The sequence below is a fragment of the Saccharothrix sp. NRRL B-16314 genome (genome assembly GCF_000716595.1).
Lineage (GTDB): Bacteria > Actinomycetota > Actinomycetes > Mycobacteriales > Pseudonocardiaceae > Actinosynnema.
Genome location: NZ_JNXC01000024.1, coordinates 1 through 57,671, shown reverse-complemented (window position 1 = coordinate 57,671; position 57,671 = coordinate 1). Strand labels below are relative to the sequence as shown.

47 protein-coding genes (1 of these 47 running past the window's edge) are annotated in these 57,671 nt (G+C 71.9%); 22 read left to right on the top strand and 25 right to left on the bottom strand.

The window, feature by feature from the left end:
• Window positions 1–868: the 3' portion of a LysR family transcriptional regulator gene (locus OQ02_RS28755; RefSeq protein ID WP_269321649.1), read on the top strand. 89 nt of this gene lie to the left of the window's left edge; only the last 868 of its 957 coding nucleotides appear in the window; its start codon lies off the left edge, out of view; its stop codon occupies window positions 866–868.
• Between the two features lie 57 nt (window positions 869–925).
• Here the strand turns inward: OQ02_RS28755 and OQ02_RS28750 are convergent, their stop codons facing one another.
• Window positions 926–1,402, bottom strand: coding sequence for a hypothetical protein (locus OQ02_RS28750; RefSeq protein WP_033441745.1), 477 nt, complete (start codon window positions 1,400–1,402; stop codon window positions 926–928).
• The gene (locus tag OQ02_RS28745; RefSeq protein WP_033441744.1) at window positions 1,399–2,628 is read right to left on the bottom strand and encodes a hypothetical protein; all 1,230 of its coding nucleotides are present in this window, start codon (window positions 2,626–2,628) and stop codon (window positions 1,399–1,401) included. Before OQ02_RS28745 ends, OQ02_RS28750 begins: the two co-directional genes overlap by 4 nt.
• Window positions 2,629–2,704: 76 nt before the next feature.
• On the opposite strand from OQ02_RS28745, the gene OQ02_RS28740 reads away from it, so the two are divergent.
• From OQ02_RS28740 to OQ02_RS28730, 3 genes are all read left to right on the top strand, one after another.
• A complete protein-coding gene (locus tag OQ02_RS28740) occupies window positions 2,705–4,105 on the top strand; it encodes an SDR family oxidoreductase (RefSeq protein ID WP_231500276.1) in 1,401 nt (466 codons plus the stop codon).
• 217 nt (window positions 4,106–4,322) lie between these two features.
• The gene (locus tag OQ02_RS28735) at window positions 4,323–5,276 is read left to right on the top strand and encodes an ATP-binding protein (protein ID WP_033441743.1); all 954 of its coding nucleotides are present in this window, start codon (window positions 4,323–4,325) and stop codon (window positions 5,274–5,276) included.
• On the top strand, window positions 5,273–7,549 hold the full coding sequence (locus OQ02_RS28730) for a hypothetical protein (RefSeq protein WP_033441742.1): 2,277 nt from the start codon (window positions 5,273–5,275) through the stop codon (window positions 7,547–7,549). The genes OQ02_RS28735 and OQ02_RS28730 overlap by 4 nt, the downstream gene beginning before the upstream one ends.
• Before the next feature lie 14 nt (window positions 7,550–7,563).
• On the opposite strand, the gene OQ02_RS28725 is transcribed toward OQ02_RS28730, so the two are convergent.
• The 4 genes from OQ02_RS28725 to fxsA all read right to left on the bottom strand — a co-directional run bounded on the left by OQ02_RS28725 (window position 7,564) and on the right by fxsA (window position 13,746).
• On the bottom strand, window positions 7,564–8,763 hold the full coding sequence (locus tag OQ02_RS28725; RefSeq protein WP_197043533.1) for a hypothetical protein: 1,200 nt from the start codon (window positions 8,761–8,763) through the stop codon (window positions 7,564–7,566).
• A 31-nt stretch (window positions 8,764–8,794) separates the two neighbouring features.
• Window positions 8,795–9,757 carry a hypothetical protein gene (locus OQ02_RS28720; protein ID WP_033441741.1) on the bottom strand — a complete coding sequence of 321 codons (963 nt, stop codon included), beginning with the start codon at window positions 9,755–9,757 and terminating at the stop codon, window positions 8,795–8,797.
• A 19-nt stretch (window positions 9,758–9,776) separates the two neighbouring features.
• Window positions 9,777–13,487, bottom strand: a complete 3,711-nt coding sequence (fxsT, locus tag OQ02_RS28715) for an FxSxx-COOH system tetratricopeptide repeat protein (protein ID WP_051772906.1) — start codon at window positions 13,485–13,487, stop codon at window positions 9,777–9,779.
• 94 nt (window positions 13,488–13,581) lie between these two features.
• Entirely contained in the window at window positions 13,582–13,746 is a 165-nt protein-coding gene (gene fxsA, locus OQ02_RS41985; protein WP_197043532.1) for an FxSxx-COOH cyclophane-containing RiPP peptide, read from the bottom strand.
• Between the two features lie 211 nt (window positions 13,747–13,957).
• Here fxsA and OQ02_RS28710 point away from each other — a divergent pair, with 211 nt between their 5' ends.
• The 3 genes from OQ02_RS28710 (at window position 13,958) to OQ02_RS28700 (ending at window position 19,729) form a co-directional block, all read left to right on the top strand.
• Complete coding sequence (locus OQ02_RS28710) at window positions 13,958–15,073, top strand: FxsB family cyclophane-forming radical SAM/SPASM peptide maturase (protein ID WP_033441740.1); 1,116 nt, start codon at window positions 13,958–13,960, stop codon at window positions 15,071–15,073.
• Between the two features lie 71 nt (window positions 15,074–15,144).
• The gene (locus OQ02_RS28705) at window positions 15,145–16,233 is read left to right on the top strand and encodes an aKG-HExxH-type peptide beta-hydroxylase (RefSeq protein ID WP_197043531.1); all 1,089 of its coding nucleotides are present in this window, start codon (window positions 15,145–15,147) and stop codon (window positions 16,231–16,233) included.
• Window positions 16,234–16,318: 85 nt separating this feature from the next.
• Complete coding sequence (locus OQ02_RS28700; protein ID WP_033441789.1) at window positions 16,319–19,729, top strand: TM0106 family RecB-like putative nuclease; 3,411 nt, start codon at window positions 16,319–16,321, stop codon at window positions 19,727–19,729.
• 9 nt (window positions 19,730–19,738) lie between these two features.
• On the opposite strand, the gene OQ02_RS28695 is transcribed toward OQ02_RS28700, so the two are convergent.
• Window positions 19,739–20,713, bottom strand: a complete 975-nt coding sequence (locus OQ02_RS28695; protein WP_033441788.1) for an RNA polymerase subunit sigma-70 — start codon at window positions 20,711–20,713, stop codon at window positions 19,739–19,741.
• 115 nt (window positions 20,714–20,828) lie between these two features.
• Here OQ02_RS28695 and OQ02_RS28690 point away from each other — a divergent pair, with 115 nt between their 5' ends.
• Together OQ02_RS28690 and OQ02_RS28685 are read left to right on the top strand one after the other, a co-directional pair.
• Window positions 20,829–21,221: a nuclear transport factor 2 family protein gene (locus tag OQ02_RS28690; RefSeq protein ID WP_033441739.1), complete on the top strand. Its 393-nt coding sequence runs from the start codon at window positions 20,829–20,831 to the stop codon at window positions 21,219–21,221.
• Window positions 21,222–21,305: 84 nt separating this feature from the next.
• A complete protein-coding gene (locus tag OQ02_RS28685) occupies window positions 21,306–21,959 on the top strand; it encodes an LPXTG cell wall anchor domain-containing protein (protein ID WP_033441738.1) in 654 nt (217 codons plus the stop codon).
• A 63-nt stretch (window positions 21,960–22,022) separates the two neighbouring features.
• Here OQ02_RS28685 and OQ02_RS28680 read toward each other — a convergent pair whose 3' ends face one another.
• The 6 genes from OQ02_RS28680 to OQ02_RS28655 form a co-directional block, all read right to left on the bottom strand.
• The gene (locus OQ02_RS28680) at window positions 22,023–23,012 is read right to left on the bottom strand and encodes a zinc-dependent alcohol dehydrogenase family protein (RefSeq protein WP_033441737.1); all 990 of its coding nucleotides are present in this window, start codon (window positions 23,010–23,012) and stop codon (window positions 22,023–22,025) included.
• Window positions 23,009–23,809 carry a carbohydrate ABC transporter permease gene (locus OQ02_RS28675; protein WP_033441736.1) on the bottom strand — a complete coding sequence of 267 codons (801 nt, stop codon included), beginning with the start codon at window positions 23,807–23,809 and terminating at the stop codon, window positions 23,009–23,011. The genes OQ02_RS28680 and OQ02_RS28675 overlap by 4 nt, the downstream gene beginning before the upstream one ends.
• Window positions 23,806–24,744, bottom strand: a complete 939-nt coding sequence (locus tag OQ02_RS28670) for a carbohydrate ABC transporter permease (protein ID WP_442973686.1) — start codon at window positions 24,742–24,744, stop codon at window positions 23,806–23,808. Before OQ02_RS28670 ends, OQ02_RS28675 begins: the two co-directional genes overlap by 4 nt.
• Before the next feature lie 40 nt (window positions 24,745–24,784).
• Window positions 24,785–26,125 (bottom strand): ABC transporter substrate-binding protein, encoded by a 1,341-nt coding sequence (locus OQ02_RS28665; RefSeq protein ID WP_033441734.1) that lies wholly within the window; start codon window positions 26,123–26,125, stop codon window positions 24,785–24,787.
• A gap of 67 nt (window positions 26,126–26,192) precedes the next feature.
• Complete coding sequence (locus OQ02_RS28660; RefSeq protein WP_033441733.1) at window positions 26,193–26,954, bottom strand: DeoR/GlpR family DNA-binding transcription regulator; 762 nt, start codon at window positions 26,952–26,954, stop codon at window positions 26,193–26,195.
• 334 nt (window positions 26,955–27,288) lie between these two features.
• The gene (locus OQ02_RS28655; protein WP_033441732.1) at window positions 27,289–28,350 is read right to left on the bottom strand and encodes an alkene reductase; all 1,062 of its coding nucleotides are present in this window, start codon (window positions 28,348–28,350) and stop codon (window positions 27,289–27,291) included.
• Window positions 28,351–28,457: 107 nt separating this feature from the next.
• On the opposite strand from OQ02_RS28655, the gene OQ02_RS28650 reads away from it, so the two are divergent.
• Complete coding sequence (locus tag OQ02_RS28650) at window positions 28,458–28,961, top strand: MarR family winged helix-turn-helix transcriptional regulator (protein ID WP_051772904.1); 504 nt, start codon at window positions 28,458–28,460, stop codon at window positions 28,959–28,961.
• Here OQ02_RS28650 and OQ02_RS28645 read toward each other — a convergent pair.
• The 6 genes from OQ02_RS28645 to OQ02_RS46785 form a co-directional block, all read right to left on the bottom strand.
• Window positions 28,951–30,465, bottom strand: a complete 1,515-nt coding sequence (locus tag OQ02_RS28645; RefSeq protein WP_033441731.1) for a glycoside hydrolase family 13 protein — start codon at window positions 30,463–30,465, stop codon at window positions 28,951–28,953. The genes OQ02_RS28650 and OQ02_RS28645 overlap by 11 nt on opposite strands.
• A gap of 25 nt (window positions 30,466–30,490) precedes the next feature.
• Window positions 30,491–31,330, bottom strand: a complete 840-nt coding sequence (locus OQ02_RS28640) for a carbohydrate ABC transporter permease (protein WP_033441730.1) — start codon at window positions 31,328–31,330, stop codon at window positions 30,491–30,493.
• On the bottom strand, window positions 31,327–32,196 hold the full coding sequence (locus tag OQ02_RS28635; RefSeq protein ID WP_033441729.1) for a carbohydrate ABC transporter permease: 870 nt from the start codon (window positions 32,194–32,196) through the stop codon (window positions 31,327–31,329). Before OQ02_RS28635 ends, OQ02_RS28640 begins: the two co-directional genes overlap by 4 nt.
• Entirely contained in the window at window positions 32,196–33,551 is a 1,356-nt protein-coding gene (locus OQ02_RS28630; RefSeq protein ID WP_033441728.1) for an ABC transporter substrate-binding protein, read from the bottom strand. Before OQ02_RS28630 ends, OQ02_RS28635 begins: the two co-directional genes overlap by 1 nt.
• Window positions 33,552–33,743: 192 nt before the next feature.
• A complete protein-coding gene (locus OQ02_RS28625; protein WP_033441727.1) occupies window positions 33,744–34,745 on the bottom strand; it encodes a LacI family DNA-binding transcriptional regulator in 1,002 nt (333 codons plus the stop codon).
• Window positions 34,742–35,269 carry an enoyl-CoA hydratase/isomerase family protein gene (locus OQ02_RS46785; protein ID WP_051772903.1) on the bottom strand — a complete coding sequence of 176 codons (528 nt, stop codon included), beginning with the start codon at window positions 35,267–35,269 and terminating at the stop codon, window positions 34,742–34,744. The genes OQ02_RS28625 and OQ02_RS46785 overlap by 4 nt, the downstream gene beginning before the upstream one ends.
• Window positions 35,270–35,351: 82 nt before the next feature.
• Between OQ02_RS46785 and OQ02_RS41385 the strand changes: the two genes are divergently transcribed.
• From OQ02_RS41385 to OQ02_RS28595, 5 genes are all read left to right on the top strand, one after another.
• Entirely contained in the window at window positions 35,352–35,903 is a 552-nt protein-coding gene (locus OQ02_RS41385) for a hypothetical protein (RefSeq protein ID WP_156077362.1), read from the top strand.
• Window positions 35,904–35,999: 96 nt separating this feature from the next.
• Window positions 36,000–38,894, top strand: coding sequence for a type 2 lanthipeptide synthetase LanM family protein (locus OQ02_RS28610; protein WP_033441726.1), 2,895 nt, complete (start codon window positions 36,000–36,002; stop codon window positions 38,892–38,894).
• On the top strand, window positions 38,891–39,100 hold the full coding sequence (locus tag OQ02_RS28605; protein WP_033441725.1) for a hypothetical protein: 210 nt from the start codon (window positions 38,891–38,893) through the stop codon (window positions 39,098–39,100). The genes OQ02_RS28610 and OQ02_RS28605 overlap by 4 nt, the downstream gene beginning before the upstream one ends.
• Before the next feature lie 98 nt (window positions 39,101–39,198).
• Window positions 39,199–42,123, top strand: a complete 2,925-nt coding sequence (locus tag OQ02_RS28600; protein WP_033441724.1) for a helix-turn-helix transcriptional regulator — start codon at window positions 39,199–39,201, stop codon at window positions 42,121–42,123.
• Between the two features lie 33 nt (window positions 42,124–42,156).
• Complete coding sequence (locus OQ02_RS28595) at window positions 42,157–42,870, top strand: peptidylprolyl isomerase (protein ID WP_033441723.1); 714 nt, start codon at window positions 42,157–42,159, stop codon at window positions 42,868–42,870.
• Between the two features lie 22 nt (window positions 42,871–42,892).
• On the opposite strand, the gene OQ02_RS28590 is transcribed toward OQ02_RS28595, so the two are convergent.
• Window positions 42,893–43,618, bottom strand: coding sequence for a hypothetical protein (locus OQ02_RS28590; RefSeq protein ID WP_033441722.1), 726 nt, complete (start codon window positions 43,616–43,618; stop codon window positions 42,893–42,895).
• A gap of 94 nt (window positions 43,619–43,712) precedes the next feature.
• Here OQ02_RS28590 and OQ02_RS28585 point away from each other — a divergent pair, with 94 nt between their 5' ends.
• Entirely contained in the window at window positions 43,713–44,372 is a 660-nt protein-coding gene (locus tag OQ02_RS28585) for an MOSC domain-containing protein (protein WP_033441721.1), read from the top strand.
• A gap of 117 nt (window positions 44,373–44,489) precedes the next feature.
• Window positions 44,490–45,482: a Ca2+-dependent phosphoinositide-specific phospholipase C gene (locus OQ02_RS28580; RefSeq protein WP_033441720.1), complete on the top strand. Its 993-nt coding sequence runs from the start codon at window positions 44,490–44,492 to the stop codon at window positions 45,480–45,482.
• 89 nt (window positions 45,483–45,571) lie between these two features.
• On the opposite strand, the gene paaZ is transcribed toward OQ02_RS28580, so the two are convergent.
• Window positions 45,572–47,596, bottom strand: a complete 2,025-nt coding sequence (paaZ, locus tag OQ02_RS28575) for a phenylacetic acid degradation bifunctional protein PaaZ (protein ID WP_033441719.1) — start codon at window positions 47,594–47,596, stop codon at window positions 45,572–45,574.
• A gap of 136 nt (window positions 47,597–47,732) precedes the next feature.
• On the opposite strand from paaZ, the gene OQ02_RS28570 reads away from it, so the two are divergent.
• The 3 genes from OQ02_RS28570 (at window position 47,733) to OQ02_RS28560 (ending at window position 51,132) form a co-directional block, all read left to right on the top strand.
• Window positions 47,733–48,974 (top strand): glycoside hydrolase family 16 protein, encoded by a 1,242-nt coding sequence (locus tag OQ02_RS28570; protein WP_033441784.1) that lies wholly within the window; start codon window positions 47,733–47,735, stop codon window positions 48,972–48,974.
• A 22-nt stretch (window positions 48,975–48,996) separates the two neighbouring features.
• Complete coding sequence (locus OQ02_RS28565) at window positions 48,997–50,076, top strand: acyl-CoA dehydrogenase family protein (protein WP_033441718.1); 1,080 nt, start codon at window positions 48,997–48,999, stop codon at window positions 50,074–50,076.
• Window positions 50,077–50,160: 84 nt separating this feature from the next.
• A complete protein-coding gene (locus OQ02_RS28560) occupies window positions 50,161–51,132 on the top strand; it encodes an MsnO8 family LLM class oxidoreductase (protein ID WP_197043530.1) in 972 nt (323 codons plus the stop codon).
• Between the two features lie 327 nt (window positions 51,133–51,459).
• Here OQ02_RS28560 and OQ02_RS28555 read toward each other — a convergent pair whose 3' ends face one another.
• The 3 genes from OQ02_RS28555 to OQ02_RS28545 all read right to left on the bottom strand — a co-directional run bounded on the left by OQ02_RS28555 (window position 51,460) and on the right by OQ02_RS28545 (window position 53,867).
• Window positions 51,460–51,900, bottom strand: a complete 441-nt coding sequence (locus tag OQ02_RS28555) for a chorismate mutase (protein ID WP_231500275.1) — start codon at window positions 51,898–51,900, stop codon at window positions 51,460–51,462.
• 115 nt (window positions 51,901–52,015) lie between these two features.
• On the bottom strand, window positions 52,016–52,915 hold the full coding sequence (locus OQ02_RS28550; protein WP_033441717.1) for a proteasome assembly chaperone family protein: 900 nt from the start codon (window positions 52,913–52,915) through the stop codon (window positions 52,016–52,018).
• A gap of 19 nt (window positions 52,916–52,934) precedes the next feature.
• On the bottom strand, window positions 52,935–53,867 hold the full coding sequence (locus OQ02_RS28545) for a TetR/AcrR family transcriptional regulator C-terminal domain-containing protein (RefSeq protein WP_051772901.1): 933 nt from the start codon (window positions 53,865–53,867) through the stop codon (window positions 52,935–52,937).
• Between the two features lie 92 nt (window positions 53,868–53,959).
• Here OQ02_RS28545 and OQ02_RS28540 point away from each other — a divergent pair, with 92 nt between their 5' ends.
• Together OQ02_RS28540 and OQ02_RS28535 are read left to right on the top strand one after the other, a co-directional pair.
• The gene (locus tag OQ02_RS28540; RefSeq protein WP_033441716.1) at window positions 53,960–55,165 is read left to right on the top strand and encodes an FAD-dependent monooxygenase; all 1,206 of its coding nucleotides are present in this window, start codon (window positions 53,960–53,962) and stop codon (window positions 55,163–55,165) included.
• 46 nt (window positions 55,166–55,211) lie between these two features.
• Window positions 55,212–57,062: an ABC transporter ATP-binding protein gene (locus OQ02_RS28535; protein ID WP_231500279.1), complete on the top strand. Its 1,851-nt coding sequence runs from the start codon at window positions 55,212–55,214 to the stop codon at window positions 57,060–57,062.
• Between the two features lie 90 nt (window positions 57,063–57,152).
• Here the strand turns inward: OQ02_RS28535 and OQ02_RS41380 are convergent.
• The coding region (locus OQ02_RS41380; RefSeq protein WP_051772900.1) for a hypothetical protein at window positions 57,153–57,671 on the bottom strand (519 nt) is incomplete at its 5' end.

Sequence of the window (57,671 nt, the reverse complement as noted above, 5' to 3'; positions counted from 1 at the left end):
CGGGTTGACCGCCCAGCTGCGCCGCATCGAACGCGGCTTCGGTGCTCCGTTGTTCCTGCGCCGCACGGACGGGGTGGAGCTGACCGAATTGGGCCGCCACGTCGTGCTGCGATCACGCGACCTGGTGGAACGCTTCGACGATCTGCTTGTCACCGCGCGCAAACTGGCCGCCGAGCACGACGCCGCGGGCATCCGGCTCGGCGGCGTGGCCGGTTCGCCGACCGCGTTGCTGGTGGGCGTGGTGCGCACTTTGTTGCCGACGCACCCGCAGACCACGCATATCGAACGCAACAGCGACGCGGTGCTGGAACTGGTGCGCACCGCGAAGTTGGACGTCGCATTGGCGACGGAGTTTCCCCAGAGTCCACTGCGGATACCCGAAGAAGTCGACTACCGGACCGTCGTCACGGAACCGATGTCGGTCGGAATCGCGGCCGGGCACCGGTTGTCGGGCCGCAGTGAGATTCGGCTGTCCGAACTGGCCGACGAGGAATGGGCGGTGCCGGAAGAGAGCTACGGGGGCGGGCGGCTGAACCTGCACCTGGCCTGCGAAGCCGCCGGATTCACGCCGCGCTGCACGCATTTCGGAGTCGATTCCGCGACGGCCGCGGAACTCGTGCGTTCCGCGCACACCGTCGCGTGTTTCTTCCCGACCGGGCAGGACTTCCCGGGCGTCCTGGTGAAACCGATCGTGGGCAATCCCGTTCACCGGCGCGTCACCCTGGTGTGGCACCGGGAGTGCGCGGCGGCCGAGTACGTGGACGACATCCACGCGGCCATGCTGGGCGCGTACCAGGAGCGGATCTGGGGTCACGCGCCGCGGGCCGCGAAGCTGGCCGCCACCGGTTTGGCCGTGGCAGCCAGCTGAAGCCGGTCGGCCCGCCGACGCTGGTCCACCCGGCCGCGGAACCGCTTCAGCGCCGGGTCACTGGTCCGAGTGGCGCAGCACGCTCTCCACCTCGGTGCGGAACGCGTTGACGCCGTCCTCGCCCTGCGGCGCGCCGTGCGCCTGGAGCAGGTGCAGCAGCGCCACCCCGTCCGCCGAACGACGGGACTGTGCGCGGAACGAGAACGCGGCCTCGTAGGTGGTGACCGCCGTCGCCAACGCCGCCGCCACCGTGGCCAGGAACGCCCACAGCGCGCGCCGCCCGTCGTCCGCCACGGCCACCGCGCCCAACGCCGCCGCGGCGGTGAACAGCAGCACGGTGACGGCGGTCGCCCAGCGCCGCGCCGACGTGTAGCGGGACTGCGCCTGCTCGAACCCGGCGAGGCGTTCGCCCACCCGGTGCCGGAGGTAGGCGCGGAGGAACTGCTCGCGGTGGTCGTCGACCGCCGCCGACGGTGCGGGTGCTGCGGTCGGTGCGGGTGCTGCGGGTGCTGCGGTCGATCCGGCGCTGGTCATGTGCGGCTCACCGATTCGTGGCGGAGCCGCGCCACTGCCGTCGCCAGGTCGCGGGCGCGGTCTTCGCGCTCGGCGTCGTCGGCGGCGGGTGGTGCGGCGAGGTGGTCGAAGTAGAGGGCGCGCAGCTGCTCGGCGCGGACGCGGGTATCGGGGTCGTCGCCACCGCGGGCCACGACCGCCAGCACCGCCGCCGCCGCGCCGGACACCGCGAGCAGCACACCGGGCCACGGCTCGTCCCGCAGCCAGACCTGCAGGGCGGCGGACAGCGTGGTGCCGAACCCGGCGGCGATGGCGAGCACCACGAGGAGCCGGGCGCGTTCCCTCGACCGGAGGGCGGCGACCTCGCACTCGTGCAGCGCGGGGGCGACCGCCTGGTTGGCCTCGTGGATCGCGTCGGCGAGCAGCGGGTAGTCCAGCACGTAGCCGGGGTCGATCACCGGGCGCGGATCGGGCGCCCGGAACCGCACGCGCGGCCACACGGCGGGCGGCGGCACGTCGGCGTGCAGCTTGGCGCCGGGCCGGTTGCCCAACACCCGCCGCAGCACCGCGACCACCTTGTCGGCGCCCTCGTCCAGGTGGACCACGGCCACCTGACCACTGCGCACCAGCACCGCGAGATCGTCGTCGCCGTCGAGGCCGCCGGCCGCGATCTCGTCGGCCAGCGCACCCGTGCCGGCGAGCACGAGCAGCGGCCGGTCCCGGCCGAGGTGGTCGACCAGCGCGGCGCGGGCCAGGTCGTCGCCACCGATCAGCAGCGCGAGCGCGGGGCGCTTCGACCCGGCGACGGCGTCCACCGTGCGGAACAGCGCGGGCGCCTCCTCGCCCCAGCGCGAGCCGGGCACGAGGACCGCGGTGTCGTGGTTCACGTTGAGCCGCACCTCACCCTCGGCGGGCTCGCCGTCCTCCGCCGCGACCCGGCCGGACGGCGCGACACCGACCAGCCTCGGCCACCTGCCGTCCAGCGATTCGGCGGCCAGGCCGACCAGGTGCGTGACGCCGACGTCGGCGCCCGCCGTGATCACGACGGCGTCCTCCCGCGCGGCGGCGGCGAGCACCGCACGCAGCACCGGGAGCACCGTGGCGGCCAGGTCGGTGTCCGGGGGATCAGCCGAGCCGAACACCGCGAGGGCCGGTCGACCGCGGGGCAGGCCGAGCGCACGTGCCTTGATGTCGGCGTCCGGATGGGCCAGTCGGCGCACCCTCGGGCCGGTACCCGCTGTAGGCATGCCGGGCACCCTAGCGGTGGCTCACGCGAATTTCACCCGTCCGAGTGCGAATTTCACCGCGGGTAGAGTGCTGGTCGTGTCGATTGACCCCGCCGAACTGGACATCGCCCTGAGGGTGCTCGCCCAAGTGGACGAACTGGACACCGAGCACCCCGACGCGGTAGCCGTCCGCCGGGCCACCGCCGGCATCTGGAAGAACCTCCGCAAGCGCCGCAAGGCCGACCGCCGAGCCACCATCTCGGCGAACGACCGCGCCGTCATCGAGGCGACCGCGACCGGCTCGCCGTCCCGCATCGACGACGAGACCCGCGGCGTGCTGCTGCGCGAGCCGGAGCCCGGCGCGAAGGCGGGCACGTTGCTGCGCGCCCGGTCCTGCTACACGTGCAAGCGCCGGTACACCGAGGTCGACGCGTTCTACCACCAGCTGTGCCCCGAGTGCGCCGCGCTGAACCGGGCCAAGCGCGACCAGGGCGCGGACCTGACCGGCAAGCGCGCCCTGCTCACCGGCGGCCGGGCCAAGATCGGCATGTACATCGCGCTGCGGCTGCTGCGTGACGGCGCGCACACCACGATCACGACCCGCTTCCCGCGTGACGCGGTGCGCCGGTTCGCGTCCATGCCCGACAGCGCCGACTGGCTGCACCGGCTCCGCGTGGTCGGCATCGACCTGCGCGACCCGGCCCAGGTCGTGCAGCTGGCGGACGAGGTGGCCGCCGCCGGCCCGCTGGACATCCTGATCAACAACGCCGCGCAGACCGTGCGCCGGTCGGCGAACTCCTACGCGCCGCTGGTCGAGGCCGAGTCCGAGCCCCTGAACCTGGGGCGCATCCCGTCCGGCACCCTGCCGGAACTCGTCACGTTCGGGCACACGATGTCCGAGCACCCGGTGGCTCTGGCGGGCACGCTGGCCGACGCGATCCCCGCCGTCACGGCCCTCGCGCTCACCGCCGGGTCCAAGGAGATCGACGCGGGCGGGCTGGTGCCGGACGAGGCCCCGGTCAACAGCTGGGTGCAGCGGGTCGACGAGGTGGACCCGGTGGAGCTGCTGGAGGTGCAGCTGTGCAACAGCACCGCGCCGTTCATCCTGATCTCCCGGCTGCGCCCGGCGATGGCCGCCTCGCCCGCGCGCCGCAAGTACGTGGTGAACGTGTCGGCGATGGAAGGCCAGTTCAGCCGCGCCTACAAGGGCCCCGGCCACCCGCACACGAACATGGCCAAGGCCGCGCTGAACATGCTGACCCGCACCAGCGCCGAGGAGATGCTGACCGACGGCATCCTGATGACCGCCGTCGACACCGGCTGGATCACCGACGAACGGCCGCACCCGACCAAGATGCGGCTGGCCGCCGAGGGTTTCCACGCCCCGCTGGACCTGGTCGACGGCGCGGCCCGGGTGTACGACCCGATCGTGCGCGGTGAACTCGGTGAAGACCTGTACGGCTGTTTCCTGAAGGACTACTCACCCGCTGCCTGGTGACACGTCCGTCGCCGGATTCCGCACAACGGTGACCCGACCGCATTAATACCGTTGAGCCGATCGGGTTGGCGCGCTCACGGTTTCGCGTCCGTGTGCGACTCTCCGTCGGTAGGCTGAAGCTTTCGCGATGCCGCCGCGAGGCGACGGGGGTGGGCATGGACCGCGGGCGGGCCGGTCGAGCCGCCGCGTTGCCGCGCGTGCGCACGGGAGCGGCGTCGTGAACGCGCCCCGCGAACCGGTCAACCCGTTCCCGCTCCCCGGCTGGGAGAGCACGCCGATGCGCCCGCTGCGGCCGTGGCACCGGCAGGAGCACCGCGCCTACTACGTGCCCGTCGACGGCACCGAGAGCGCGTTCCAGCAGTTCCAGCTGGAGATCGGCGACCTGACCGGGCTGCTGGAGCACGGCCGGCTCGTGCTCGTCACCGGCGAGTCGGGCTGCGGCAAGACCGCGCTGGTCAACCGGTGCGCGGACTGGGTGGCCCGCCGGTTGGCCGGGCTCGGGATGCGCGGCGTCGTGCTGGACCTGACCGGGTGCCTGCCCGCCGACCACGAGCTGTCCATCGACCAGCGCGCCGTCGAGGTGTGCGACCGGATGTTCGACCTGCTGGTGGACCACGACGCGCTGCGGGTCGAGGCCGCGGACCGGCTGACGGGCGACCGGGACGTGCCGCGCCGCGTCTTCCCGCGCCTGGGCCGGGCGCTGCGCGACGAGGTCGCCCTCGTCGTGCTGTTACCGAGCCCGAACGAGCTGGTGGACGAGGTCATCCGGTACGCGCGGGTGTTCAGCAGCGCGAAGGTGCTGTTCCTGACCGAGTCCGCGTACTTCGGCCCGGACGAGGTCGCCGACGTCGTGCGGCAGCTGGAGACGTGGGTCCCGCCGATCACGCTGTACGTCGGCCCGCTCGACCCGGGCGACGCGCAGCGGTTCGCCGAAGACCGGCTGTCCCGGCACGCGGCGGCCGGGCGCTATCCCCGGCTGAGCGAAGGCGCGATCGAGCTGGTGGCGAAGCACTGCCAGTCGATCGCCATGCTGCAGCGCTTCCTGCACGGCACGTACCAGCACAAGCTCGGCACGGGGCTGGGCTACTCCGAAACCGACCAGGTGTCCGTCGAGGACATCAGGGCGTTCTTGAACACGAAGTCCCGGAACGGACTGGGGAATGGGCCATGAGCGGTAGCAGCGACCTCCCGCCCACGCGGAAGAACCCCTTCTCGCCGATGGCGGTCGCCCGGATCACGGACTTCGACGCCGATCCCGACGCGGTGGACGTGGCGATCACCACCGACGCGACCAGGCAGGCCCTCGCGCACCTCACCGCCTACCTCGACGCGCCGCCCGCGCGCGCCGGACGTGATCGCACCGGCACGGTCGTGGCCGTGCTGGGCGACTACGGCACCGGCAAGACGCACCTCGCGGTGCGGCTGGTCCGGCACGCGCGGGAGGCGCTGGCCGACCCGACCCACGCGCTGTACCTCGACGCGACGGCGGAGAGCTTCATCGAGCTGTACCGGCGGTTCATGCAGAAGCTGGGCCGCGAGGGCGTGCGTGCGCAGGTCAGCGAGTACTACGCGGACATCGTCGCCGACTCGCTCCAGAGCAGCGGCCTGACCAGCGACATGCTGGAGTGGCTCGGCAGCAGGCAGCTGGAACCGCAGGAGGTCGTGGAACGGCTGGGCCTGATGGAGAGCGCGTTGCTGCGCAAGGTCCAGGACACGCTGCGCGAGGTCACCAACAACAAGGCGTTCGGCACCGCGCTCACCCTGTTGCTGCGGCCGGGGTTCGAGCACGCGGTGTGGTCGTGGCTGCTCGGCGGAACGCCGGACCAGGTGCTGGTGGAGCGGGGCATCGCGGCGCCGATCGACACCGAGGTGGCCGCGCTGGAGGCGATGGGCGTGTTCGCCCTGCTGTTCGGCGGCCGGCAGCGGCGGTTCGTGCTGGCGGTCGACGAGCTGGACAAGATCTTCTCCGCGGACAGCAGGCCGCACGCACGGACCATGGCCGCGTTCCAGACGTTGTTGCAGGTGTTCGCGAAGGCCGGGGCGTGCCTGGTGCTGTGCGGTCTGCCGGACTTCAAGTCCGTGCTGCCGCCCGCAGTCCGCCAGCGCATCCCTTACACGGTGGTGATGTCCGGGCTCAGCCAGGGCGAGGTGCGCGAGTTCATCACGTTGGCGCAGGACCAGGCGTTCGGGACGCCGCAGCTGGCGCCGTTCACCGTGGACACCACGCGGTACCTGCGTGACATCGCGCGCGGCAACGCGCGGAACGTGATCCGGTTGTGCCACCGGGTGTTCCGGATGGCGGACGACCTGCACCGGACGCCGGGCCACGAGTTCGTGGTCACGGAGGACATGGTGCGGCAGGCGGCGCGCGACCTGTTCGGGTCGCTCAGCTCGGACGACATCGACGGCGTGGTCCGCCGGCTGCTCGACGCCAACGGCCTGGACTACCTGCACCGGCACCTGCTCGGCGCGGCCGAGGACTCGTTGGCGGACTTCTGGGTCACGTTCCCGGACCGCGAGGGCGGGTGCGCCGTGCTGCTCACCCGGTCGTTGCTGGACAACGCGGACGTGACCGCGGTGATGCGGCGGATCTCGGCGGTGGGCGAGGCCGATCCGGACGCGGAGATCATCCTGCTGGTGAACGGCGTGGTGGCGGACGGCGTGGCGATCCAGCTGCGCGAGCTGCTGGGCCGGGAGCCGCTGGTGTACGTCGAGCGGACGTTCGCGGACGACTTCAAGGCGCTGGTCGGTGCGATGAGCGCGCGCTTGGACGGCGACTCGGACCCGTTGTCCGGGCTGCGGCTGGGGATGGACCGGCTGTCCCGGCAGCAGTCGAGCATCTACGGGTTCATCGAGCAGCTGGCCGAGCACATGGACGGCGTGCGGGCTTCGTCGGACCGGCAGCTCGGTGCGATCCAGCGGCAGCTCGGGTCTTTGGCCGGCGGCACGCCGACCCCTGCGGAGTCGACCAGGCTGCCCGGTGAGGTGGAGCGGCTGTTCCGGGACGCGGTGGACGCGCTGGAGGACCTGACCCAGGTCGACGTGATGTTCCAGGAGGCGTTCGACCACGCGCCGACCGCCACCCAGGAGGCGGTGCACCGCAGGCTGCGGACGCCGGAGTTCACCCAGGCCGCGGCGCAGGCGGTGTTCATGCGGCAGGCCGTGCAGGCGTTCCGGGGCGCGGTGTCGCAGTGGTACCGGTCGTCGTCCGACTCCGACGCCGAGGACCGGTTGGACGAGCTGTGCGGCATCTACGACGGGATCGTCGAGTTCCTGCCGCTGTTCCTGCTCGACCCGCTGTTCAAGCTGCCGCCGTGGTCCGCGCGCGCGGGCACGTTCGTCGCCGAGGTCAACCAGAGCTCGCGCCGGGCCCGCGTCCACGAGGCGCTGGGCAACCTCAGCCCTCGCGTCCGCCGCGCCGTCTTCCGCTCCTCCCCCGCCTGACCCGGGTTCACCGCTCAGGGCGTGGGGTTGGTGCGGGGGAAGGCAGGCCGAGGGGTGGCCGCCGGGGTGGGGCGAGGTCGGTGCTGCGCAGGGGCGTGGTTTGGGCGGGGTGTGCGTTCGAGCGCTGCGCCGGACGGGTTCCCGAGCGCGGGGCGGGGTGGGCGCAGGCGGTCGTAGGCGCCGTTGGTGACGGCGTTGAGGAGGTTCACCGCGACCACGGCGGGCGCGACCACGGCGATGGCGCCGGGGAACGTCGGTTCCAGCAGCAGCGCCAGGATGATCGCGGTCAGGCCGTTCTGCTGGCCCAGCGCGAGGCGCACCCGGTCGCCGCGCCACTGTCGAGGCGCGGTCAACGCGAAGGCGACCACGGACTGCGCGGCGAATGCGGCGACACCGAGGACCACGCCGACGAGGGCCGACGTCCAGCTGAACTCGGCGGCCAGCACCAGGCCGACGGCGGCGATCGCCAGGAACATGCCCGCCTCCGCCAGCCCGTCCACCCACCGCCCCAGGTTCGGCCGGAAGAACAGGCCCAGCAAGGCCAACGCCAGCAGCAACGAGTACTGCACCGCCACGAACCCGAGTGCCAGGACGGCCACCACCATCACCGCGCGCACCGCGTACCGGACCCGCCGCCCGCTCTCTTCCGCCCGGCGCACCCGCCCACGCACCAACGTCCACAGCATGAACGCCACCCCGGCCAACGCGAGGTTCAGCACGAGGTTCACCGCGAACGACCCCACGCCGCCGACCGCGCCGCCACCTCGGAGCGCGTACGCCGTGATGTACACGGTGAGCAGCACGGTGATCGGGTCGTCGAACGACGCCCACGCGGACAGCAGCGCCTTCGCCGAGTCCGACATCTTCGACTTGACCCGCATCGCGGCGACCGACAGCGGGTCGATCTGCGCCACCGCCACCGCCAGGACCAGGTGCTGCGGATCGCGGAACACGAAGAACATCACGCCGAAGATCAACGCGACCTTCGCCAGCACGCCGAGCGTCACCGCGATCACGACGGTCCGCAACTGCCGGCGGAACTCCGCGATCACGATCCCGCTGGTGCTCGCGTACAGCCCGAAACCGAGCAGCGCGGTGATGAAGAACCCGTACGCGGGCGACTGGTCGACGTCGCTCAACCCGAGCTGCGACGCCGCGATCCAGCCCGCGCCGAGGGCCGACAGGAGCGCGGCCGAACGGGTCACGGGCGTCACCACTACACGGTAGGCAGGGTTGGATGAGCGTTCAAGGACCGGTTGGAGTGAGTTCCGCGGCCAGGGCGGACATCCGGTCGTCCGCCGCGCGCACCCGCGCCTGGTCGATCGTCACGCCGACGAGGTACTCCCCCGGCCGCAGCCGGTAGTAGTAGATCGCGCCCATCTCGACGTCCAGCACGAGCCGTTCCATCAACCCGCCGGCGACGGGGTTCACCGCCCGGTTCAGCTTGGTGGCCAACGCACCGAGCTCCTGCGCGAACCCGTGGTAGAACCGGCGCCGCGCGTCCACGGTGACCTGCTTGAAGAACGGCGCCAGCGACGGGTCGCCGAGGCAGTCGACCATCGCCCACACCTCGCCGTCCACCACGTGCGCCACCAGGTGCAGGTCGGTCGCCCGCACCGACTCCAGGCGCGACGCGAGCGGCCCGTCCCCCACCGTCACGTGCGGCTGCGCCTCGTCGTCCACCGGCAGCGCCACGACGTCCGCCGAGGTCTCCCACCCGCCGGGGTTGAGCGAGCCGAGGCTGAGCTGGCCGCGCAGCCGGGTGGCGAGCCCGGCCACCGCGCGGTCCGCCTCGTCCACCGCCGGGTGGCCGAACAGCGGACCGGCGCCCGCGTGGTCCAGCACCAGGCCGACGACGTGCTCGGTCGGCACGACGGAATCGCAGAACAACGCGCCTTCCCCGGTGTGCAGCACGGTCCGGATGAGCCGCCCGGTGCGCACTTCCTGCAAGGTCCGGTCGAGCGTGGCGACCTGGAACGTCAGGTGCCGGCCGAGCCGCTTCAGCTCCTCGCGCCGGGTGCCGCCGGGCAGCGCGTCGGGCGCGGGCCCCGGGTCGCCTAGGGCGTCGACGCCGAAGTCGAACACGCCGCTGCTGTAGTGCGCGAGGTAGTGCAGCGCCGGTGTCTCCCGGATCGCCGCGACGCACGCCTGCCTGGCCAGGTCGAACTCCGGGCCGACGTGCTCGGCCTGCTCCTCGTGCAGCTCCACGCCGGTCCCTCCTGCGCCCTCAGGTGTGCGGGATGTCGACATCGCACTCCCGCCAGTCCTGGTCGGTCGGGTGTGCCGCGAGCCGCAGGTTGTGCGCCGCCGCGGCGGTGTGCGGGTGATCGTGCCCCAGGAACTCCACGCAGTCGGTGTGCGTTTCCGAGATCAGTTCGGCGGCCCGGTCCGCGTCACCCGCCGCGGCGGCCACCCGCGCCTCGTCGACGGCCGCCGCCAGGGTCCACGGGTGCGTGTCGCCGAGCCGTGCGCGCAGGGTCCCGGTCGCCGCCGCGACGTGGTTCACCGCGCCGGTGAAGTCACCCGCGCCGCGCAGCGCCAGGCCGAGCCCGAGCTTGCACAGCGCGACGAACGGGTGGTCGTCGCGCAGGCCGACGTGCTGCTGGAACCCGGTCAACGCGATGCGCGCCAGCTCCACCGCCAGCTCCGGGTCGATGCCGATCCGGCGGTGGTCGGAGGCGAAGCTCAGCGCGCACCCCAGCGTGTACGGGTGGTGCGGACCGAGGAGTTCGCGGTAGTCGCGCAACGCCTTGCCGGTGCGCTCCTTGGCCGCCTTGGGCCTGCCCGCCAGCCGCAACGCGATCGCGTAGTTCCAGTGCACGCCGACCTGGGTCTGGTTCAGCTCCGGCCGCAGCGCCTGCAACTGCTGCGACGCGGTCATCAGCGATTCCAGGGCGTCCGGGTAGCGGCCCAGCTCGCGCTGGTACAGCCCGAGCTGGGCCAGCGTCGACCACGTGCGCACGTCGCCGGTGCCGAACAGGCGTCGGCGTCGGCGGAAGTTGTCCTCCTCCACGGCGAGCGCGCCCGCCGCGTCACCGGACAGGAACATCGACGCGGCCAGGTTGTTCGCGGCGCGGCGGGTGTCCGGGTGGTCGTCGCCGAGCACCGAGCGCAGGCCCTCCCAGGTCGCCTGGTCCTCGGCCAGCGCCTCCGCGAACAGGCCGAGCCCGCGCAGGTCGCCACCGCGACCGCGCGCGGTGATCAGCGGCCTCGGGTGGGTGAGGTCCAGGGCCCGCCGCTGCTGGGCCAGCGCCAGGTCGTCCAGCCTCAGCGCCTCCACCGGGTCACCCAGGATGCGGTGCACGTTGGCCAGTTCGGTGGCCAGCCGGTTGCGCAGCGGGTCGGCCGGGCCGAACCGCCGCGTCCACGCCTCCAGCAGCGCGCGACCCGGCCCCACCGCCGCCCGGCGCACACCCGCGCCGCCGTCCGTGAACAGGAACCGGACCTGGTTGACCAGCCAGCGCCGCACCTTCGGGTCGGCGCTGCCCATCGCACCGGACGGGATGACGTGCTTCTGCAGCTCGGCGAACCGGGCGCGCCTGGTCGGTGACTTGTCCTCCACCTCCGTCGGAGCCAGGGCGGCCAGCGCGCTCAGCACATCCGCCTGCCGCGCGTCCCGCTCCGCCAGGGTCATCCGGTCGCGCAGCGCCCGCTGCACGACGCGGTGCAGGCGCAGCGAGTACTGGTCGCCCCAGTCGACGCGGAACAGCCCGTACCGCGCGCCGTACCAGAGCACGCGGTCGATCTCGGCGGCGTCCAGCTCCAGCGGCACCGCGTCCACGCCGCCCGCGGTGATCACCCGGCCCAGGAACGCGGGCGAGCGCACCAGCCCCAGGTCCGCGCCCTCCGGCGACAGGAACGCGCACAGCTGCGCGACCAGCACGGCCAGCCGGCCGGTCGCGTTGGCCCGCAACGAGTCCACCGCGAGGTCGACGACCCGCGCCACACCGCCGGAGTCGGACCGGTCGAGGCGTTCGAACAGGGTGCGGGTGGCCCACGTCGCCGCGTCCGCGTTGCGCGACCCCGTGCCCACCTCGGCCCGTGCCGTCTCGTCCAGCCACGACGACGCCAGGTCCAGCGAGAGCGGCAGGTGGTCGACGGCGTCCGCGACCCGCCGCGCGTCGTCCGCGGTCAGCCCCGGCACGCGGTCGAGCAGCAGGCGCACGCTGTCGTCCGCGCGCAGCGGGACCAGCTCCACCGAACCGTCCACCGGGCCGGAGGTGATCAGCACGTGGCCGGTCCCGCCGGTCGGCAGCAGGTCCGCGATCAGGTCCGGGTCGTCGGCGTTGTCGTAGACGAGCAGGAACCGCGCGTACACCGGGTCGCTCGTCAGCCGTTCGAGCGCGGACAGCGTGCCGTAGTCGGTCGAGCCGGGGTGGCGCAGCCGGACGGCCAGGTCGGCGAGGCCGCTCAGCACCGACTGCCGGTCGTGCGCGGACAGCCACCACACCGCCGCGTAGTCCGACGAGAACCGGTAGGCGTACTCCAGCGCGAGTTCGCTCTTGCCGACGCCGGGCACGCCGTTGACCGTGATCACGGCCCGTTCGTCGCCGGCCTCGACGAACTGGTCGCGCAACGCCTCCAGGTCGTCGTCACGGCCCACGAACGCGGGGTGGCGCGGCGGTAGTTCGAACACCTGCGGGTGGCTGCCGGGCACCCGCATGCCGGGTTCGTGCACCGTGCCGGGCCGGTCGATCAGGCCGAAGTGGCCGACCAGCCGGGCGCTCAACGCCTCCGGGGTGTGCTCGTGCACGGACAGCGCGCCGTCCACCGGCTCGTCGTCGGACAAGGCGAGCCGGAGGATCGTCAGCGGGCGGTCGGGCAGCTCCACCGGGCCGAGGTGCGGCGACGACAGCACCACCACGCCCGGCGGCACGTCGGCCTCGAACCACTCCGCCGCACCGGCCGACCCGCGGACCTGCGCTCCCGCGCGGGCCAACTGGCCGCGCACCCAGTCCGCCCAGGCCCGGTCACGCGGTGCGTGCACGACGACCACGCGATCCGGTTCGTCCGTCGACGTCAGCCCGAACACCCGCCGGTAGCGGGAGCGCAGCACCGGCGACACCGGCGCGGGCTCGGTCACCGCGCCGCCCGTCACCGCCGCCGCGAGCCTGCCGTACTGGGCTTCCAGCGCGCCGCCGCTGCCCGGTTCCTCGACCAGGATCGCGAGCAGCGGGTCGAACGCGTCGAACGGGCGGTACGGGATCTCGATCGAACCGCCGTCCGGCACCCGCTTCGCCTGCCCCGCGAGCAGTTCGGCGAACGCGGAGTGGATCGCGGACCGGATGCGCCGGGCGCGGGACTGCTCGTCGGCGTCGTCGAACAGGGTCGCCACCGGCACCACGTCGATCCGGATCGGCGCCTTCTTGCGCAGCCGCGCGGCCAGGTCCGCCGCGTCGGCGATGGCCCTGGGACGCGGTCGGAAGCACACGACGGCGAGGTCGCACAGCGTCGCGATCAGGGTCAGCGACTCGTCACCGGCCCCGGTCGGCGCGTCGATCAGCACCTGGTCGTAGTCGGACTCCGCGAGCCGCGCGCGCAGGTCGGCGATCACGCCCGCGTCACCGGTGTCCGGCCGGGTCGCCGCGACCGGTGACACCACGTCGATGTGGCCCGCCCCCGCCACGTCGCCGGCGGGCGGCGCGAACCGCTCGACCGCGGGCGCCGGTTCCTCGTCGCGCGTCGGGTCCGACCGGTACGCGGCGAGCAGGCCGCGGCCCACCCCCTCCGGCAGGGCGAGGCGGTCGACCAGGAACGGCTCCAGGTACTCGCGGACCCGCGGCACCTCGGAACCCCAGTCCACCACCAGGACCCGCTGCCCGGCCGCGGCCAGCGTCCACGCCAGGTTCGCCACCGCGCTGGTGCGGCCGGTGCCGCCGGTCGCGGACAGGAAGGCGGCGACCCCGGTGTGGGCCGGGGTGGTGCGCGGGGTGCTCATCTGCTTGCTCCAGAGCGGCCGGGGGACTTGGGAATACCGGGATCACGGGCCTTCGCGCCCGTGACTCAGCCGCGTTTCACCCGAATGGCCCCGCTCACAGCGAACTCTCGAACGCGGCGAACCGGTTGGGCAGTTCGGCGTTCTCCACCAGGATCCGGTGCAGCGCGGCGCGCAGCGCGGTCTCCGGCAAGTCGGCCAGTCGGGCCAGGTCCACCCCTGTGACGTCCAGGAGTTCCGACTCCAGAACGGGTTCCTCCACCATGTCCGGTGTACCCCCTCACCGCAATGCTGCGGGTTTGTCGTCGGTCGCCGCATTGCCGGCCCCGCCGACGCCGTACTTCCATCGTAGTGAACGACAACGGTCAGCGTCCGGAATCCACCGATTGGCGGAGGCAGCGGCGCGGCGGGCTGTGTTTGGTTGCTTGTGGGGGTTCTGGTTTTGATTGCTCGTGGGGTGGGGTGAAAGGAAAATGGCGCCGTTCCGCCAGTTCGTGGTGAAGGTGCACGGCCGGTGCAACCTGGCGTGCGACTACTGCTACGTCTACGAACTGGCCGACCAGCGGTGGCGGTCCCGGCCGCGGGCGATGTCGCCGCTGATCGTCGCGCACACCGCCGAACGGGTGGCGGAACACGTGCGCGGGCACGGGTTGTCCGACGTGGAAGTGGTGCTGCACGGCGGGGAACCGCTGCTGGCCGGTCCTGCGGCGCTCGGCGCGCTGGTGGCGCGGTTCCGTTCGGTGGTGCCCGTTCCGGTCCGGTTCACGGTGCAGACGAACGCCACATTGCTCGACCGCGAATTCCTGGAGCTGTTCTCGGCGCTCGGTGTGCGGGTCGGGGTGAGCGTGGACGGCACACCGGAAGCGCACGACCGGCACCGCGTGCGGCCGGACGGCACGGGGAGTTGGGCGGCGGTGCGGGCGGCGTTGGAGTCGCTGCGGTCGTTCCCGGGGGTGTACGGCGGGCTGTTGTGCGTGGTGGATGTGGGGAACGACCCGGTGCGCACCTACGAGTCGTTGCTGGAATTCTCGCCGCCGGTGGTGGATTTCCTGCTGCCGCACGGCAACTGGTCGTCACCGCCGCCCGGTCGGGTCGCCGGGTCGTCCGCCACGCCGTACGCGGAGTGGCTGATCGCTGTGTTCGACGCGTGGTACCCGAGGCCGGTCACGCGGGTGCGGGTGTTCGAGGAGTTGTTGGCGGTGTTGCTGGGCGGTGATTCGGGGGTGGAGGGGATCGGCTTGAGCCCGTCCGGTCAGGTGGTGGTGGAGACCGACGGTTCGATCGAGGCGTCGGACATCCTGGCGTCCTCCTCCCCCGCGGCTTCCGCGACCGGGCTGCACGTGACGCGTGATCCGTTCGACGCGGCGCTGGACCTGCCCTCGGTGCTGGCCGCGCGTTCCGGGGCGGCGGGCTTGTCCGCGGAGTGCCGTCGGTGTCCGGTGGTGCGGGCCTGCGGCGGTGGGCTGCGGGCGCACCGGTTCCGGGAGGGTGCGGGGTTCGACCGGCCTTCGGTGTACTGCCCGGACCTGCTGCGGCTGATCGCGCACGTGCGGTCGCGCGTGGCGGCGGACCTGGCGGCGTTGGCGTGACCGTTGCGCCGTTCCGGGTTTCGGCAGCGGACTTCACGGCTCTCGCGCGGGGCGGGGGCGGGGTGTCGGCCGTGCGGACGCTGAGGTTGGCGCGGCGGAGCCGGACGTTGCTGATGATCCGGTCGATCGCCGCGGACCCGGCGGCGCGGCCCGCGTTCTCGCTGCTGTGCGAGGTGGCCCGGGTGGCGCCGGAGGCGGTGGACCGGGTGCTGGACCACCCGTCGGTCGGTGCTTGGGCCACCCGGACGGCGTTGGCGGTGCGGCGGGGTGCGGCTGCGCGGCCGGCCGAGTTGGCGTTCACCGCGGCTGCGGCGGCGGTGCGGGCGGGGATGGCGGTGGACCTGGAGTTCCCGCCGGTGTCGGTGTTCTCGTTGCCGTCGTTGGGTGTGGTGGTCGGGCCGGGGTTGGCCTACGAGCCGTTGCCGGAGATCGACCTCGGCGGGTTCGCGGTGCAGCTGGACCTGTGGGCGGGTGGCGGGGTGCCGCCCGAGCTCCCGGTCGCCCGTTCCGTCGACCCCGGGTGGTGGCGTGACGCCGTCCAGGCGGCTTGGGCCCTGCTGACCCGTGACCACCCGGCGTCGGCCCTGGAGTTCGCGGAGGTCGTCTCGGTCCTGACGCCGATGCCGTCGTCGCCCGCCGGAACGAGCAGCGCGACGTTGGCCGACGCGTTCGGCTGCGTGTTCCTGTCACCCATGCCGGACCCGGAGACCCTGGCCGTGACGCTCGTGCACGAGGCGCAGCACAGCAAGCTGGTGGCGTTGACGGACCTGTTCGCGCTGGTCGAACCGACGCCCGACGCCGTGTTCTACGCGCCTTGGCGTGAGGACCCACGTCCGGCGGCGGGCCTCCTGCACGGCACGTACGCGCACCTGGGCGTGGCGGGTTTCTGGCGTTCGCGCACCGGCCCGGCCGCGCAAGCCGAGTACGCGCGGTGGCGTTCAGCCGCCCTGGCCACCGCCGACACCCTCCTGACCAGCGGCGCCCTGACCCCGACCGGCACCCGCTTCGTCACCGAGATGGCCACCGTCCTCCGCGCGTGGTGCGCCGAACCCCTGCCCGCGCCCGTCCTCGCCGCAGCCGCCGCCGAATCCGCCGCCCACCACTCCCGCTGGCGAGCCACCCACCACCGGACCCGGAACTCGCGGGGCCGGGCGAGGTAGTCGGGCGACTCGCCGGGGGTGGTCCGCGTGGTTGGCGGGTCGGGCCGCGATACTGCCCGCCATGCTCACCGCCGACGGCCATCTGGTGCACTCCCCGGCGGACCTGGTCGACCTGCTGGAGTGCGAGCACCGCAGCAGGCTCGCGCTGGCCCTGGCCGTGGGGCTGCCCGGCGCGCCCACACCGGACGACCGGACGAACCACATGGCCACCCGGCACGGGATGGCGCACGAGCAGGCGGTCCTGGCCCGGTTCCGCGCCGAGCACGACGTGGTCGAGATCCCGCAGCCCGCGCCGACGCACGAAGCCCTCACCGCCGCCGCCGAGCAGACCGCGCACGCCATCGCCGCCGGGGCGCCGGTGATCTACCAGGCCGTCTTCTACGCCGACGGCTTCCAGGGCCGCGCCGACTTCCTGGTCGCCACCGACCGGGGCTACGAGCCGCACGACGCCAAGCTCGCCCGGCACGCCACCCCCGCCGCCGTCGTCCAGCTCACCGCCTACGCCAACGCGCTCGGGCGCCACGCCGGCCCCGCCATGCACCTCCTGCTCGGCGACGGCACCACCAAGACGTTCCAGGTCGCCGACTTCCTCCCGCTGGTCCGCGACCTCCAGACCCGCGTCAAAGTTCGCCTCGCCGCACCCGCCTCCCTCCCCGATCGGCTCTGGGACGACGAACGCCCCGCCTGCGCGACCTGCCGCTTCGGCCGCCACTGCGCCACCGGCCGGGAACAGGACCGCGACCTCTCCCTGGTCGCGGGCATCCGCACCGACCAGCGGCGCAAGCTCGCCGCCGCCGGCCTCGGCACGATCGACGCCCTGGCCAACGCCACCCGCGCCGACCGTCCCGCGACGATGTCCGCCACCACGTTCACCGGCCTGCGCGCCCAGGCCGCGCTCCAGGTCATCCAGGACGACTCGCGCACCGAGGACGACCCGATCGGCAAGGTCGCTTACGAGGTGGTCGGGCCGGAAGCGCTGGCCACGCTGCCGGTGCCCAGCACCGGTGACCTGTTCTTCGACATGGAGGGCGACCCGTTCGCCCTCAACGGCGAGGGCCTGGAGTACCTGTTCGGCGTGGTCGACGGCGACGAGCGGTTCACGCCGTTCTGGGCGCACACCCGTCCCCAGGAGAAGGCCGCGTTCGAGCGGTTCGTCGACTTCGCCACGCAGAACCTGGACGCCCACCCGGAAGCGCACATCTACCACTACGCGCCGTACGAGGTGAACGCGCTCAAGAAGCTGGCCGCGCTGCACGGCACCCGCGAGGACGCCGTCGACCACCTGCTGCGCTCGAACGCGCTGGTGGACCTCTACGCCGTGGTGCGCAAGGCGTTGCGGGTGTCCCAGCGGTCGTACTCGATCAAGTACCTGGAACCGCTCTACATGCCCGACGCCCGCGCGGGCGAGGTGACCAACGCCGTCTCCAGCATCGAGGCCTACGAGCAGTTCCTGGCCCTGCGCGACGTCGACCCGGCCCGCGCCGAGGACGTGCTGACCGGCATCGCCGACTACAACACCTACGACTGCGTCTCCACGCTGCGGCTGTACCGGTTCCTGCTGGAAGTGCGGGAGGAGGCGGGCATCGAGCCGCACGTGGCCGAGCCGTCGTTCACCGAGGAGATCGAGGACGAGATCGCCGCCCAGCGCCGCGCCGAACGGGCCGAACGCCTGGCCGCCGTGGTCGACCCGCTGCTCGAAGGTCTGCCGGACAACCCGGCCGAGGCGACCGACGACGAACGGGCGCGGGCGTTGCTGGCCGCCGCCGTCGGCTACCACCGGCGGGAGACGAACCCCGCGTGGTGGGACTTCTTCCGGCAGGTGGCGGCGCCGTTGTCGGAGTTGGAGTCGGACAGCGCGTGCGCGGTGCCGGTGTCCGTGCGGGCCGAGGACTGGGCGATGCCGTCCGGGCGGGTCCGCAAGGCGAAGCGGGAGGTGCGGGTGTGGTGCGACCCGGACCGGCCGCACCCGTTCGCCGCCAACGACCAGGTGCGGCTGCTCTACCCCGGCACGCCGAACGTCACCCGCGACGCGGTGGTGCTCGCCGAGTCGGCCGAGGACATGGTGGTGCTGGAGAGCGTCGCGCCGGACGACGTCCACCGCGAGCAGCCGATCGCCGTGCTGCCCGGCAGCCCGGTCCGGCCGACGCCGAAGGACGAGGCGGTCTACGACCTGGCCCGGTCCGTCGTGGACGAGCTGCCGTCGCTGCCCCCGCATCCCGGCATCGACCTGATCCGGCGCACGCCGCCGCGGCTGAAGACCGGTGCGCTGCCGCGCGGTGCGGACCTGATCTCGGACGTGATCGCGGCGGTGGACGCGCTGGACGGCTCCGCGCTGGCCGTGCAGGGCCCGCCGGGCGCGGGCAAGACGTACCTGGCGGGACGGCTGATCGCGCACCTGATCCGGGGCGGGCGGAGCGTCGGCGTGACGTCCAACAGCCACAAGGCGGTGGAGAACGTGCTCAGCGCGGCGTTGGCGGCCGGGCGCGAGCTGGGCGTGCCGATCCCGACGGCGAAGCGCGCGAAGGGCGCGCCCGCGAAGGACTGCCGGTGGGAGCAGCCGCGGGACAACCCGGCGTTGGTGCGGTGGCGCAACGACCAGGGCGGCGGGCACCTGGTGGGCGGCACGGCGTGGACGTTCGCCAACACGGCGCTGCGCGAGCAGCCGTTCGACGTGCTGATCGTGGACGAGGCCGGGCAGTTCGCGCTGGCCGACGCGCTGGCCGTGTCGACGTGCGCGCGGAACCTGGTGCTGCTGGGCGACCCGCAGCAGTTGCCGCAGGTCGTGCAGGGCACGCACCCGGCCGGTGCCGAGGCGTCGGCGTTGGGGCACCTGATCGGCGACGCCGACGTGATCCCGCCCGAGCTCGGCTACTTCCTCGACCAGACGCGGCGGCTGCACCCGGCGGTGTGCACGCCGGTGTCGAACCTGTCGTACGCGGGATTGCTGCACGCGCACCCCAGTGCCGCCGCACGCGGGATCGCCGGGGTCCCGTCGGGGCTGTACGTCCACTCGGTGTCCCATTCGCACAACACCACGTCGTCGGTCGAGGAGGCCGCGGCGGTGGTGGACGTGGTGCGGTCGCTGATGGGTCGCATGTGGACGGACGGGCCGGACGCGCGGGCGTTGGACGACTCGGACGTCCTGGTGGTGGCGCCGTACAACCTCCAGGTGCGGTTGGTGCGACGTGAGCTGGAGAAGCACGGTTACGAGCACGTGCGGGTGGGCACCGTGGACCGGTTCCAGGGCCAGGAAGCGCCCGTGGTGATCACCACCATGACGTCGTCGGCGGCCGTCGACCTGCCCCGTGGGCTCGACTTCCTGTTGTCCCGCAACAGGTTGAACGTGGCGTTGTCCCGCGCCCAGGCCGTGGCGGTCGTGGTGTGCTCGCCGAGGCTGGTCGAGGCCGACATCCGTGACGTGGACCAGTTGCGGCTGGTCTCGGGCATGATCGGTCTGATGGCCGAGGCCGGGCGGTGGGACTCCGCGAACGGCTGACCCCGGTGGTCAGGGGTCGAAGCGGCGCGGCAGGTCGCCGTCGAGGAAGCGCGTGACGGCCCCGATGCGGTCGTCGGCGAGGGTGAGCACGACCAGCTCCACCGGGCGGTCGGTCGGCTCACCCGGTTCGGCCAGGTAGGACGCGAACGCGGGCTGGGTGTTGGCCCTGGTGGCGACCAGCCGGAACCGGCGTGGACGGCTCCAGCCGAAACTGGCGCGGAAGAACGCGGCGACAGCGGCGGTGCCGTGGTACTCGTGCGGCGCGGGCGGCATGGCCAGCCACGCGTCGTCGGTGAGCAGCGCGACCACGCCGTCCACGTCGCCCGAGGTGAACGCGTCGGCGAAGCGCCTGCTCAGCTCCTGCTCCTCCGGTGAGCCGGGCGCGGGGGCGCGGCGGCTGCCACGGTGCCGTTCGATCGCGGCACGGGCGCGCTGGAGGGCGCCCTTGATCGCGACCTCGGTCGTGCCGAGCATGGCCGCGACCTCCGCGGCCGGGTAGCCGAGCACGTCGCGCAGCACGAGGGTCGCGGCCTGCCGCGGCGGCATCAGCTGCAACCCCGTGATGAACGCCAGCTCCACCGCCTCCCTGGTGCGGTAGCGGGCTTCCGGTCCCGGCGCGTCGTCCGCGACCTGCTCCAGCAGCGCGTCCGGGTACGGCTGCAACCACGTGGCCTCGGCGCGGCGGGTGGGCTCCGGCGGGGTGAACGGCGGCACCGGCTCGGGCGGGCGGCGTCGCCCGGCGTCGCGCAGCGCGTTCAGGCAGCGGTTGGTGGCGATGCGGTACAGCCACGTCCGCACCGACGACCGGCCCTCGAAGCGGTCCAGCCCGCGCCAGGCGGCGATCAGGGTCTCCTGCACCACGTCCTCGGCGTCGACCAGCGAGCCGAGGATGCGGTAGCAGTGCAGCCGCAACTCGCCCCGGTACCGCTCGGCGAGGTCGCGGAACGCCTGCTCCTGCCCGTGGTCGGGTCCGGTCCGGCTCACGAACCGCATCCTCGCACGGCGGCACGACAGCCACGATCGGTCGGATCCGGCCCGGACCGTTCCGTTCGACGCGCCGGCGGTGTCCAACCAACGAACCGTCACGAGAGGAACCACCATGACCGGCACCGCCCTCGACACCGCGCTCGCCTACCACCGCGCGTGGACCGGCCACGACTTCGACCGCGCCATGACCTACGTCGCCGAGGACGTCGTGTGCGACGCGCCGGCCGGGCGCATCGAGGGCGCCGCCGCCTTCCGGGACTTCATGGGCCCGTTCACCCGGATCGTCGTCGGCACGACCCTCATCGCCGCGTTCGGCGACGACGAGACCGCGCTGTTGATGTACGACACCCGGACCGCGCCGGTGGCCAGTGCCCCCGGCGCCGAGCACCTGACCGTCCGGGACGGACGGATCACCCGCGTCCGGATCGTCTTCGACCGGTTGCCGTTCGACGCGGCGCGCAAGGCGTCCGGGGTGGACCCAGCAGTGAAGATCAACGGAAAGTAATCACGCAACCCCGGATCGGGTTGTTATCTGTCCACCGATAGTGTGGCGCAGTTCTCCTCAGCCCTTCCCTCAGGAGCCCTTCCCATGCAGATCGCCAGAGTCGGCGCCTTCCTCGGCGCCCTCACCGCTGCCATCGCCGCGTCCGTGTTCGCCGCCGCGCCCGCGCAAGCGCACACCCCGGTCTTCACGCCGGGTTGCGAGGGCGAGAAGAGCACGCTGACCGTCAGCTTGAAGGCCTACCAGGTCAACGGCGACAAGACGAACACGGTCAAGGTGACCGTGGACGGCGAGGAGGTCGAGAACAGGACCTTCGGCCACGAGTTCGAGGCCGTCTACACCCGACCCGGCGACGTCGCCCACAAGTTCACCGTCGAGGTCAAGGCGTGGGACGACCCGAACGGCGACCGCGGCTGGACGAAGAAGTTCACGCCCGAGGTCCCGGCGTGCGTGAAGGTCGTCCCGCCGACCACCACCACGACGACCACCACGACCACCACTGAGGTCACGACCACCGCGCCGACCACCACCACGGTCGAGACGACGGTGGAGACCACGCCGGAGTCCACGACGCCGGTCACCACGACCACGACCGCAGAGGTCGTGCCGGTCGCCGACACGGGTGACGACCTCGCCGACACGGGCGCGAGCATCGCGATCCCGCTGGTGATCGGCCTCGTCCTGCTCGGCGGTGGCGCGGCCCTGCTGATCGTGCTGCGCCGGCGCGCGGCGAACAGCTAGCACCGACGCGAATCGGCCCCGGTCACGTGCGCGTGACCGGGGCCGAGTGCTGTGCGAGCCCGGCTACGGCAGCACCTGGATCTTGCGCCCCTGACCCGCCTGGAACCGCGACAGCGCCGAGCCGTAGTCCGCCAGCGGCAACCGGTCGCTGATGAACACCTCCGGGTCGAGCACACCGGTGGCGAACAGGTCGGCCGCGCGTTCGAACGAGTGCAGCACGGCCATCGACCCGGTGATGGTGATCTCCTGGTTGTAGATGCGGTACGGGTCGATGGTCACCCGCGCCGCGTAGTCGGAGACGCCGAACTGGAGGAACGTGCCGCCCTTCGCGACCCGCCCCAGCCCGTCCTGGATGGCCTTCTCGTTGCCGGTCGCGTCGATGACGACATCCCACCCCTGCGGCCGGTCCAGCTCGTCGGCGGAGGTCGCGGTGGCGCTGACGCCCAGCATTTCGGCCGTGGCCAGCCGGTCCGGGTTGAGGTCGACCACCTCGATGGACGACGCGCCGGTGAGCTTGCCGAGCTGGAGCATCATCAGGCCCATCGTGCCGGAGCCGTAGATCAGCACCCGCTCGGCCAACCGCGAGCGCAGCACGTCGTAACCGCGCACCGCGCACGACAGCGGCTCGATCAGCGCGGCGTCCTCGGTGCGGACGTGGTCGGGCAGCTTCACGCAGTTCGCCACCGGCGCGAGCGCGTACTCGGCCGCGCCGCCACCGGTCGTGACGCCGATCGCGGCCCACCGCTCGCACAGGTTGTTGCGCCCCGACCGGCACATCCGGCACTCGTGGCAGTACAGCGAGGGGTCCACCGCGACCCGGTCGCCCACCACCAGCTCGGTGACGTCCGACCCGATCTCGGCGACCACGCCCGCGAACTCGTGCCCCGGCACGACCGGCAGCGTCGGCGCGAACTCCCCCTGCAGGATGTGCAGGTCGGTGCCGCACAGCCCGCACGCCGCGACGTCGACGACGACCTGGCGCGGGCCGGGCGCCGGGTCCGGCACCTCGGCGACCTCCACCGCGCCGACCCCGGTGATGACGGCTGCTCTCACTTCACGGCTCCCAGCGACAGGCCCTGGACCAGCTTGTCCTGGGCGGCGAACCCGGCGACGAGCACCGGCAGCGACACCACCACGGCGGCGGCGCACACCTTGGCCAGGAACAAGCCCTGGCTGGTGACGAACCCGGTGAGGTAGACCGGCGCGGTGCCCGCGACCACGCCGGTCAGCACGCGGGCGAACAGCAACTCGTTCCAGCTGAAGATGAAGCAGATCAACGAGGTCGCGGCGATGCCGGGCATGGCGACCGGCGCGACGACCCGGCGCAGCGTGGTGACCAGGCCCGCGCCGTCGAGCGCGGCGGCCTCCAGGATCTCGCCGGGCACCTCGGCCAGGAACGACCGCATCAGCCACACCGCGATCGGCAGGTTCATCGACGTGTAGAGCACGACCAGGAACGAGATGTTGTCCAGCATCCCGGTGTACTGCGCGACCAGGTAGATCGGCAGCAGACCGGCGACGACGGGCAGCATCTTGGTGGACAGGAAGAAGAACAGCACGTCCGACCACTTCTCGACCTTCTTGATCGAGAGCGCGTACGCCGCCGGGATCGCCAGCAGCAGCACCAGCACCGTCGAGCCGATGGACGCGCTCAACGAGTTGATCAGCGGCGGCCACGGTTCGGAGTCGAAGAACGCGGCGTAGCTGTCGAACGTGATGGGCGCGGCCAGGGACGGCGGGTTCGTCGCCGCGTCCGGCTCGCTGTGCAGGGACGTGAGCACCATCCACGCGACCGGCGCGAAGAACAGCAGTCCGGCGAACCAGGCGAAGACGCCCCAGATCCGGTTCATCCCCGCACCTCCTCACGGAGCAGCGACGACACCACGCGCAGCGCGAAGGTGGCGATGACGATCGACCCGACGACCACGACCACGCCCGCCGCGGACGCCTGGCCGTAGTCGTGCGCCTGGTAGAACGTCTGGTAGATCGTGTACGGCAGGTTCGCCGTGCCCAGACCGCCGGACGTGATGGTGAAGACGGCGTCGAAGTTCTGCACGACGTAGATCGACCCGAGCAGCGCGCCCAGCTCCAGGTACTGGCGCAGGTGCGGCAGCGTCAGGTAGCGGAACACCTGCCAGGCCGTGGCGCCGTCGATGCGCGCGGCCTCCACCGCGTCCTGCGGGCGGCTTTGCAGGCCCGCCAGCAGGATCAGCATCATGAACGGCGTCCACTGCCACACCAGCGACGCCTCGACGGCGATCAGCGGCATGCCGCTGATCCACTCCGGCTGCGCGGCGTCCGCGCCGAACAGCCACGTCAGCACGCCGTTGAACAGGCCGTACTCCGGGTTGTACAGCGCGTGCTTCCACAGCAGCGCGGCGGCGACCGGCACCACCAGGAACGGCGCGATGAGCATCGTCCGCACCAGTCCGCGGCCGGCGAACTTCCGGTCCAGCAGCAGGGCCAGCCCGAGCCCGAGGACGAGGCTGACCAGCACCACGGTCGCGGTCAGCACGACCGTGGTGCCGATGGCCGAGCGCAGGTCGGGGTCGGTGAACACGGCGGTGTAGTTGTCGACGCCCGCGAACCCGCGGTTGGCCGGGTCGAGCGAGTTCCACCGCATCAGCGAGATGATCAGCGTGGCCACGAACGGGAGCTGCGTGACCACGATCGTGAAGATCAGGGCGGGGAGGAGCGGGGCGCGCCGAGCCCAGCGCGCCGCCGCCGTCAACTGCCTGGTCCGCGCCGGGGGCGTCGGCTTGGCCGTCGCCCCCACCTCCCGCACGGCGGTCACCGGGGCCTCCCGATGGGGGTCGGGTTGCCCATCAGTTGCCCCGGTACTTCTTGGCGACGACCTCGGCCAGCGCCTGGCTCTCCGCCAACGCGGCGTCCACCGTGGACGACCCGGCGATGGCGGCGCTGATCTTCTGCGACACCTGCGTGCCGAGGTCGGTGAACTCGGGGATGCCGACGAACTGGATGCCGCTCGCGGGCCGTTCCTGCACGCCGGGGTCGGTCGGCTTGGCGCCCGCGATGGCCGCCTCCGCCTGCTTGGCGAACGACCCGCCCGCGGCGAGGTACTCGGGCCGCTGGTAGGTCGACGAGCGCTTGCCGTCCGGCAGCTTCGACCAGCCCAGCGTCTTGCCGACCAGCTCCTCGTACCCCTTGCCGGACGCCCAGGACACGAACTTCCACGCGTTGTCGGTCTTCTTGCTGGCCTTCTGGATGCCGAACGCCCACGTGTACAGCCACGCCGAGCTCTCCGTCTTCACGACCGGCGCCTGGGCGAAGCCGAGCTTGCCCTTGACCGGCGAGTCCTCGGCCTCCAGCAGACCGGCGGCGACCGTGGCGTCGTACCACATCGCGACCTTGCCCTGGGTCATGTTGTTCAGGCACTCGGCGAACCCGGCCTGCGGCGCGCCGGCCTCGCCGTGCGCGCGGACCAGGTCCACGTAGAACTTGGTGGCCTCCTTGAACTCCGGCGCGTCGAGCCGCGCCTGCCAGTCCTTGGTGAACCACGTGCCACCGAACGTGTTGACGACGGTCGTCAGCGGCGCCATCAGCTGGCCCCAGCCGGGCTGGCCGCGCAGGCAGATGCCCTTCATGCCGGGCTGCGCGCCGTCGACCTGGGCCGCGATGTCGGCGACCTGCTGCCACGTCGGCTTCTCGGGCATGGTGAGGCCCTTGGCGTCCAGCACGTCCTTGCGGTACATGAGGAACGACGACTCGCCGTAGAACGGCTGGGCGTACACCTTGCCGTCGGCGGCGGTCAGCGACTGGCGGATCGGTTCGAGGATGTCGTCCTGGTCGAAGCCCGTGTCCTTGGCGACGTGGTCGTCCAGCGGGGTGAGCCAGCCGTTCTTGGCGTAGATCGGCGTCTCGTAGTTGCTGATCGTGGCGACGTCGTACTGGCCGGCCTGGCTGGAGAAGTCCTGGCTGATCTTGTCGCGGACGTCGTTCTCGGGCAGCACGGTGAAGTTGACCGTGATGCCGGTGTCCTTGGTGAAGTTGTCCGCGGTGAGCTTCTGCAGGTCCTGCATCTGCGGGTTGTTCACCATGAGGACGTTGATCGAGTTGTCGGCGCCGCCCCCGCCGCCCGCTCCGGCGCACGCGGTCGTGGCCAGGAGCACCGCGGCCAACAGGCCGCCATACCGCAATGACTTCATCGTCTTGCCTTCCTTGGGCGAGCGGGAAGCAGACCCCTGGTACTCCGGGGCCTCTGCGTTGGTTGGATCAGGCCCGGACGACCTTCGGTCCGAGCAGGGCGTAGCGGTGCGCTTCGCCCGCGGGCAGCACGGAATCCGTGACGACCGCCTCCAGGTCGGAGACGCCACCGAACCGGTGGAAGCTCGCGACGCCGAACTTCGTGTGCACGCCGACGAAGATCCGCCTGCGGGACGACGTCATGGCCTGGGCCTTCACCGCGCCCACCGCCGGGTCCGGTGTGGTGAGGCCGTGCTCGCGGGAGATGCCGTTCGCCCCGATGTAGGCGAGGTCGATCACCATCTCCGACAGCATGCGGGTGGCCCAGTGGTCCACGGTCGCCAGCGTGTGACCGCGCACCCGTCCGCCGAGCAGCAGCACCGCCGTGGACGGGACCTCGGACAGCACGGCGGCGGTCGGCAGCGACGCGGTGATCACGGTCAGCGGCCGGCCGGTGGGCAGGGACTCCGCGACGAGCTGCGGCGTGTAGCCCTCGTCGATGAACACCGTCTCCGCGTCACCGAGCCGGTCGGCGGCGGCCCGGGCGATCCGCCGCTTCTCCGGCACCATCGACGCGGACCGGAACTTGAGGCCCGTTTCGTAGCCGGCGCTCTCCACCGGGAACGCGCCGCCGTGCGTGCGGCGGATCAGGCCGTGGTCGTCCAGCAGTCGCAGGTCGCGCCGCACGGTCTCCTGCGCGACCTCCAGTTCGGCCGCGATCTCGGCCACGTCGACCCGGCCGTCCGCCCGAGCCCGGGCGAGGATGCGGCGCTTGCGCTCGTCCGCTCGCACGTCGTCTCCCTGCCCACTCGGACCTTCACTGCCCGTTCGGGCCGCGCATAAGGTTTAACACCGCAGAAATAGTGTGGCCAGCGCCACAACAGGGTGAACGATGCCCGAGTTGCGCCCGTTTCGCCTGACCGAACACACACAATCGGGTGATTTTGTGCCCGAATCTGCCCGAATCCGTGCCCGTTCCCACCCCAACGCAACGCAAGCAGGCCCCCGGGTCCACGAACCCGGGGGCCTGCACACACACCCCGCGTGAGTCCTACGTTCGGAACACGCGTGTCCTACGTTCGGAACACCTGAGTTCAACGCTCAGGTCAGGTCAGGTCAGGTGACGTCACGCGAGGGCGGGGTAGTCGGTGTAGCCCTTCTCGGTGCCGCCGAAGAAGCTGGTCTGGTCCAGCTCGTTGAACGGGCCGCCCTTGGCCAGGCGGGCGGGCAGGTCCGGGTTGGCCAGGAACAGCACGCCGAAGGCGAGGGCGTCGGCGATGCCGTCGTCCAGCAGGCTCAGCTCTCCCGGGCCGGTGACGCCCTCGGGCGTGTACGGGTTGAGGATCAGGGTGCCGGAGAACCGCTTGCGCAGCTCCACCGTCAACGCGCGCTCGTCCTGCTCGGCGATGTGCAGGTAGGCGAGGCCGATCGGGTCGATGGCGTCGACCAGGGCCGGGTACAGCTCGCGGTGGGTCACCTCGGCGATGTCGTTGTACGGGTTCCCGGGCGAGATCCGGAGGCCGACGCGGCTCGCGCCGATCGCCTCGGCCACCGCGCGGACCACCTCGACCACGAACCGGATGCGGTTCTCGATCGAGCCGCCCCACTCGTCGTCACGCAGGTTCGTGTTGTCCGCGAGGAACTGGTGCAGCAGGTAGCCGTTGGCGCCGTGCAGCTCGACGCCGTCGAACCCGGCCTCGATCGCGTTGCGGGCGGCCGTGGCGAAGTCCGCGATGGTCGCCTCGATGTCCGCCGGGGACAGCTCCACCGGCGGCAGGTAGTCGAGCATCTCGGTGCCCGTGAACAGCTGTCCGTCCGCGCGCACCGTGGACGGGCTCACCGGGTGCAGGCCGTCGGGCAGCAGGCTCGGGTGGCCGATCCGGCCGGCGTGCATGATCTGCGCGAAGATCCGCCCGCCCGCCGCGTGCACCGCGTCCGTGACGCCGCGCCAGCCCTCGATCTGCTCCGCGCTGTGCAGCCCCGGCGTGTGCGTGTACCCCTGGCCGACGACGGACGGCTGGATGCCCTCGGTGATGATCAGCCCGGCGGTGGCGCGCTGGGCGTAGTACTCGGCCATGACGGGCGTCGGCACCGTGTCGTACGCACGGCTGCGGGTCATCGGCGCCATCACGATCCGGTTGGCCAACTTGGTGCCGGCCAGGTCGAACGGCTCGAACGCGGTGCTCACGGCTTCCTCCAGGGTGCTGTTTACCTGTCCGAACAGCGATCAACCCGAAATCCATTCCGACCAGCTCTGTGACGACGCTCACCATTGCGGACGGCTAGACTCGTGCCATGGCACCGAACGGACAAAACCCCACGTCAGAAGCCGCTCCTCAGGGCGCGGAGGACAGTCCGATCAGCCATGTCATCGTCCGCATCGCCCGTCTGCACCGCCTGCTCGCCGCTCAGCTGCTCAGGCAGGCAGGGCTGCACCCGGGCCAGGAACTCGTGATGATGCAGCTCTGGGAGAGCGGCCCGCGGCGGCAGTCCGACCTCTGCGGCGCGCTCGGCGCGGACTCCCCCACCATGACCCGCACGGTGCAGCGCCTGGAACGCGCGGGGTTCGTGCGCCGCACGCCCGACCCGACGGACGGGCGTGCCGCGCTCATCGAGCCGACCGCCGCCAGCCAGGCCCTGCGCCACCAGGTCGAACGCATGTGGCGCGAGCTGGAGGAGGCCACGGTCGGCGACCTGGACGACGACCAGCAGGCCGAGACCCTGAGGGTGCTCGGCCTGCTGGAGTCGAACCTGGCGAGCCGGGCGCACCGGGCGTGCCCGGACGGCCCTAGAGCCTGATCCAGGCGGCGGTGTCGGTCGGCACGGCCCCGTCCACGAGCGGGCCGCTGGTCAGCAGCACTTCGTCGTGCGCGGGCAGCGCGACGGGCGAGTCGGACAGGTTCAGCACGCACGCGAAGTCCGCGCCGCGGGTGAACGCGACCACGCCCGGCCCGAGGTCCAGCCACTCCATCGGCCCGTCACCCAGCGCCGCCTCAGAACGCCGGTGCGCGAGCACGGTCCGGTAGTGCGCCAGCATCGAGCCCGGGTCGCCGGTCTGCGCGGCCACCGACAGGGACTCCCAGTGCTCGGGCTGCGGCAGCCACGACGGCCCGCCCTCACCCCACGGGATCGGCACCCGGCACCCGTCACGCCCCCGGTCGGTGTGCCCGGACCGCACCCACACCGGGTCCTCCCGCAGCTCGTCGGGCAGGTCGTCCACCTCCTCCAGCCCCAGCTCCTCGCCCTGATAGACGTAGACGCAGCCGGGCAGCGCGGTGGTCAGCATGATCGCGGCACGCGCGCGTTTCGCGCCCAGCTCCAGGTCCGTCGGCGTCAGGTGCTGCCGCCGGCCGAAGTCGAACGACGTGTCCGCACGCCCCATCCGCGACACGTGCCGCGTCACGTCGTGGTTGGACAGCACCCACGTGGGCGGCGCGCCGACCGGCGCGTGCGCGGCCAACGTGCCGTCGATGACCCGCCGCAGCTCACCGGATTCCCAAGGGCAGCAGAGGAAGTCGAAGTTGAACGCCGAGTGCAGCTCGTCCGCGCGCAGGTAGCGGGCGAACCGCTCCGGGTCCGGCAGCCACATCTCGCCGACGAACACCCGCTCGTCCGCGTACTCGTCCAGCACCTCCCGCCACGACCGGTAGATGTCGTGCACGCCGTCCTGGTCGGAGTACGGCAGGTCGGCGTCCGGTTTGGTGAAGTCCTTGACCAGCCCGTCGGCCACGTCGATGCGGAACCCGTCCACGCCCCGGTCCAGCCAGAAGCGCAGGATCGACTCGAACTCGGCCCGCACCTCCGGGTTGGTCCAGTTCAGGTCGGGCTGCTCCGGGCTGTAGAGGTGCAGGTACCACGAGCCGTCCGGGGCCTGGCTCCACGCCGGGCCGCCGAACCGCGACTGCCAGTCGTTCGGCGGCGAGTCGCCCTCGTGGAACCAGAACCGGTCACGGCCCTCGCCCCGCAACGCCGCCTGGAACCACGGGTGCTGGTCCGAGCAGTGGTTGGGCACGATGTCGATGATCACCCGCAGGCCGACCGCGTGCGCCTCGCCGATCAGCTTCTCCGCCTCCACGAGCGTGCCGAACACCGGCTCGATGTCGCGGTAGTCGGCGACGTCGTAGCCGCCGTCCGCCAACGGCGACGGGTACCAGGGGCTGAGCCAGATCGCGTCCACACCCAACTCGGCGAGGTAGGGCAGCCTCCGCCGCAGTCCCGCCAGGTCACCGACACCGTCTCCGTTGCCGTCGGCGAAACTGCGCGGGTACACCTGGTAGATGGCCGCACCGCGCCACCAGTTCATGTGGAATCCTCCCTCGGTGAGGTGTTCAGCCCTTCACGCTGCCGGCGGTGAGACCCGCCAGCACGTGCCGCTGGAACACCAGGAACAGGCCGATCATGGGCACGCTGGACAGCACGAGGCCGGCCAGCAGCAGGTTGACCGGTGTGTCGGGGGCGAAGCGCTGCAACGCCACGCTGAGCGTCTGCCGCGCCGGGTCGGAGAACACGAGCAGCGGCCAGATGAAGTCCTTCCACGCGGCCACCACCGCGAAGATGGACACGACCGCCAGGATCGGTCTGGACAGCGGCAGCACGATCCGCCACAGCATGGTGAGCTGACCGGCGCCGTCGATCCGGGCCGCCTCCAGCACCTCCACCGGCAGCTGGTCGAAGAACCGCTTCAGCAGGAACACCGTGAACGCGTTCGCCGCGCCCAGCAGCCACAGCGCCACCGGGTTGTTGAGCAGCCCGAGGTCCGCGATGGTCAGGTAGGTGGGCACGAGCAGCACCGCGGCGGGCATCATCAGGGTCAGCAGCATCATGCCGAGGATCCCCTTGCCCAGCACGGGTTTGAGGCGCGACAGGGCGTACGCGGCGGGCACGTCCACGGCGAGCTGCACCGCCCACACGCCCACCGCGACGACGATCGTGTTGACGAAGTACCGGCCGAGGTCCATCAGGTCCCACGCCTCGGCGTACGTGCCCGGCGTCCACGTCTCCGGCACGATCGTCGGCGGCACGCGGGCCAGCTCCACGGCCGTCTTCATCGCCGAGACCACCACCCAGAGCAGCGGCACCACGAAGACCGCGGTGAGCACGATCGTGGTGACGACCAGGGTGGCGGTGTACCCGGCACGTCGACGCCCGGGTGCGATCAGCGTCCTCACGCGTCCGCCTTCCGCGTCACCCGCAGGTACAGCGCGGTGAACGCGCCGAGCACCAGCAGCAGCAACAGGCTCAGGGCACTGGCCGTGCCGAAGTCGTTGTAGTAGAAGGCGTACCGGTACAGCAGCAGGAGGACGGTGACGGTGGAGTCCTCCGGCCCGCCGCCTGTCATCACGTACGGCTCGGTGAACACCTGCATCGTGGCCACGATCTGCAACAGCAGCAGGACGAGCAGCACGAACCGGGTCTGCGGCACGGTGACGTGCCACAGCCGGCGCAGCACGCCCGCGCCGTCCAGCTCGGCCGCTTCGTACAGGTCACCGGGGATGCCCTGCAACGCGGCCAGGTAGATCAGCGTGGCCGTGCCGAGGTTCGCCCAGGTCGCCACGATCACCAGCGACAGCATCGACGTGTCGGCGCTGTCCAGCCACGCCGCCCCGTCCAGCCCGAGCCCGCGCAACGCGGAGTTGAGCAGGCCCGGACCGGGGTCGTACATCCACTTCCAGATCAGCGCGGCCACGACCGGCGGCAGCATCACCGGCAGGTACACGACCAGCCGGAAGTACGCCTTGAAGTGCTTGAGCTCGTTCAGCACGACCGCGAGCAGGAACGGCACCACGAAGCCGAAGACCAGCGCCAACGCGGTGAACAGGAGGGTGTTGCGCCACGCCGTGGCGAACAGGGGGTCGGCGAAGAGGCGTTCGAAGTTCTCCCAGCCGACCCACGCGGGGTCGGAGACGAAGTCGACCTGCTGGAACCCCAGCACGGCCCCGCGCGCGATGGGGTACCAGGAGAACACCGCGAAGCAGATCAGCGCGGCGGACAGGAACCCGTACGCGGCCAGGTTCTCCGCGACGCGGCGGCGCATCACTTGACCTGTGCCAGGACGGGGTTCACCTTGGCTTCGGCGTCCGCCAGCAGCTTGGCCACGTCGGCGTCGCGGTCGGTGAGCACGGCCTGCATGACGTTGTCCAGGATCGCGTACACCTGCTGGGCGTTCGGCGGCTCGATCCGGCCCTTCGGCGTGGCGTCCACGTAGGACTTGAAGTTCGCCACCGGCACGGTCGCCAGCTTCTCCTTCAGCTCCGCCTGCCTGGCCGCGATGTCACCGGTCCAGATGTCGGCGACCGGCGGCACCGGCAGGCCGATCGGCTGGCCCTCGTCCTTGTACCGCTGGAGGTTCTTCTCGAACCGGTCCGGGTTGAGGTACTTCCACTGGATCCACTTCAGCCCGGCCTTGATCTTCTCCGGCGTGGCCTTCGGGTTGAGCATGTAGCCCTCGCCGCCGATGAGCGTGCCCTCGCCGTCCGGGATGCCGGTCAGGCCGTAGTTCGCGTAGTCGCCCTTGAACTGGTTGACCAGGGTCGGCACGTTGTCCGGCGCGGCGAGGTACATGCCGAGCTGGCCCGCGCCCATCATCTGCTGGACGTCCTCGATGACGAGCAGCTGCTTCTCGCCCATCGTGTTGTCGGTCCAGCGCATGTCCTTGAGGTGCTGGAGGGCTGCACGGCCCTTGTCGTCGTTGAAGTCCGCGACCCACTTGTCGCCGTCCTGGCGGGCGATCTGCCCGCCGACGGAGTACATCCACGCGGTGAAGTGCCAGCCGCCCTGGTTGTTCTTGCTGTACTCGGCGAAGCCGACCTTGTTGCCGCCCAGCGCGGTGATCTTCTTGGCGGCCTCGCGGACCTCGTCCCACGTCTTCGGCGGCTGGTCGGGGTCCAGGCCCGCCTGGGTGAACAGCGCGCGGTTGTAGAGCAGGCCCATCGAGTAGTTGGCGGTGGGGACGCCGTAGACCTTGCCGTCCTTGCTGAAGACGTCGCGCAGCTCGGGCCGGATGGCGTCGTAGTGCGGCATGTCCTTGACGTGCTCGGTGATGTCGGCGGCCTGCTTGCGGGCGATGAGGTTCGCCGGGTCGGTGAAGTACGCGTAGAACACGTCTTCCAGCTGACCGCCGGCGAGCTTCGCCGAGAACGTCTTGGGGTCCATGAACCCCTCGTGCGGCTCGATGTCGATGTCCGGGTTCGCGGCCTCGAACTCCGCCACGTCCTGGTCGAACACCTTGCGGTCGAACGCCTGGGTCTGCGGCGGCTGGCCGTTGACGGAGATCGTGACCTTGCCGCCGGCGGCGCCGGTGTCGGCGGCTTGCGAACACGCGACGGCGGTCAGGCTCAGGCTGCCTACCAGCAGCAACCCCGCCGCTCTGCGGAGGCTGGATGCGTTCATGGGGGCGGACCCTCCTCGGGTGTGGTGTGGCGCACACGGTAAGTCGACCTAACACCGATCCGCAAGATGTGGACGGAATCTCGCAACTTATCTACATCAAGCCGTAAGCTGACCCGGCACGCCGCGTCCGAAAGTGCGCACGCAGAAGCTGCCGCCCACCCGGAGGGATGGACGGCAGCGGAGGGGGAAGGGCTAGCGCGGAGCGGGGGCGGTGGAGGACCGGACCACGAGTTCGGGTTCGAACAGCAGTTCCTCGTCGGGCACCGGGGTGCCCGCTATCTGGTTCGCGAGGAGTTCCACGGCGGCCCGGCCCATCGCCTCGATCGGCTGGCGGACCGTGGTCAGCGGCGGCTCGGTGCACGTCATGAGAGGCGAGTCGTCGTAGCCGACCACGGAGACGTCGTGCGGCACCTTGAGGCCGTGCCGGCGCACGGCGCGCACGGCGCCCAACGCCAACGGGTCGGAGGCGCAGACGATCGCGGTGACACCCCGGTGCAGCAGGCGGGTGGTGGCCGCCTGGCCGCCTTCCAGGGAGAACATCGCGTGCTCCTCGAACAGCTCGACGCCCGCCGCGGACGCGCACGAGGTCAGCGCGGTCAGCTTGCGCCGGGACGGCATGTGGTCGGACGGCCCCAGCACCGCGCCGATCCGCACGTGCCCCAGCGCCACGAGGTGCCCGAACGCCTGCTCGACCGCCACCGCGTCGTCGCACGACACCCGGGGGAACCCGAGGTCGTCGATGGCGGCGTTCACCAGCACCGCGGGCAGCTTGCGCCGCGTCATCTGCCGGTAGTGCTCGTGCGACGCGTCCGCCTGCGCGTACTGGCCGCCCGCGAACACGACGCCGGACACGTGCTGCTCGAACAGCAGCTCGAGGTAGTCCGCCTCGGTCACGCCGCCCGCCGTGCGGGTGCACAGCACCGGCGTGAAACCGCGCTGCGCGAGGGCGTTGCCGACCACGTCGGCGAACGCCGGGAAGATCGGGTTTTGCAACTCCGGCAGCACCAGCCCGACCAGGCGGGCGCGTTCGCCGCGCAGCTGGGTCGGCCGTTCGTACCCGAGCACGTCCAGGGCGGTGAGCACGGCCGACCGCGTCGCGTCGGACACCCCCGGCTTGCCGTTCAGCACCCGGCTGACCGTCGCCTCGCTCACGCCGACCTTCGCGGCCACTTCGGCCAACCGCCGTTGCGTCATGGAGAAACTATACGGCACGATTTACGCGCCGCTTGCGCGGACTTGCACTCGTTTGCGAGTTCGACCGCGGTGCCCAGCACCGCTCCCGGCGGCACGACCCGGTCCACCAGCCCCGTGCGCAACGCCTCGGCGGCCGTCACCCGGCGTGCCACCAGCACCCGGTCGCCGGTCATCCGGCCGAGACCGCCGTCCGACGCCAGCACCCGCAGGTCGCACGCCATCGCCAGCTCCGCCGCCTCACCGGACGCGCTGCCGCCGATCGCCGCGACCACCGGCACCGGCAGGTTCGCCACCTCGTCCCGCACACCGCGCAACGCCGCCGACACCACCTCGCGCTGCGCCGCCGAACTCCGGACCAGCCGTTTGATGTCGTCCCCGCACGCGCCGCCCTCCAGGACGAGCACGAGCGCGCGGGCGTGCACCGCCGCGGGCAGGAGCGCGCGCACGTCCGGCAGGAGGGAGTCCGACGACTCGTCGATCCGGATGACCGCGATCCCGCGCAGGAGTTCCAGTGAGACGGCCATGGGACGACCATCGTGGCGGATGGTTCCCCCGGTTGTCATGTTCCACCCGCCTGCCGGGTGACGGGCGGGTACAAATCCCCCTGTGAAGCGGTGGATGGTTGCGGCGGTGGCGTTGGCGGGGCTGACGGGGTGCGCGACGCCGGTCGCGGGCACGCCGACACCGGGGCCGACGTCGTCGGTGGCGGTGGCGAAGCCCGAGGTCGTGCGCTGGATGGACAACTTCTGCGGCGTGGCGCAGTACATGATCGCTTCGGGTGGGGTGCAGTTCGACCCGAACGAGCACGCCGACCCTGCGGCGCTGCGGAAGTCCCTCAGCGATTCGCTCGGCCGGGTGATCGACGTGCTCGACGTCGTCCTGCACGACCTCGACGAGCTGACGCCCGCGCCGACGCCCGCCGCGGACACCGCGGTCGAGGTCATCAACGAGCCGCTGACCAGGGCGCGGGACAAGTTCGTCTCGGCCAAGTCGAGCGTCGACGCCGCGCCGGAGATGACCACCGACGTGTTCGCCGCGGTCATCCAGGACATGACCGAGGCCGTCACGGTGATGAACGAGGCGGTCGAGAAGATCGACGTCGTCTCGCTGCCCGACGAGTACAAGGACGCCGCCGGCCAAGCCGAGAACTGCGGTTGATCACCGCACATGTGCGGTTCCCGGGCGTGGCGCTCCCGCAAATCTGGGGGCACGACCCCCATGTGCGCCACGGCGTGCCCGTGACACGTTGAAGACGTGTTCCCGTCCGCCGTAGACCTGCCACCCGCGTTGTGGTGGCTCAGCGGCGTGCGCGAGGACACCCCGAAGCCGGCCGTCCCTCGTGGACGGCCCTCATGGGCCGCGTTCGTGGAACGCGCCACCGCGACCGCGGCCCATGCAGACTTCACCGGCGGTGACCCGGACGGCGTGGACGGCGCGATGGCCGCGTTCGCGTCCGCGCTGCGGCCGTTGGTGTGCGCGGCGACGGCCCTGGACGCGCGGCTGGACGACGAGTTCGCCCGCGCGCTCGGCCACCGCCTGGCCCGGATCGCGGCCCGGACCCTCGTGCTGGAGCTGAACCTCGAGCGGATCGGCGAGCGGCTCACCGGCGACACGCCCCACGAGCGGTTCGCCGACTTCGTCCGGCACGTCGACCTGCCCGCGCTGTTCGCCCGGTACCCGGTGCTGGCCCGGCTGCTCGGCCAGGCCTGCCTGCACGCCGTCGAGGCGCACCGCGAACTCCTGGACCGGTTCGAGCGGGACCGCCCCGACATCGTGCGGACCCTGCTCGACGGCCGCGACCCCGGCCCGCTCGCCGGCGTGGAGACAGGGCGGGGCGACCGGCACGCGCGGGGCCGTTCGGTGGCCGTGCTGACGTTCGAGGACGGCCGCCGGGTCGTCTACAAGCCGCGGCCGGTGGCGTTGCACCAGGCGTTCGCGGACCTGATGACCTGGTACGACGGGCACACCCGCCTCGGTCTGCGGCTGCCGCGCGCGGTCGTCCGGCCCGGACACGGCTGGCTGGAGTTCATCGAGCACGCGCCGTGCGCGGACGTCACCGCGGTCGGCCGGTTCTACCACCGGCTGGGCGCGCTGATCGCGCTGCTGTACGCGGTGGACGGCGCCGACATGCACTACGAGAACCTGATCGCGGCGGGCGACGAGCCGGTGCTGGTGGACGTGGAGACGCTGTTCCACCCCGCGGTCGGCATCCCGGCGGACCCGGCGGTCCAGTCGCTCGCCCGGTCCGTGCACCGCACCGCCGTGCTGCCGCAGGTGCTGCTCGGGGCGCACGGCGCGCTCGACATCGGTGGCATGGGCGGCGACCACGGCGACCGGTCGGCGGCGGACGGCGTCGCGTGGCTGCACCCCGGCACGGACCGGATGCGGCTGGTGCGCAGGCCCGCGCCGCTGCCGCCCGCGCACAACCGCCCGGTCGTGGACGGCCGCGATACCGAGCCCGCCGACTACCAGGGCGCGCTGCTGGCCGGGTTCCGGGTCGGCTACGACGCGCTGTGCGACCACCGCGACGAGCTGCTCGGCCGGCTGACCGCGTTCGCCGACCTGCCGGTGCGGTTCGTGGCGCGGATGACCCAGCTGTACGCGACGTTGCTGGACGAGTCGACGCACCCGGACGCGTTGCGCGGTGCGGCGGCCCGCCAGGACGTGCTCGACCTGCTGTGGGACGACTCGGCGGACGAAGCCGTGCTGCACGCGCTCGTGCCGCACGAGATGGGCGACCTGTGGGCGGGCGACGTGCCGGTGTTCACCACCCGGCCCGGCAGCCGCGACGTGTGGACGTCCACCGGCGAGCGGCTGCCCGACCTGCTGCCGGTGTCCGGTCTGGACGCCGTCACCGCCAAGGTCGCCGCGCTGGGCGAGGTGGACAAGCACGAGCAGCAGTGGCTGATCAGCGCCGGGCTGGCGAGCCGGCCGCGTCCGGTGGACCACCGCACCGGCCTCGGCGTGGCCGCGCCGCTGGAAGCCGTCGTGCCGGACCCGCAACGGCTGCTGGCCGCCGCGTGCGGCGTCGCGGACGAGGTGCTGGCGCACGCCACCGCCGCCGACGGCCGGATCAACTGGGTCGGGCTCGAACTCGTGGACGACCGGCACTGGGCGGTGGCCGCGATGGGCGCGGGACTGTCCAACGGCTACACCGGCGTCGCGTTGTTCCTTGCCCAGCTGGGCAAGCTCACCGGCGCCGCGCGCTACACCGAGTACGCGCGGGACGCGCTTGCTCCGATACCCGGCCTGCTGGCGGCGTTCGCGGAGGACACCGAGCGGGCGGTCGCCGTGGGCAGCGGCGCGTTCCACGGCCTGGGCGGTATCTGCTACGCGTTGGCGCGGCTGGCGGACCTGCTGGACGACGCCGAGATCGGCGCCTGGCTGCGTGCCGCGGTGGACGTCGCCGCGGCCGTGGAGGCGACCGGCGAGGACCCGGCGAACCTGGTGGAGGGCTGGGCCGGCGGCCTGGCCGCGATGCTGGCCGTGCGGGCGGAAAGCGGCCTGCCCGCGGCCGGTGAGCTGGCCCGCGCCTACGCCGACCGACTGGTGGCGGCCAGTCCGGGCGGTGACGGTTTCGCGCGCGGCCGGGCGGGCGTCGGCTGGGCGTTGCTGCGCTACGCGGGCATCGGCGGCGACCGGTACGGAGTGGCCGGTCGGGCGAACCTGCGCGCCGACCACTCGCTGCGGCAACGGCTGCTGGACGTGGCGGAAGCGGACCACAGCTGGTGCTCCGGGCTGTCCGGTGCCGTGCTCGCGCACACCGCTCACCCCGATCAACCGGTCGACGCCTACACCCTGCACCTCGACCGGTGCCTGAACGCGTTGGCGGTGCACGAACCCCTGCGGGACCTCAGCCTGTGCCACGGCGAGCTGGGCGTGATCGAATCCCTGACCGTCCTCGCGGATCGCGGGCACGGCCTGGCGTCGGCCATGCAGAACCGGCGCGCCGGGCTCGTCCTCGGCGCGCTCGACCAGTACGGGGCGCGCTGCGGCACACCGGACGGCGTGCCGTCGGCCGGTCTGCTGACCGGGCTCTCCGGCATCGGCTACGGCCTGCTCCGCCTCGGATTCCCCGAGCACGTCCCTTCTGTGCTACTGCTCGGGTCCAAGCACGACACCTACCTTCGCGAGGAGAACGCCCGATGAGCAACGCCAACCACGACGCGGTCACCACCTGGCACGAAGACCAGGACGGCGACCACCCCGCCGGGGAGATGGCGCTGAACCGCAAGACGAAGACCGGCGCCCGCGCCCGCGCGCTGGCCGGTCTGACGCTGGCCGTCGGCGCGTACGTGGTGGTGGCCGCGGGCGCGAACAGTGGCATCACGGTGAGCGCGCCCGGCATCGGCTAGCCGGCAGGCGCGACGCCGTCACACCGCCGGACTGCCCGCCCACACTGGGGGTGCGGGCAGTTTGGCGTGCCGCCGTTCGGCTTGACTAAGGTCGGCCCATGCACACCCGCGCGCCGGTCGTGGTCGGCCGCGACGAAGAACTCCGAGTGCTGGAGCGGGCACTGGCCGACGCCGCCGTCCGTCGTGGACGCGCCGTGTTCCTCGTCGGGGAACCGGGCATCGGCAAGACCCGGTTGGCGCGCTTCGCCGCCGGCGCCGCCTTCGAGCGCGGCATGCGGGTGCTGCGCGGGCGTGGCAGCACCATCGGGCCGATCGTCCCGTTCCGACCCCTGACCGAGGCGCTGATGTCCCTGCTGCGCGCGAGGGACAGTCCTGATCTGCGCGAACTCGGCCCGTACCAGCCCGCGCTCGGCCGGCTGGTGCCCGAGTGGGGCACCGACGACCAGCGGCAGCCGCACTCCGTGGTGGTGCTCGCCGAGGCGGTGCTGCGGCTGCTGGCCGTGGTCGGCCGGGAACAACCGTGCCTGGTGGTGCTGGAGGACCTGCACGACGCGGACGCCGAGACGCTGGCCGTCGTCGACTACCTGGTGGACAACCTCGACGACGTGCCCGCCGTGCTGCTGGTGACGACGCGCGCCGACCCCGGTCCGACGCTGGACGTGGTCCGCCTTGCCGCGCAACGGGAAGCGGGCGCGCTGCTGGAGTTGCGCCGACTGGACGAGGAGCAGGTGCGCCGAATGGTCGGCACCTGTCTGGAGGTCGACGCCGCCGACGTGCCCGACGTGGTCGCCGCGCAGATGTGGGCGGACAGCGCGGGCAACCCGTTCGTGGTCGAGGAGATGCTGCACGGCCTGGTCAACTGCGGGCTGCTGGTGCGCGGTCCGGACGGCTGGCAGGTGCTGGGCGAGCTGCGCATCGACGTGCCCTCGGCGTTGGTGCGGTCGGTCGCGCACCGCACCGACCGGCTCGGGCCGCAGGGCCGCGAGGTGCTGTCCGCCGCCGCCGTGCTGGGCCACCGGTTCCCGCTGTCGGTGCTGCGCACGGTGACCGGCCTGGACGACCGCGGCCTGCTGTCGCACCTGCACGCGGGGGTGGCGGCGCAGCTCGTGACGCCGGACGAGCCGGTGCCGGACTGGTACGCGTTCCGCCACCCGTTGACCGCCGAGGCGTTGCTGGCGCAACTGCCGCCGCCGCACCGGGCCGAGCTGTCCCGCCGCACCGCGGACGCCGTGCAGGCGCTGCACCCCGACCTGCCCGGCGAGTGGTGCGCGCTGGTGGCCTCGCTGCGGTTGGACGCCGGGGAGACCGCCGAGGCGGGCGCGCTGCTGGCCGAGGCCGGACGGCGGGCGCTGGCGGACGGCGCGGCGGGTTCCGCGGTGCGGCTGCTGGACCACGCGCACCGGCTGCTGGCCAGCCAGGTCGACGTGTCGATCCGCGCCGACGTGCTGGACTCGCTGCTGCCCGCGTTGGCCGAGGCGGGCCAGTTCGAGCGGGCGTTCGCGCTGGTCGACGCGGTGGCCGAGTTGAGCGCCGCCGGGTTGAGCCGGGTGCGGCGGGCCGAGCTGCACACCAAGTTCGCCCAGGTGGCGAACATCGCGGGCCGGTGGACGGACACGGCGACGCATGTCGCGACCGCACGGGCGTTGCTGGGCGCGGAAGCCGACGACGAGCACACCGCGCGGTTGGACGCCGTGGCGGCGCTGATGACGTTGTACGTCGACGTGCCGGACCGGGTCGCGTCGGCCGAATTCCTGGCCCGGCGCGCGGCCGACGCGGCGAAGCGCGTGCCGCTGCCCGAGGTGGGCTGCGAGACGTGGCAGCTGCTGGGCGTGCTGGCGCGCGAGCGCGACCTGGGTGAGGCGACCGAGTGCTTCCGGCGGGCGCGGGAGATGGCCGAGGAGCACGGGCTGCCGATCCAGGGCCTGTACGCGGCGAGTCGGCAGGCCGGGCTGGACTGGCTGGCCGACGGCACGTCCGTCGAGCTGGTCGAGGCGCGCGAGGAGGCGCTGCGGATCGGCGCCATCAGCGTGGCGTACAACGTGGACTCGATCCTCGGGCTGGACGCGGTGCTGCGCGGGCAGTACGCCGCCGCGGCGGACAAGCTCGCGGGGACGGTCGCGGACACCAGGCGGCTGCAGCTCAAGCACTTGACCCTGTACGGGCTGATGGCGCAGGCGACGGCGGCGGCGCACCAGGGCAAGCGGGCCGAGATGGAAGCCCTGGTCGGCGCGTTCGAGGCGATGGGCGGGGTCGGCTCGCAGGAGCGCCCGCTCTGCTACGGGCTGGCGCGGGCGTTCTGCGCGCTGTTGGAGGAGGACCGGGCGGCGGCCGGGCACGACCTGGCGCGCGCGCTGGCGTACGAGGCCGAGGCGCCGACCGTCTACCACCTGTCCGGCCGGCACGGGTTGCTGCTGCTGCTGGACGCGCTGTCCGGCGCGTCGGACCTGGACGCGTACCGCTCGGTGACCCGGTCGGCCGCGGCCGGCATGCGCTGGAACCGGGTGTTCGCGCAGTCGGCGCTGGCCGTGCTGCTGGGCCGGGAGGGCCGCGAGGCCGAGGCGGCACAGGCTATGCGGGCCGCACGGGACGCGGCGGCCCTCTACCCGATGGCGAAGCACCTGGCGCTGCGGCTGGTCTCCGAGGCGGCGGTGCTCGACGGGTGGGGCGAGCCGGTGAGCTGGCTGCGCACCGCCGAGGAGTACTTCCACCAGGCAGGCCGGCCGGCCGTGGCCAGTGCGTGCCGGGGGTTGCTGCGGCAGGTCGGCGCGTCCGTGCCGCAACGGCGCACCGGCTCCGACCAGGTGCCGCGCGAGCTGCGCGCGCTGGGCGTGACGGTGCGGGAGTTCGAGGTGTTCCGGCTGCTGGCGGGCCGGTTGGGGAACAAGGCGATCGCCACCCGGCTGCACATCTCGCCGCGGACCGTGGAGAAGCACGTGGCCAGCCTGATCACGAAGACCGCGCAGCCGGACCGGGAGTCGCTGAGCTCGTTCGCCGCGTCGCTCGGACCCGCCGACCGGCCCTAGTGGCGTGGTGCCGGGTCCGCTACACCTGGTCCGATGAAGATCCTGTTGGCAGTGGCGCTGATGGCGGTCCTGGGCGGTGGGGTGGCGCAGGCGTCGCCCGAACCCGACGTGATGGGCGGCCCCGACGTGACGCGCGGCCCGTGCGGCTACGAGGTGACACCGGACGAGCCGGCCGCGCGCCCTGTGCCGCTCCCCCCGGACCCCCGGCACACGCCGGACCACGGGTACGCGACGGTCCTGCTGGCGACCAACCAGGGTCCGGTGCCGGTGGTGCTGGACCGCGCCCAGGCGCCGTGCACGGTCCAGAGCTTCCTGCACCTGGTGCGGAAGAAGTTCTACGACGACACGACCTGCCACCGGCTGACGGCGTACCCGACGTTGAAGGTGCTCCAGTGCGGCGACCCGTCCGACACCGGTGAGGGCGGCCCCGGCTACAAGTACCGGGACGAGCTGCCGACCGACCTGGCACCCGCGCCGAACGACCCGACCGGCCTGCGCCGCATCTACCCGCGCGGCACCCTGGCCATGGCCAACGCGGGCCCCGACACCAACGGCAGCCAGTTCTTCCTGGTCACCTCGGATTCCGTGCTGCGGCCCAACTACACCGTGTTCGGCCGCATCTCCCCCGCCGGGCTCGCCACCCTGGACAAGGTCGCGGCGGGCGGCATCGCGCCGAACCCGGACAGCCAGGTCGACGGCCGTCCCGCGCTGACCACGGACATCGGGCGGGCCAAGCGCACCGGCTGACGGGTGATCCGCCGACCGGCGATCAGGACGAGGGCGCGGTCACCCGGAGGTCGGCGTTCCAGTCGGTGAAGCGGTGCAGGCTGCGCTGGAAGACGTTGTCCTCCAACGTCTTCAGCACCTGCTCGACCCGCACCGGCAGGTCGCCCGGACCCACCCACACGGTGGCGGACGCGGTGAAACCGGACTCGTAGGCGGCCAGCAGGTGGGAGCGGCGCGTGACGTCCGGCGTCCGCTCCGCCTGCTGCCGCAGGTCGACCAGCATGGTGTAGCGGCGCGTCGGCACGCCGTCGAGCTCCTCGTCGCCCGTGGCCACGATGAGGCTGCCCGCGAGCGACTCCACCACCGACGACGGGTCCACCTCGTCGGGCAGGCCGGCCACCGTGGTGTCCGCCCGAACGGGCGCGCGGTCCGCCAGCCCGAGCTTGGCCCACGAGCCCCCCGACGTCCGGGAGTAGGCGGCGTCCGCCAGCACCACGACCTCGGTGGACGAGTCCTGGCGCAACGACACCAGCCGGCCCTCGCGGGCGCGCAGCAGGTCGCCGGCGAGCGTCACGTGCAGACCGGACAGGGTGGTCTCCGCGTCGAACCGGACCGAGCCCTGCTCGGCGGCGCGGGCGGCGAGGGTCCTGATCAGCACGGCGCTGTCGTCCACGACCGGGCCGAGGGTCGGTGTCGGCAGCTTCGTCCGCTCCGCGCAACCCGCCAGACCGACCACGGCCAGCACCAACGCGACGACGGACCTGCGCATGACACCCCCACTTACGGTGAACGCCACCATCCTCCCCCACCCACGGCGGATCAGGAGTGCGAACCCCGAAAGTCCCTCCGCTACCGTCAGACCCATGCCTTACGTGCTCTCCGTCAACGTCGGTTCCCGCGTCGAGTTCGACCACGCCGCCATCGGCCACACCGGTATCGGCAAGCGCCCGGTGCACGGCCCCGTGGACGTCCAGGCCCCCGGTCCGCGCGGCACGGGCGGCAGCGGCGTCGCCGGTGACCACATCTCCGACATGCGCAACCACGGCGGCAACGACCAGGCCGTCTACGCCTACTCGCGGGAGGAGCTGGACGGGTGGTCGGTGGAGCTGGGCCGCGACCTCGGGCCGGGGCTGTTCGGGGAGAACCTGACCACGGTCGGTGTCGACGTGTCCGGCGCGCTGCTCGGCGAGCGGTGGCGGATCGGGTCGCTGCTGCTCCAGGCGACCAGGCCGCGCATCCCGTGCCGGACGTTCGCCGGCGTGATGGAGGAGCAGGGGTGGGTGAAGAGGTTCACCGCGCGGGGCCTGCCGGGCACGTACTTCCGCGTCGTGGAGCCCGGGACCATCACCGCGGGTGACGAGATCACCGTCGAGCACCGGCCGGACCACGACGTCACGATCGCGCTGGCGTTCCGCGCCCTGACGCTGGAGGCGGAGCTGCTGCCGCGCCTGGCCGCGGCGGGGGACGACCTGCCCGAGGACATGCGGCGCCGGGTCGAGCGGCGGATGTACGACCCGGCGTAGCGGCCCCGCTTGTGCGGCAGACCTCGATCAGCGTCCATTTAGTGGACATCGTGAAGACATTTCGTGTTTCTAGGGTGGGAGGCGACCTGCGCGCAGGACCACGAGGAGCCTTCACCGATGAAGCGTCTGACAGTCGCAGTGGCCGCACTCCTGATGACGGCCCTGCCCGGAACCGCACAAGCCGCGACGGCGACCGGCGGCACCGCGGTGGGCGTCCACAACGCTTACACGCAGCAGACCGCACCGTTCCTGGTCGACGTGCTGGACAAGAAGCCCGGCCTCGTCGAACTGGACGTCTGGACCAACTTCCTGTTCAGCCGCGACTTCCAGGTGGGGCACGACCCGGGCAACGCCAACAACTGCGCCCGCGCCACCGACTACGACCAGTTGCGCACCGGCACCCGCAACCAGAACCTCGCCACGTGCCTGCGCAACATCCGGCTGTGGCACGACCGCAACCCGTCCCACCCGCTGATGGTGCTGAAGGTCGAGTTCAAGAACGGTTTCGACGACCGCGGCGGCTTCGGCCCGGACGAGTTCGACCGGATCGTCGCGGACACGCTCGGCGCGTCGTCGGTGTTCGGACCGGCGCAGCTCATCGGGTCGCACGCCACCTTGGACGCCGCGGCCCGCGCGGGCGCGTGGCCGCACCGCTCGGCGTTGACCGGCAAGTTCGTCATCCTGGTCGAGGTCGGCACGTTCGAGCAGGGCAACCCGTTCGACAACTACGACACCGACCTGGAGTACGCGGACCGGCTGATCTCGGCCCGCAGCAGCGGCGCGCTCGGGTCGGCACTGGCGTTCCCCGCGATCAACGGCGCGTCCCAGTCCGACCCGCGCGTCGGTGACCGCGGCGGCGCCCGTGCGCCGTGGTTCGTCGCGTTCGACGGCGGCGCGTCGTCGTACGCGGGGTGGCCGGGCGAGTCGTACCTGGGCGGCCACTACCTGGTGGTGATGACGGACGCGCACGCCGTGCCACCGGCGATCGACTCCCGCACCCCGTCCGTGTCGGACGCGCAGGCGCGGGTGCGGCAACTGGCAGGCAAGGGCGCGACCATCGTGTCCAGCGACTGGGTCGACCCGGCGATCGTGGGCTACTCGGTCGGCTGACCGGCGTTCGGCCCGCCTCCCGGTCCGGAACGGGGCGGGGCCCGATTTCACGCGTCGGACCCCGCCCTCCGGCTGCTGCCGTTGCGCTCCTACTGCTTCGCCACCAGGGTGAGCACGTCGTACTTGGCCACCGACTCGCCCTTCTGGTTGACCAGGTCGGCGTCCCACCGGACCTCGCCGTACTCCTGGTCCTCCCGCGGCGTGATCTGCTTCGCGGTCAACGTCACGGTCAGCTCGTCACCGGGGAACGTGGGCGTGAGGAACCGCAGGTTCTCCAGCCCGACGTTCGCCAGCACCGGCCCCGGCTCGGGCGACACGAACAGGCCCGCCGCGAACGACACGACCAGGTACCCGTGCGCGACCCGACCGCCGAAGAACGGGTTCGCCGCCGCGGCCTCCTCGTCCATGTGCGCGTAGAACGTGTCGCCGGTGAACCCGGCGAAGTGCTCGACGTCCTCCAGCGTCACGGTCCGCGGCCCGGCGACGACCGCGTCGCCGACCTTCAGCTCCCGCAACGACTTCCGGAACGGGTGCACGTCCGACTCGGTGCGCGGCGCGCCCGCGACCCACCGCCCCGTGACGGCGCTCAGCACCCGCGGGCTCGCCTGGACGGCCGTGCGCTGCATGTGGTGCAGCACGCCGCGGATGCCGCCCATCTCCTCACCGCCGCCCGCCCGGCCCGGTCCGCCGTGGACCAGCGCCGGCAGCGGCGAGCCGTGGCCGGTGGACTCCTTGGCGTCGTCCCGGTCCAGCACCAGGATCCGGCCGTGCCACGGCGACACGCCCAGCACGACCTCGCGGGCGAAGTCCGCGTCGTGCGTGACGACCGAGCCGACCAGGCTGCCCGCGCCCCGTGCGGCCAGCTCCACCGCGTGGTCGACGTCCCGGTAGGCCATCAGCGTGGACACCGGCCCGAACGCCTCCACCTGGTGCGGCTGGGCGTGGTCCGGGTCGGCCTTGAGCAGCATGGGCGACAGGAACGCCCCGCGCTCGGCGTCGGCGTCCACCACGTCCACCCGGTCGGGTGAGCCGTAGACGACCTCGCCGACCTCCAGCAGCGCCTTCAGCGACCGCCGGACCTCCTCGCGCTGCTCCAGGCCCGCCAGCGCGCCCATCCGCACGCTCTCGTTGGCGGGGTTGCCGATGACGACCTTCGCCAGGCGTGCGCTCGCCGCGTCCGCGACGGCGTCGACGAGGGAGGCGGGTACCAGGGCGCGCCGGATCGCGGTGCACTTCTGGCCTGCCTTGACCGTCATCTCGCTGACGAGCTGCTTGACGAACAGGTCGAACTCGGGCGTGCCCTCGACCGCGTCCGGGCCGAGGATCGAGCAGTTCAGCGAGTCCGCCTCGGCGTTGAAGCGCACGCTGTTGCGCACCACGGCGGGGTGCGTGCGCAGCACCTGGGCGGTGGACGCGGAGCCGGTGAAACCGACCAGGTCCTGGGCGGTCAGGTGGTCCAGCAGGTCGCCCGCGCTGCCGGTGACGAGTTGCAGCGAGCCTTCCGGCAGCAGGTCGGCGGCGAGCATCAGCTCGACCAGCTTCTCGGTGACGTAGGCGGTCGGGGAGGCCGGCTTGATCAGCGACGGCACGCCCGCGATGAACGCCGGGGCGAACTTCTCCAGCGGGCCCCACATGGGGAAGTTGAAGGCGTTGATCTGCACCGCGACGCCCCGCAGCGGGGTGGCGATGTGCTGGCCGACGAACGTTCCACCGCGGCTCAGCGGCTCCACCGCGCCGTCCACGTAGACGGTGTCGTTGGGCAGTTCGCGCTTGGCCTTGCTCGCGTAGCCGAACAGGACGCCGATGCCGCCGTCCACGTCGATCAGCGAGTCGGTCTTGGTCGCACCCGATCGGGCGGAGAGGGCGTACAGCTCGTCGCGGTGTTCACGCAGGTGTGACGCCAGGGCCTTGAGCAGGGCCGCGCGCTGGTGGAACGTCAGCTCCCGCAGCGCCGGGCCGCCGACGCGCCTGCCGTGGTCCAGGGCCGCCGCCATGTCGATCCCCTGCGACGAGATCCGGGCGAACTCCTCGCCGGTCACGGCGTCGTGGAGGGGTGTGCCCTCCGCGGACGAGGCGTGCCAGCGTCCGGACACGTAGCTGCGCAGCATGGACATCGGGTGTCGACCTCCTTGTCGGGCCGGTGGGTGTCCCGGCATGTCGACAGTAAAGCGCCCCTACTTTCATCGTGACTTGATTAAAGCCTATGGAGTAAGTTCCAGCCTGGCCGTCGCCAGAGTGAAGGGAGTGTCGATGAGGACACGAGTGATGGTGGGCGCGGTAATACTCGCCTTCAGCGGGCTGGCCGTGCCCGCCGCGCAAGCCGCACCGGCAACGGGTGCCTCCGCCGACGTGGGCACGATGGCGGTCACCTTCGCCGAGGAGTTCAACGGCCCGGCGGGTTCGAGGGTCGACGCCTCCAAGTGGAACACGGAGGTCGGCGACAACAACGGTGCCAACCGCGAACACCAGTACTACACGACATCGGCGAGCAACGCGGCGATGGACGGCGCGGGCAACCTGGTGATCACCGCCCGCCGTGAGAACCCCGGCAACTACAACTGCTGGTACGGCCGCTGCCAGTACACGTCGGCCCGGATCAACACCGCGGGCAAGTTCACCACGACCTACGGCAAGGTCGAGGCGCGGATGAAGATGCCGCGCGGCAAGGGCATCTGGCCCGCGTTCTGGATGCTCGGCCAGGACATCAACTCCGGCAACCCGTGGCCGAACAGCGGCGAGATCGACATCATGGAGTTCCTGGGCCACGACCTGGACACCGTGTACGGCACCATCCACGGTCCCGGCTACTCGGGCGCCGGCGGCATCGGCATGCCGTTCAACGGGCCGAACTTCGCCGACGGCTTCCACACGTTCGCCATCGAGTGGTCGCCGACCGGCATCTCGTGGTCCGTGGACGGCAACGTCTACCAGCGCCGCACGCCCGCCGACGTCGGCGGCAACCAGTGGGTGTTCAACAAGCCGTTCTTCGTCATCCTGAACCTGGCGGTCGGCGGCGAGTGGCCGGGCTACCCGGACGCGAGCACCGTGTTCCCGCAGCAGTTCGTGATCGACTACGTGCGCGTGTCGACGCTCGACGGCAACCCGCCCGCCGGTGGCGGCCGGATCACCGGTATCGGCGGCAAGTGCGTCGACGTGGCCGGCGCGAACTCCGCCAACGGCACTCCCGTCCAGTTGTGGGACTGCAACGGCACGGCGGCCCAGCAGTGGTCGCGTCCCGGTGACGGCACGATCCGGGCGTTGGGCAAGTGCCTCGACGCGGCGGCGGGCGGCACGGCGGACGGCACGCTGATCCAGTTGTGGGACTGCAACGGGTCCGGTGCGCAGAAGTTCGCGGTGAGCGGCGCGAACGACATCGTCAACATCCAGGCGAACAAGTGCCTGGACGCGCAGAACAACAGTTCCGCCAACGGCACCCGGTTGCAGCTGTGGACCTGCTACGGCACCGCCAACCAGAAGTGGAACGTCGCGTAGCCGAGCGCGGCATGATCGGGACATGCAGACCCTGATCAGAACGGAAGCGGCCAAGGCCGACCGCGAACGCCGACTCTCCCCGGCGGTCGTGGCGGCGCTGGTCGAGGCGGGCGCGACGCGGATGCTCGCGCCCGCCTCCCTCGGCGGCGGTGAGGTGGACCTGCCGTCGTGGGCGGTGGCGATCGAGGACCTGGCCCGTGCCGACGGCTCGGCCGGGTGGACCGCGATGACGACCAGCGCGACGTCGTCCCTGGCCTGGTACCTGCCACCGGACACGGCCGCCGAGGTGTTCGGCTCGCCGACGTCGGTGGTGGCCGGCACCGCCGCCCCGCTGGGCCGGGCGGTGGCGGCGGACGGCGGGCACCACGTCACCGGACGTTGGGGCTGGGGCAGCGCGGTGCCGCTGTGCGACTGGGTGGTCGGCGGCGTGATGACCCCGGGCGGGCCGCGCCTGATGCTCTTCCCGTCAGCCGACGTGACGGTGCACGACACCTGGCACGCCGCGGGGCTGCGTGCGACCGAGTCCCACGAGTGGGAGGTCACCGGCGCGTTCGTGCCCGCACGTCGCCAGGTGTGGCCACCGGCCGTGCGGGTGTCCGGTCCCCTGCCGGCGTTCCCGTTCTTCGCGTTCCTGGCCGTGGGCGTGGCGGCGGTGGGGCTGGGGATCGCGGCACGGGCGGTCGAAGAGGTCGAGGCACTGGCCGTGACCAAGACACCGCAGCACGCCCAAGGCCTGCTGGCCGAGCAGGCGGACGTGCAACGCGATCTGGGGGTGGCCGAGGCGCGCCTGTCCGCGGCACGGGCCTTCCTGCACAGCGAGGTGGCGGCCAGGTGGGCCGCGGCGGTAGCCGGACAGCCCAGCACGACGCAGGAGCGGGCGCGCCTGCGCCTGGCGTGCTCGCACGCCGCGACGGAGTCGGCGTCGATCACCCGCCACGCGTTCGACGTGGGTGGGGGCACTTCGGTGTTCGAGGACTCGCCGTTGCAGCGCTGCCTGCGGGACGCCCACGTGGCCGCCCAGCACGCGATGGTGTCCCGCCGCCTGTTCGAGACCTACGGCAAGGTCACACTCGGCGTGCCCACCGACACCACCCGCCTCTGACCGCACTGTTCTGTTCTTCCCCCGTCCCCGTCCCCCGCCCCGCCCTCGAACCGGAATGCGGGACCACCCGACGCCGTTGACCTTGTGGTGAGGCTTTCCGTGCTGGACCGGTCGCGAGTGCGCGCCGGTCACAGCCATGCTGAGGCGCTGCGCGACACGGTCGGGTTCGCTCGGGAGGCGGAACAACTCGGCTACCACCGCTTCTGGGTATCCGAGCACCACGGCGTGCCGGGTGTGGCGGGTTCCGCGCCGACCGTCCTGGCCGCCGCGGTCGCCGCCGCGACGACCCGAATCCGGGTGGGCACCGGCGGCGTGATGCTGCCCAACCACCAGCCGTTGGTCGTGGCCGAGCAGTTCGGTGTGCTGGAGTCCCTGTTCCCCGGCCGGATCGACATGGGTCTGGGACGTTCGGTCGGCTTCATCGAGGCTGTTCGCAAGGCGTTGGGGCACGACAAGGAAGACGCCGCCGAGTTCGGCCCGAGGCTCGCCGAACTGCTCGGCTACTTCACCGGTGACCAGGCCGTGCGCGGCTACCCGGCCGACGGTCTCCGCGTGGCACCGTTCGTCCTGGCGACCGGCGCCGGAGCCCAAGTGGCCGCAGCCCACGGCGTCCCGCTCGTCATCGGCGCGTTCCGAGGCGAAGACGCCATGATCGACGCCATCACCACCTACCGCGCCCACTTCCGCCGCTCGACGTGGGCGACGGACCCGTACGTCGTGGTGTCCTCCACGGTGGCCGTGGCGGACACCACCGAAGACGCCTGGCGCCTCCTGCTGCCGGAAGCGTGGGCGATGGCCTACTCCCGCACCAGAGGCGAATTCCCACCGCTCACGGCGCCGGACGACATCCTCGCCCAGCCCATGACGACCCGCGAACGCACACTGTTCGAGCAGTCGTTGCAGGGACACGTCTACGGCACACCATCGGAAGTCGCCAAGGCCCTCGACACCCTGATCGACCGCACCGGCGCCGACGAGGTCCTGGTCACGACCAGCACCCACGACCGAGCAGCGATGCTCGACTCCTACCGCCAACTAGCCAACCTGTACCGCTGACCACACGCCCACCCAGCCGGACTCGCCATCCCGCTGCCCCGGCCCGGTTGGGCCTGCCTGACCCGCCCCGGCCCGGCCCCGCTCGGCCCGAACCACCTGGCTCGGCCCCACCTGGCTCGTGCCCGGCCCGGCTCGGCCCCACCTGGCCCGGCTCGGCCCCACCTGGCCCGGCTCGGCCCCACCTGGCCCGGCTCGGCCCCACCTGGCTCGACGCGGCTCGGCCCCACCTGGCTCAGCCCCACCTGGCCCGGCTCGACCTGGCCCGGCTCGACCCGACCTGGCTCATGCCCGGCCCGGCCCGGCTCGTGCCCGGCCCGGCTCGCGGGATTAGCTCCCGCCCTCGTCCCCGGTGTCCAAGTCCCCGGCGTCCACGTTCCTCGTGTGCACGTTCCTCGTGTGCGGGTCGCCTGTGTCCCCGTTCCCAGTGGACGCGAGCTGTGCGTGCGTGGTCAGTTCGAACTCGATGAACGCCCCGATCATCGCCCGCCACACCGCCTCCGCGACGGCGGGCTCCAACCCGGCGCCCAGCGCCCGCTCCCGCACCGAGGCCACCACCTGCGCGACCCGATCCGGCGCGCGAACCGCCCGGTCGTCCGACTTGAACGCCGCAGCAGCACGCACCAAACCTTGCCGTTGCGCCAGGAGGCGGACCAGCTCCGAGTCGATCAGGTCGATACCCGCACGCACCTCGGCCAGCGAGGCCGGCGCTGTCAGTGCCCTCGGGGCTGCGTCGGCGGTGGGCTGTGCGGATGATTCGGATTCAGACACATCCTCATCATCCACGACCACCACCGGGCACCTGCTCGACGGCAGGCCCTGGTTGGCAGGCTTCGACGGCCGGACCAGGTCAGTGGTCGGGTTGCTGTCAGTGGCCGGATTGCTGTCAGTGGTCGCGTTGCTGTTCGGCCAGGAAACGCTCGAACTCGGCGCCGAGCTCGTCCGCACTGGGCAGCGGTTGGTCGTCGGGCAGGAGCAGGTTCTCGGAGGCCTCGGAGAACGCGTCGTACTGCCGCTCCAAAGCCTCGACCACCTGCGCCACCTCGGACGACTCCGCCACCTGGCGCGAGATCTCCTCGTCCGTCCGCCGGGCTGCCTCGTTCAAGGCGGCGGCCTGGATGACGAGACCCGTCGCCTTCGTCACCGACTGGAGCAGGCCCGACGCGGCGGCCGGGTAGGTGCCCTGCGCGAGGTAGTGCGGGACGTACGCGGCGAAGCCCATCGCGTCGTAACCGGCCTGTCCGAGCCGGAACTCCAGGAGCGCGGACAGGTTGCCCGGCACCTGCACCCGGCTGAACGGCGAGCCCTCGATGACCAGCTCCGGCCTGGTGGCGTGGGAGATGACCGACAGCTTCCGCGTGTGCGGCACGCCCATCGGGATGCCGTGGAAGCCGACGGCGAGCCGCAGCCCCCAACGCTCGACCAGCGCCAGCACGGCCGCGGTCACCGCCTCCCACCGGCGATCCGGCTCCGGGCCGGTCATCAGCAGGAACGGGGTGCCCACCGCGTCGTGCAGCAGGTGGACGACCAGCTCGGGCGCGTCGTAGGACTCCCACCGGTCGGTGGCATAGGTCATCGTCGGCCGACGGGACCGGTAGTCGATCAGATCGTCGATGTCGAAGCGTGCGACCACCCGATGCTCGTGCACCTCGAGCAGGTGCGCGACGAGCGTCGCGCCCGCCGCACCGGCGTCCATGAAGCCCTCGAAGTGGTGCAGCAGCACCGCTCCGCTCAGGTCCGGGACGTCGGAGTCGACCTCGTACAGGTCCTCCGGCTCCAGCGCCACCTCGTGCCTCCCCACATGCTCACATGCCAGTCCTCCTCTCAGTCAACATCGACCGACCGCTGATCCATTCCCCGATCCCGTCGAGCATCCGGGCGAGGCCGAATTCGAAGAGCGTGTCCAACCTCATGTCCAACTCGGTGCCCACCGCCTGCCGGAACACCGGGAACCTGCCGGTGGCGACGATGTCCAGCAATGCCGGCGCCTGCTGGTCCATCCACTCGTCCCCGGTGATCCCGGTGTGCCGCCGATGCTCGGCTTCAGGCTCGATGTTGACCGCGACACCTCGCACGTAACCGAACACCGTCACCGCGGCGTGCATCCTCTCCTCCAGGCTCAGCCCCTTCCCCTCGAGCGCGCTCAACACCCACTCGGTGTGCGCAACCGCGCTGGGCAGCAGTTGCGGCCTGGTCATCGACATGGCCGGAGCCAGCCAGGGATGCTCCTGGAACAGCCTCCACAGCAACCTCGCGGACGCCTCCAGTCGCTCCCGCCAGGTCTCCGGCGCCGGGTCCGGCAGATCCTCCTTCCGCAACACGTGGTCGATCATCCGGAGGACGAGTTCGTCCTTGTTCTCGACGTGCCGGTACAACGACATGGTCGCCACGCCCAGCTGTGACGCCACCCGCCGCATCGACACCCCGTCGAGCCCTTCCGCGTCGGCGACGCGGACCGCCGCGAGGACCAGTCGCTCGCCGGTCAGGTCGGTCTCCTGCGCCCGCGGTCGCGCAGTGTCCCCACCTTCCGACGAAACGACCGTCCCCACGCCGGCCACGGAGCGAACGACGCCTTCTGTCCGCAGGGTGAACAGGGCCTTGGTCGCCGTGGCCATCGCGACGTTCCACTCGACCTTGATCTCGCGCGTCGAGGGCACTCGATCACCGGGTCGCAGCTCGCCCGACTCGATCCGATCGCGGATTTCGCGCGCTATCCGCTGGTAGATCGCGTCAGTCATGACCGCCTCCTCGAATGTAGTGCACTGGAGTCTAGCGCACTAGTGCACTATCGAGTGATTGACCACGTGAGACAGCGATGTACGCTGTACGCATGAACACCGTACTGATTTCCGGTGCCAGCATCGCCGGCCCCACGCTCGCCTACTGGCTGCACCACCACGGCTTCACCCCGACCGTCGTCGAGCGGGCGCCCGCGCCCCGGGCCGGCGGCCAGGCGGTCGACCTGCGCGGCACGGCCCGTGAGGTCGCCGGGCGGATGGGCATACTCGACGCAATCCGCGCCGCACACACGGGCGCGAGAGGCATGGCGTTCGTGAACTCGGCGGGCAAGCGCACCGCGACCATGGCACCGGACACGACGGGCGACTCGGGCGGCGCGATCGCGGAGCTGGAGATCCTGCGGGGCGATCTGGTCCGCATCCTCCACGAAGCGACCGCGACCGGGGTCGAGTACGTCTTCGACGACAGCATCACCTCGCTCACCGAGACCGCGCACGGCGTGGAGGTGACTTTCGAGCGGGGCGAGCCACGCACGTTCGACCTCGTGGTCGGCGCGGACGGGCTGCACTCCAAGGTGCGGTCGCTGGCGTTCGGCCCGGAGTCGGAGTTCGCGCACGACCTCGGGGCCTACATCTCCACCTTCGGCACCACCCGGCGGGAAGACTTGGACGGGTGGCAGCTGCTGCACACCGTGCCCGGTCGCACGGCAGGCATCTACCCCACCCCAGGCGGCGCGGCCAAGGGCATGTTCGTGTTCGCCTCACCCCCGGTGGAGCACGACCGACGGGATGCGTCGAGGCAGCGCGAGCTGGTCGCCGAGGCGTTCGCGGACGGCGGCTGGGAGGTGCCCGGACTGCTCGGTGACATGCGGGACGCACCCGACTTCTACTTCGACCGGCTCTGCCAGATCCGGATGGACAGCTGGTCGCGCGGGCGGATCGCGCTGCTGGGTGACGCGGCCTTCTGCGCGTCGCCGATGGCGGGGAACGGCACGAGCATGGCGTTGGTCGGCGCGTACGTCCTCGCAGGCGAACTGGCCACCGCGCCGGACCACCAGGCGGCGTTCAGGCGCTACGAGGAGGAGATGCGGGAGTACGTGGCGCGGTGCCAGAAGTTCGCGCTGGGCGGGGTCGACAGCTTGATGCCGAAGTCCCGGATGTTCATCCGCATGCGTGACTTAACCCTGCGCGCCGTCCCGCACATCCCGGGTGGGGAGAAGCTGTTCGGGGGTCTTCAGAAGATCGCGAACACCGTGTCGCTGAAGGAGTACCGACCGCGGAGCTTGACCTCCAGCTGACTCCAGGTCTTACGTTCCGGGCATGGACATGGAAACCACCGCCTGGATGTCGCTGTACCACGTGGCGAACGCGCAGGACGACAAGCGGCCGTTCTCCGTCGCCACCCTCCGCCGCATCTGGGTGTTCGCCCAGCCACACCGCAAGCGGCTGGGCCAGTACCTCGGGTTGAGCGTGGCGGTGGCGGTGCTGGCCGTGGCGACGCCGGTCCTCGCGGGCCGGATCGTGGACGCGATCGTCAACGGCTCGACGTACGACGTGGTGCTCGGGCTCGCGGGCCTGATCGCGGGCATCGCGATCGTCGAGGCGGCGCTGGGCCTGCTGACGCGGTGGTTGTCGGCGAGCATCGGCGAAGACCTGATCCTGCAACTGCGGACCACGGTCTTCGACCACGTGCAGCGGATGCCGATCGCGTTCTTCACCCGCACCCGGACCGGGGCGCTGGTGAGCCGGCTCAACAACGACGTGATCGGCGCCCAGCGGGCGTTCAGCGACACGCTGTCCAGCGTGGCGGGCAACCTGGTCACGTTGGTGCTGACCCTGGTGGTGATGGTCAACCTGTCGTGGCAGATCACCCTGCTCGCGCTGGTGTTGCTGCCGGTGTTCGTGATCCCGGCGCGGCGGATGGGTTCCCGTCTGGCGCGGCTGGAGCGCGAGGCGGCCAACCACAACGCGACGATGAGCACGCAGATGACCGAGCGGTTCTCGGCGCCGGGCGCGACGCTGGTGAAGCTGTTCGGCCGGCCCGCGCACGAGTCGTCGGAGTTCGCGCAGCGGGCACGTCGGGTGCGGGACATCGGTGTGCGCACGGCGATGGTGCAGACCGTGTTCCTCACGGCGCTGACGCTGGTGTCGGCACTGGCGTTGGCCGTGGTGTACGGGCTGGGCGGGTTCTACGCGCTGCGCGGCGAGTTGGACCCGGGTTCGGTGGTGGCGCTGGCGTTGCTGCTGACCAGGCTGTACGCCCCGCTCACCGCGCTGGCCAGCGCTCGGGTCGAGGTGATGAGCGCGCTGGTGAGCTTCGAGCGGGTGTTCGAGGTGCTCGACCTGAAGCCGTTGATCACCGAGAAGCCCGACGCGGGGTCCGTGCCGGACGGGCCGGTGTCGGTGGAGTTCGAGAACGTCCGGTTCGCGTACCCGTCGGCGGACAAGGTGTCCCTGGCGTCGTTGGAGGAGGTCGCGGTGCTCGACAGCCGCGGTGGAGTGGAGGTGTTGCACGACGTGTCGTTCCGGGCCGAACCGGGCCAGGTGGTGGCGTTGGTCGGCTCGTCGGGTGCGGGGAAGTCCACCATCGCCTCGCTGCTGCCCCGGCTGTACGACGTGGACTCGGGCGCGGTGCGACTGGCCGGTGTGGACGTCCGGGACCTGTCGGCCGACTCGGTCCGCGACGTGCTGGGCATGGTGACCCAGGACGGTCACCTGTTCCACGAGTCGATCCGGTCGAACCTGCTCCTCGCGCAGCCTTCGGCGACCGAGGAAGAGCTGTGGGACGTGCTGGGGCGGGCGCGGCTGGCCGACCTGGTCGAGTCGCTGCCGGACGGGCTGGACACGGTGGTCGGTGAGCGCGGCTACCGGTTGTCCGGTGGCGAGCGGCAGCGGTTGACGATCGCCCGACTGCTCTTGGCCAAGCCCCGCGTGGTGATCCTGGACGAGGCCACCGCGCACCTGGACTCCACGTCGGAGGCCGCGGTGCAGGCAGCGTTGGGTGAGGCGCTGGCCGGGCGGACGGCAGTGGTGATCGCGCACCGGCTGTCGACGATCCGGGCAGCCGACCTGATCCTGGTGGTCGAGGACGGTCGGGTGGTGGAACGCGGCACCCACACCGCTCTGCTGGCTGCGGGCGGCCGTTACGAAGAGCTGTACCGGACCCAGTTCGCAGAGGAGGCGCACAGGGTGTAGACCGCACGGCTCGCGCTTCGGCCGGCACGGCGCTGCCCAGGGTCCGACGTCAGTCGACCGTCGAGTCGCGACGGTCGACGGTCGACGGGGTCAGTCGTCAGTCGTGGGCAGTGGTGGGACGGGCGCGGGCGGTGCTGGGGCGAAATGGTCGATGTCGCCCAAGGCGTCCTCGGCTGTGCCGCCCAGGACCGGGTCGGGCAGGAGGGCGCGCAAGGTCGGCACCACAGTGCTTCGGGTGATCTTGCCGTGGATGCGTGCCAGGTGACCGAGGCAGGTCACGGCCAGGCGACGCAGGTCGAGGTCGTACTTCGGGTCCAGGTGGTCGAGCAGGACCGGTTCGACCCACTCGCCGTCGGGGTCGTCGTAGGTCAACTCCAGTAGCGCCGGGTTCGCCACACCCGCGTCATCCGACTCGATGGCCGCGAGCATTTCGGCACGCCAGCGCTCGTCGATGTCGACGGTGGCGTCGAGGGCAACGGCGTCGGCGTCGGTGGCAGCGGCAGCGGCAGTGTCGGCAGCGGCAGTGTCGACAGCGGCAGTGTCGACAGCGGCAGTGTCGACAGCGGCAGTGTCGACAGCGGCAGTGTCGACAGCGGCAGTGTCGACAGC

Bases quoted from the DNA above. Each gene is read 5' to 3' on its own strand.
- OQ02_RS28645 (WP_033441731.1), bottom strand. From the start codon at position 30,465: ATGAACTGGTGGCGCGGTGCGGCCATCTACCAGGTGTACCCGCGCAGT.
- OQ02_RS28630 (WP_033441728.1), bottom strand. From the start codon at position 33,551: ATGAACGCATCCAGCCTCCGCAGAGCGGCGGGGTTGCTGCTGGTAGGC.
- OQ02_RS28675 (WP_033441736.1), bottom strand. From the start codon at position 23,809: ATGAACCGGATCTGGGGCGTCTTCGCCTGGTTCGCCGGACTGCTGTTC.
- OQ02_RS28730 (WP_033441742.1), top strand. From the start codon at position 5,273: ATGAGCGGTAGCAGCGACCTCCCGCCCACGCGGAAGAACCCCTTCTCG.
- OQ02_RS28590 (WP_033441722.1), bottom strand. From the start codon at position 43,618: ATGCGCAGGTCCGTCGTCGCGTTGGTGCTGGCCGTGGTCGGTCTGGCG.
- OQ02_RS28625 (WP_033441727.1), bottom strand. From the start codon at position 34,745: ATGACGCAACGGCGGTTGGCCGAAGTGGCCGCGAAGGTCGGCGTGAGC.
- OQ02_RS28685 (WP_033441738.1), top strand. From the start codon at position 21,306: ATGCAGATCGCCAGAGTCGGCGCCTTCCTCGGCGCCCTCACCGCTGCC.
- OQ02_RS28595 (WP_033441723.1), top strand. From the start codon at position 42,157: ATGAAGATCCTGTTGGCAGTGGCGCTGATGGCGGTCCTGGGCGGTGGG.
- OQ02_RS28600 (WP_033441724.1), top strand. From the start codon at position 39,199: ATGCACACCCGCGCGCCGGTCGTGGTCGGCCGCGACGAAGAACTCCGA.
- OQ02_RS28545 (WP_051772901.1), bottom strand. From the start codon at position 53,867: ATGACTGACGCGATCTACCAGCGGATAGCGCGCGAAATCCGCGATCGG.
- OQ02_RS28650 (WP_051772904.1), top strand. From the start codon at position 28,458: ATGGCACCGAACGGACAAAACCCCACGTCAGAAGCCGCTCCTCAGGGC.
- OQ02_RS28535 (WP_231500279.1), top strand. From the start codon at position 55,212: ATGTCGCTGTACCACGTGGCGAACGCGCAGGACGACAAGCGGCCGTTC.
- OQ02_RS28605 (WP_033441725.1), top strand. From the start codon at position 38,891: ATGAGCAACGCCAACCACGACGCGGTCACCACCTGGCACGAAGACCAG.
- OQ02_RS28710 (WP_033441740.1), top strand. From the start codon at position 13,958: ATGGCGCCGTTCCGCCAGTTCGTGGTGAAGGTGCACGGCCGGTGCAAC.
- OQ02_RS28565 (WP_033441718.1), top strand. From the start codon at position 48,997: ATGCAGACCCTGATCAGAACGGAAGCGGCCAAGGCCGACCGCGAACGC.
- paaZ (WP_033441719.1), bottom strand. From the start codon at position 47,596: ATGTCCATGCTGCGCAGCTACGTGTCCGGACGCTGGCACGCCTCGTCC.
- OQ02_RS28635 (WP_033441729.1), bottom strand. From the start codon at position 32,196: ATGCGCCGCCGCGTCGCGGAGAACCTGGCCGCGTACGGGTTCCTGTCC.
- OQ02_RS28585 (WP_033441721.1), top strand. From the start codon at position 43,713: ATGCCTTACGTGCTCTCCGTCAACGTCGGTTCCCGCGTCGAGTTCGAC.
- OQ02_RS28580 (WP_033441720.1), top strand. From the start codon at position 44,490: ATGAAGCGTCTGACAGTCGCAGTGGCCGCACTCCTGATGACGGCCCTG.
- OQ02_RS46785 (WP_051772903.1), bottom strand. From the start codon at position 35,269: ATGGCCGTCTCACTGGAACTCCTGCGCGGGATCGCGGTCATCCGGATC.
- fxsT (WP_051772906.1), bottom strand. From the start codon at position 13,487: ATGAGCACCCCGCGCACCACCCCGGCCCACACCGGGGTCGCCGCCTTC.
- OQ02_RS28570 (WP_033441784.1), top strand. From the start codon at position 47,733: ATGAGGACACGAGTGATGGTGGGCGCGGTAATACTCGCCTTCAGCGGG.
- OQ02_RS28665 (WP_033441734.1), bottom strand. From the start codon at position 26,125: ATGAAGTCATTGCGGTATGGCGGCCTGTTGGCCGCGGTGCTCCTGGCC.
- OQ02_RS28690 (WP_033441739.1), top strand. From the start codon at position 20,829: ATGACCGGCACCGCCCTCGACACCGCGCTCGCCTACCACCGCGCGTGG.
- OQ02_RS28540 (WP_033441716.1), top strand. From the start codon at position 53,960: ATGAACACCGTACTGATTTCCGGTGCCAGCATCGCCGGCCCCACGCTC.
- OQ02_RS28750 (WP_033441745.1), bottom strand. From the start codon at position 1,402: ATGACCAGCGCCGGATCGACCGCAGCACCCGCAGCACCCGCACCGACC.
- OQ02_RS28745 (WP_033441744.1), bottom strand. From the start codon at position 2,628: ATGCCTACAGCGGGTACCGGCCCGAGGGTGCGCCGACTGGCCCATCCG.